The following is a 57,671-nucleotide window of genomic DNA, read 5'->3' as shown; positions in this document are numbered from 1 at the left end:
CCCAGAACAAACGCCAAAACCGCTTTGCCTATGCCTTTAGGCATATCGAAAACAAGCCCGGGTCTTACAACGAACTCAGGGAAAAGGAAGTATACGGAGTAAAGTAGAACACCAGCGGCGAACACGACCGTTAAACCATTGGCGCTGGAGTTGTTTGCGATGAGCAGCCCGCCACCAACGCCAAGAATAAGCCAAATACTCCACGAGCGAAGAATGTCAAAATCCACCGCACCTTTAGCGCGATGCGCCATCACTGACCGAGCACTGGAAACCACAATGGATGCCAATGATGTTCCGATGGCTACCTTAACGAGGGCTTCTGATGGAGGAGTAAAAAACGGAAAAACAGCGAGAAGAGCAGGCACGACAACAAACCCCCCGCCATTACCAAACAGACCTGCAGTGATACCTGCAATGGCACCAGTTATACACAAAGTAACTACAAACCACAGTAGCTCTATTTCCATTTGCTTTTTACTCCGCATGAAACAGCTTTAAACATGAATGACCTTTTAATTTTTTCTTATATACAGTTAACTACATACACAAACACCGACTTATGTCGGTGTTTGCAAGGAGCCAGTTAAAAACGGGCTGCAAGTCGGGTGTAGTAATATCCTCCCTGCCAATCAACCACCGAGGCAGAGTCATAGACTTCACCGCAACAGGCGTCGCCGTTAGTACTTACATCTGGGTAATTGTCGAAGAGATTTCTTACCCCCACTGACAGGGTGAAGTTTTCGTTAATTAGGTAAGAGCCCTCTATATCGAACATATATTCGTCACCGAAGGTTTGAATATTTGTGGCGTTTACCCCGTCATCGCTTCCCGCATTTTCGTATTCGCCAAAATAGCTAAGACGCGCAACGGCAGACCACACGTCGTAACTATGGGTAACTGAGAAGACACCACGCATTTCGGAACGACTATTTTCGAAGTCAAATTGGTCTTCGGGATCAAGATATTCGCTAGGGTCAGAATCAAATTCTGTCTTGTTGTAATTCACAGAGCCGGTTAGCACGGTTGCGCCATACTTCGATTCCATCTTGTAAGTAGCAACAACGTCCACGCCCTCGGTTACGGTATCGAAAGCATTTTGGAAGAAGAACACGCCACCAATGGACTCGGCGCCAGAAACATTGGCACCTGCTAGGGCTAGATAGTTTTGGTATGCGTCATAACCGTCTGCTTGAGGGTCGGTAACGACAGTGGTGGAAACATCTCGGGTAGACACAGAGTAAAGGCGGTCTTCAAGCTTGATGTTGTAGTAATCAACAGTGAGCGTTAAGTCGCCATAGTTCGCAGTCATGCCCAGCGTAAAGTTGGTCGATTTTTCGGGTGAAAGCTCGTTGGCACCAAGCGCCTGCGCTACTTCGCCGCCGGCTGGGAACAGACCTGTTGCTACTGGGAAGCCATCGGGCAGACGGGTAGATACGTTGGTCGTGCCTTGCTGACCTGGAGTAGGAGCTCTAAAGCCAGTGCCAAAAGACGACCTAAAGCCTACTTCATCACTAAACTGATAGAACCCTGCTACTTTGTATACTACTTCTGAGCCAAAATCAGAATAGTCTTCATAACGCAGCGCAGCCTGAGCAAACAGCTCGTCTGTAATGTCACCAGAGATATCCGTGTATACCGCATATGAGTCACGCTCGTATGAGCCCGAATAGTCTGGTGAATAGCCAGGGAAGCCGTTGGAGCCAACGCCTACAACAGTATAAACGGCGTCTACTCCAGTGAATCCATCATCTTCAACCCCATCGTCGTTACTGTCAGCACTGGTGTAGTTGGCACAATTCAGAGTAGAACCGTTGGCGATGACTGCCGCGCCCAGTGCCGTAGTGGTGTAGTCGTCGTTACAAAACTCCCAAGGGTCGGATGTGGCGTAAGAGCCTGCAAAATAGGAACTTAGCTCGCCTTCAGATATTTCGTATGACTCGTCTAAGTAACTTGCACCGAAGGCAAGAACATACTGGTTCAAGTCATAGGTGAAGTCAGCTTGAATCTGTGTTTCTTCGTTGGTTAAGTCACCCGGCTTAAATGAAGTAGGTGACTCGTTACCCAGTGACGGGTTAATGGTATTGGCTAGTGTGTAAGAGATTTCATTATTGCCGTAACGACCACTGATATCATAAGTAAGGTCGCCCGACATGCCCTTAACACCACCAACAAATGAGTAGTCAGTCACATCACCGAAGAAACGAGGCGTGAAGCCACCGGGGAAGAACTCTAGCGGGTTCCAGATTGAACCGTCCTCTAGTCGAATGTCTTCAATGGTGCCATTGCCTGGATAGCGATAATAAAATGAACCGTCACCTTCACTTTCTGAATAGTTACCGAATGCGTAGAGTTCAAGTTCACTGGATAGTGCGTAACCTGCGTTAAAGAAAACACGCGTCCCGCTTGTATTTGGTTGCCCCCATGGTTGGACTACGTCTGAACCATGAACGCTGTTGGCCATGGCCGTAGCATCAGCGATGTATTGATCTGACTGGTCATCCACACAAAACCATGGCTCACAGTATTGCTCACCACGAAAGGTGGCTTCGCTGTCAGAGTATTCGGCTGAAATACTGAAAAAGCCATCGTCGCCTAATGCGAAACCTTTATTCCCAGTAACGGTAATTTGATCGCCATCTCCTTCGTAGTAGCTGCCGTAGTCCGCAGTGAACGAGCCGCCTTCGGTGTTATTTTTTAATTGAAAGTTGATAACACCTGCAATGGCATCTGAGCCATATTGCGCAGCTGCACCGTCGCGCAACACTTCAACACTTTGAATTGCTGCGGTGGGAATAGTTGCGATGTCTGGCCCCTGTGTGCCAGAACCGCCAATTGAAACAAGTGCGGCCCTGTGACGACGTTTAGAGTTAACCAAAACAAGTGTTTTGTCGGTGGGCATACCTCGAAGCGTTGCTGGACGGATAAACGTTCCGCCGTCGGAAATGGGTTGACGGCCTACGGAATAAGAGGGAACGAGTGTCATAAGGACATTGTTCATATCGGTAAACGCAACGGCTTCAACGTCTTCGGCGGTGAGTACATCAACCGGTACAGGAGAGCTGGTTACTGAACGCGGTGCACCGCGGGCACCAACAACGGCAATGCGTTCTAGGTCTTTGGCTTCTGTGGTTTCTTCAGTCACTTCTTGCGCCTGTACAAGCAATGAAGTAGTAAAAAGTGTTAATCCGGTAAGTGCGTAACGTACTGCAGTGTGGAGCTTTTTCTGTTTCATTTGTGTTCCCAATCGTGCTTATTGCTACTTAGTTTTGTGGGTGTGGATTATTAAAATCTGCACTCTTTTTAGGCACGCACGAGCACTACTTTGATGCGAGAAGCATCTTGTTATTGTTGTCTAGCCACTCGTGTACAAGAACAAGGCTAAAAACTCTTTGGCTTTGCAGGAAGAAAGAAGATTATTCAGGGGTATAAGAAAAATATTGAGCCGTCTCACAGGGCGCTAATTTAATGCTATTAGACTTAAGTATGGGGGAAGACAAGATTTTCATGCCCCACTGCTTTTAGCCCATTTTTACAATTTTGCTTCATATAACTTAATGGAATGGCATATTCGTTGCTGCCGTCTTCATTAAACCGTTCCCGTTCTAGAACTCACCACCTTTGTAAGGAGGGCAAGTGCATTCAAAACAGCTGCATTATTTTGTTATGACTGTGCGTAAGGGTAGTATTGCTGCGGCGGCGAGAGCATTGGATATCGCTCAACCCGCCATTAGTCAGCAGTTGGCAAGTTTAGAAAGAGAGATGAAAGCGACGCTGCTTGAAAGAAGTTTTTCGGGAGTAATCCTAACATCGGCGGGCGAAGTTTTTTATAAACATGCATTAAAGCTGCTAACCGAAATAGACAACGTTAAGGCCGCATTGGAAGCCTTTCAAACTGGACAAAAGAAGGTAGTAAAAATAGGAATGCTACCATCAATCGGCAATGTGCTCTCTTTACCACTGCTCACGGAAATAACGGCGAACCATAAAGGGCTCAAAGTCGAAATCAGCACTGGACCGTCTTACACCATTAATGATTGGCTTGAGTCAAAGCAGGTGGATGTTGCGCTTACTTATCAGCAAGCTGTCGACCCTAAATTTATGCGAGTCACACCGCTAATTCAAGAAGATCTTCATTTGGTTTTTTCTGCTTCCTCATCGTGTGAACAATACGCCAAGCTTCGAGATAGAACGACGATCCGTTTCTGGGAAATCAGTGAATTACCTTTGCTGTCACCGGGTAACAAAGATGCATTGGGTCAACTAATTGCTGACTATGAAAAAGCAACGGGCGTTAGTTTGCAGCACGACTTGGCTTATTCTGGACAACTCATGACTGGCCTTAGGCAAGTTATGCAGGGAGAAGGCGTGATGATCCTGCCTACATCAGCTATTTTTCATTTAAAGGAGTCTGGCCTAGTTTCATCACTGAAAATAACACAGCCAGAAATGCAGCGTACTGTGCTCGCTGCGACAAACAAAAGTGCCAAGACGCTGCTAGATAGCAGTCCGATCATTGATATTCTCAGAAAAGTAGTGGCCCAAGAAAACGCACTGAAACATTGGTGCGGTACGTTAGAATTTGCCGCTTCATCGTTCATAGCGCAACCTGCATAGCACTGTGCCAACACAAGATGATGCTAAATCTCGCGTACGACGAGAATAATGCAACCCGTTAAGTGCAAAAGTGCACTGGGTTAGTCGTTCTGGGGCAGTTCAATATCAACAAGCACAGGTAAATGATCTGACAAGATTCGAGTTTTCGCATTTTTTAATTTTCTGCACGCTTTTACCTTGATGTCGTCAGACACCCATACTCTATCAAGTGCAAATACAGGAAAGTGGCTTGGAAATGTTGCCCCCACTTTTTGCTGTAATAGCAATTCGTTAAGTGCTTTAAACGCTTTTGAGAAAAACTGCCACTCGTTGAAATCACCGGCTAGAACTAGAGGGATTTGCTTCTCTTGCATCCTTGAAGAAAGGTGCTCATGAAGCAAAGAAAACTGTGAGCGACGTTCTAGCTTCTTAAGCCCCTTATGGGTATTCACCACCGTAAGCGGTGTCTTTTCCGTCTTGAGTTCTACAATCTGAACATTTCTAGGCTGTCGCCCGTTTTGGCTGACATCCAGTGTATCGTGCGCCAACACGTCAAAGCGAGTGAGGATGGCGTTACCATACCAGCCATCAGATTCCCTAATGGCTGGTGATGGAATGAGCTTAAACGTGTTTTCAGCGCAGATATCTTTAACGTCCTGTGCTGTGCTTCGCTCAGAGGGACGGGTATCCATTTCTTGCAGCAGCACCACGTCAGCGCCACTGGTTGCCAAGAATTGCCCTATGCGTTTGTAATCGTGCTTTTTGTCTCTACCTATTCCGCTGTGAATGTTGTAGGTCACTATGCGGCACATTTCTCTACCTCATCTTTGTCACTATTATCACTGGCAGTATCTTGATTCCCCGACTCCTTTCGAGCTTGGTAGTAGCGGGCAAATTTTTGCGAGCCCCAAATCATAAGGCCCCATAAAACGATACCGCCAACTAAATAGCTAATGGTTTCCACAGAAGGGTTCTGCCAAATTTGTGCTATCGAATCACCCACAAGCCCTTTCGCAATCATGGGCGGGAACATGCCTAAAAATGTCCCCACTAAAAACTGGAAAATGCCAATAGATGAGATACCCGCTACCAAATTCACCAAGCTAAAGGGCGCTACAGGCAACATTCGAATGGCCGCGACGCCAACGATACCGCTACGCTTTAGTTTTTCATCAACGGCAGCTACCTTTGGACCACCAATTTTTCTAAGCCCCGCGTTGCCTGATAGCTTGCCTATTCCAAACATGATTGCAGAGCTCATTAGTGCTCCCATGATGCCGTAGATGGGCCCCCATATAGGGCCAAAAATAGCAGCCACAGCAAGTGACAGTACAGTGACCGGGAAGAATAAAACGCCGCCGACCACATAAACCAGCAACACGGTAGGCAGAGCAAAGTAGGTTCCACGACTTTTCTCTAGAAAGGCGTTAATGCTGTCGGAACTTAACCATGGTATGGACTGGCTAGCCCAAAACATAAGCCCGCCAAGAACAGCAATGATGGCAAGACCAATCAAAATCATAATACTGCGACGTCTTGGGTTACGTGCAGGCATAGCTGCTCCATCAAAGGTTGGCACCGAAATAAGGGGTTCTTCAGGGTCAGATAACGCTCTGAACACATTCTTAACGGATTGTTCGGTAAACACCTCATCGCGAACTTCGGTAAGTACGTAGCCGTGTGCTATCTGATCCTGCATTAATGCTTCAACCGGATATTCATTGCTGAATAACGCTGGCATTGCATCAATATCACGCCCCGTGTGTTCTGCGAGTAAGTCGTTTCTCACTTGCTCAATACACGCCTGATTGTCTTTAGTGTTACCAAACAACACCGTGTCGATTTCGGTGTCTAGCGTCATTGAGCGATTACTCAAGTTTGATGACCCGATAACAAGGTATTTGTTATCGATGGTCATCACCTTAGAGTGGATGCGCTTGTATGCCTTGCGGCCTTGCATGTCTTCAATTGAAGAATAAGTCAGTTTTACTCGCTTAGGGTCAATCCCTTTTTCTAAAATTTCCTTAAATTCTATGCGGCTTGCCCAAAATGCTTCGCACTCAAACTTACCTTTTGGCTCGTAGGAGCTTACGATAATGACCGAAAGATTAGGTTTCAGTTTGAGCTGCTTATTCAGCGCTTCAGCGATCTCCTGACGCGTTGTAAATTGATTCTCAATGTAGATTACAGACTCTGCTTCACCGATAAGATCAAGCAGCATATGACGTACCTCTTGAGCAGGCTCGACCTCATCCATAAATGGAATTGTTCTGGCAAGTGCACACTCTACGTCTTCAAAAAGGGGAGGATAATCTTGTGGCCAAGCATCAGGCAACGGGGCATTTTCATCAATGCGCGCGTCCTCGCGGATATCAATAGGTGAAGAGTCAGCAACACGCTGCCATCTCCATCGAACCAATTTTGAAAAGTCGGCTACTACAGGTCCACTTGATACCATTTGCACATCATGAAGAGGACCATACTCCCCATCAGGCCCATCACGCTCTTCTGAAACTACGGGATGGTCACGAGTATCCCAGCGGTTAGTAGATACATCCATTCCACCTGAGAATACGAGTTCATCATCGATAACCACAATTTTTTGGTGCTGACTTCCGCCCATCGGAATCGTGTCATCGAGCTCGGTTTGCACATTGTCTGGAGTTTTTTCTTCCCACACTTCCTTTGCCCACATTTCGCGCTGCGCGAAAAAGGCTAGTGATGAGTCCCAACGTAGCAGGTAAATTTTAATGTCAGGATTTTGCTCAGCTTTCCACTTAAGTAAATCACTTATTACGCTCGGCGCTTCACTGTTCGCTTCGTCGTCGCCTCGCAGCAAACGAATGCGGCTATCTATATCCCATCCAACAATGAAGATACTGTGCTTAGCTTTAACGATAGAGCTGTGCAAGGCTTTATAATAGTTTCCGCAATCTATCAAAGGTGTAGAAAAGCGAGCCTTGCTCTCTACCCAACAGTTTTGACCGGGTTGAAATACACTCTTTCCTGATTGCATGTGACGTTTCCTATTTATTCATTTTTCACTATTTGTATTCTGTTGCAGAATTTGTACCTCTATAAAACGTAAGAATGAGAAATATAAGTAAATGATTTTTATCGATAATTAGAGTTTTTGAGATCGTGTGTAAGATGTATCAGTTCGCAATGTGTAATATTTTCACTGTGAAACGAGTTTAATATTCACAGTTGGAAAAACAGGGAAAGATCTTCTATATAACTTAAAAAATTTAACGAAAAGGTCTAGGTAAATGAAGTTTTTTTCAAAGGAAAATGCGGCGAAACAGGCGCTTGCTCAATCAATCTTGGCTGTAGTTACCATAGATGAAAAAAACAACATTACGTTTTACAACGATGCCGCTCAAAAGTTATGGGGCTATACGCCAAACGAGGTACTAGGCAAAAATATCAAACTATTGGTTCCCCACGAACACAAAGCAAATCACGACGATTATGTTAATTCTCATCGACAAACAAATGTTAATAAAATCGTTGGTAGCTCGCGAGAAGTCGAATTAGAAACAAAAAGTGGGGAGCGAATTTGGGTTCAGCTTGCTTTATCTCAGGTTATTGTTGCAGGAAAGAAGCACTACACCGCTTTCGTTCGAGACGTTACAGAAGAGCGAGAGTCTCGCGAAATAGTGGAGCAAACATTAGAGCAAGCGTTAGATGCTGTAGTGTGTATTGATGAAAACAATAACGTAACCTTGTTCAACGCATCCGCTGAGAAGCTATGGGGATATACAAGAGATGAAGTCATTGGCCAAAATGTGAAGATGTTAGTGCCTCAGGCGATTCAAGCGAACCATGATAACTATGTCAACGCAAATAGAGAAACAGGCCAAGACAAAATTGTCGGAACCAGCCGCGAAGTTAAAGTGGAGCGGAAAGACGGTAAAAGCCTGTGGGGCAGGCTGTCTTTGTCTAAAGTAAGGCTGGCTGACCGAACCCTCTACACAGCATTTATTAAAGATGTAACAGAAGAAGTAGAGCAGCGAGAATTACAACGTATGCTTTCGCTGGTTGCCAACGAAACAGACAATGCCGTTATTATATCTGATGCAGATGGTCTCATAGAGTACGTTAATAACGGGTTTTACCGGTTGACGGGGTGGGAGCTGGACGAAGTAAAAGGCAAGAAACCTGGATCATTTTTACAAGGTGAGGAAACCGATAAACGTACTGTGGATGTGATACGACAAAAAATTAAAAACCGCGAAGCATTTTATGATGAAATTCTTAACTATAGAAAGGACGGTACACCTTACTGGACTTCACTATCAATAAACCCCGTTTTCAAAGAAGAAAAACTCGTTAACTTCATCGCGGTTCAGGCTGATATTACTCGTGTTAAGCAAATGGCTTTAGATTTTACTAACAAATTAAAAGCTATAGGCAGTGCACTTGTTCTTCTTGAAATGAAGCCTAATGGTGAAGTCGTTGAGGCAAACAAACTACTACGCGACACATTGAACGGGGTAATGAGCTCTGAATCATTTGCAAATGAGGTAATGAATAGTCTTTCTACAGAGGATAAGTCTACTTTAGAGAGTGCTGGTTTTGTTTCAAAAATTACTGAGTTTCAAGTGGCTGGGCGTTATCTTGCCTTTGACGCGAGAATCAGCGCACTTAAGAACTTCAACGGGCAAGTAACACGTTATGTCTTTTTTGCCGTTAATATCACCTCTAGAAAACAAGCGGTGAACGATACTCAAGATTCTATGAAAGAGCTACTGGTTACCAGCCAGACTATAAGTAATATAGTGGGCACAATTAATTCTATTTCTGAGCAAACTAATTTGCTGGCGCTAAATGCAGCGATAGAAGCGGCACGAGCAGGTGAAATGGGAAGAGGGTTTGCGGTTGTGGCTGATGAAGTACGAACGTTAGCAGGTAACTCCCAGTCCTCATCCAATGAAATTGACAACTTAGTTAAAACGACAGTGTCAAAAATTGAGGAACTGGCGCAGCTCATCCAGAAAATAGATGGGTAGCAAAAAGTAAAAAGCCTTGGCTGTGTTGCCAAGGCTTTAGCATTCTCATTAAGTCACGTTGTTAAACGTGAGGCAACCAATGTCTTAGAAACGATACTCAACACCAATACTGGCTTGCTTAAGATCAGTTTCAAAATCGGTGTCGTCGATGTCATCAAACGCTTCGTCTGCATCAAGCTCTGTATCATAAACAGTGTACTCGGCGTTTACTAAAAAGTTACTAGTAATCGCGTAGCTTAAACCTGCGCCTACAAACAAGCTTTCGTCATCGTTATCACGTGAAACGCCAGCAAAGTTATACTCGGTTTCTGACCAAAGTTGACCTGCTTTCGCGTAGAGAGAAAAACGCTCTGTTAATGGAAGAATACCCTTGATCGCCGCTGTGTAGCCGTCTGTTTCAGCACCTGCTAGGTCGTTACCGTAATCACCAAAATCGATGTAACCACCTTCAATTGCAATCCACTCATTGAATTTATATCCAACAAGGCCTTGCCAAACATCTTTGTCATCGTCAAAGTCATCTTCACCTTCAACGCGTAGGTAACCGTAATTACCACCTACATAAAAACCACTGTCTTTTGCTTCAATTTGATTTGATTGAGCATGCGCACCGAATGAAGCCATAGCACTGATAGAGGCAACAGCTGCAAGTCCGGTAAGTGTCTTAAGTGTGTTTTTCATAAGTTCATCCTCATTACTTCTTTAACATTCCATCGACTTCTTATCTGAAGTTAATGCGTCTTTAATTGCATCATCTCTGTATCAATTGCTGTGCCATGGTAGAAATTGCAGAATGTATTTCAATTAGATGAAAACTTTACATAAACCGGCACTTTTTAGTTGGTTATTTAGCCACTTATAGAAAGTATGGAAAAGTTTCACTCTTCAAGAAGCGAAAAAATTTCCCAATCTCTGAAAGAGATTCACAGATCCAGCTCATTGTCCGCATTACATAGTTCTACTGAGCGACAGTCGTTTACATCATAAAGTGAACTGGGTTTTTAAGACATTGAAATTAATAAACTTTTCATTGATTGGATTTTCTAATCAGTTGAATTCATTTTATCAACTGTAAATATTCTCTAAGCCTGTCTATCTTTTAACTGCTTATGAGGTAAACAAAATGTTAACAAACTAGTGGTGTGATTCGCACTCACGCTTTGGTAACTACAACAAACTCAGACGGGAAAAGACCATGACTATAAACAGGTTTAAAAAAAACACAGTATCAGTACTTGTTGCCCTATCGCTTGGTGCAACTGGGGCTATTGCCAACGATCAAATTAGTAAGCCTGCTGGTGCTAAAGGCACGGGCACTGCTAAAGCTTTTCAAGCGAAAAATAATCAATTTTGGTGGCCTGATCAGCTCGATCTCTCTCCGTTAAGAGATCACGATAATCGCTCAAACCCACTAGGTGATGATTTCAGTTATGCAAAGGCATTCGCCAAGCTAGATCTCGACCAAGTAAAAAAAGATGTTAATGAGCTACTCACTACTTCTCAAGATTGGTGGCCGGCCGACTTCGGAAATTATGGTCCTTTCTTCATTCGACTTTCATGGCACAGTGCAGGTACCTATCGTACGCTAGATGGTCGTGGCGGCGGTGACGGTGGTCAAATGCGTTTTGATCCGCTGAACAGCTGGCCAGACAACGGAAACCTTGATAAAGCGCGTCGCTTGCTTTGGCCTATTAAGCAAAAGTACGGTGAAAGTTTATCTTGGGGCGACTTAATGATCCTTGCGGGTACCGTAGGCATGGAAAACATGGGCTTTGACACCTATGGATTTGCGGGTGGTCGTACCGACGACTGGGAACCTGACATGGTTTATTGGGGCCCAGAAGTGGAAATGCTTGCGAGCGATCGTGAAGAGCGCGACGGTAAGCTTCAGCGCCCCTTGGGGGCAACGCACATGGGCTTGATCTATGTTAACCCTGAAGGCCCTAAAGGTGTGCCTGATCCGATGGGATCTGCGAAAAATATTCGCACTGCATTTGGCCGTATGGCGATGAATGATGAAGAGACCGTTGCCCTAATAGCGGGTGGTCATACATTTGGAAAAATGCACGGCGCACACAAGCCTGCTGATTGTTTAGAAGCTGAGCCAGGCGGTGCAGGCTTAGAAGAGCAGGGACTAGGTTGGAAGAACAATTGCGGTAAAGGCAATGCAGAAGACACAGTAACGAGCGGTTTGGAAGGTGCTTGGACACAGCTACCTACTAAATGGACGAGCCTATATCTTCAAAACTTATTGGGCTTTGAGTGGAAACAAACTCGCAGTCCTGCCGGCGCTATCCAGTGGATCCCTACCGATGAATCACTTCATAAATCAGTACCAGATGCGCACGTAGAAGGTAAGAAAAATCCTCCTGTGATGACTACAGCTGACTTGGCGCTTAAGTATGATCCAGAGTATCGAAAAATTGCCGAGCGCTTCTTAGCGGATCCCAAAGAGTATCAAACGGCATTTGCCAAAGCGTGGTTCAAGCTAACTCACCGCGATATGGGTCCTAAGGCACGTTACTTGGGTAACGATATCCCAGAAGAGAACTTCATCTGGCAAGATCCAGTGCCTAAAGCTGACTATAAAGCGATCTCTGATAAAGACGTTAAGAAACTTAAAGCTGACATCTTAGACAGTGGTTTAACCGTTCAGCAACTTGTGAAAACAGCATGGGCGGCAGCATCTAGCTTCCGAGCATCTGATTTACGCGGTGGAGCGAACGGTGCTCGTATTGCCCTTGAACCGCAAATGAATTGGGAAGCCAATGAGCCTGAAACCGTTCAAACCGTTGTTTCTAAGCTTAAAGAGATGCAAGAAGACTACAATTCACGCATGTTTTCTAAGAAGAAAGTATCTCTTGCTGACCTCATTGTGATTGGCGGCGCGGCAGCAATTGAAAAAGCAGCGGCAGATGCTGGCGTCAAGGTTACTGTGCCAGTGGTTCCGGGTCGAACTGATGCTACGCAAGAGCAAACAGACGTTAATTCGTTTTCATTGTTAGAGCCAACAGCCGATGCGTTTAGAAACTATTACAACGCAGAAGCTAGCTATCGTTCGCCAACCGACATGCTGGTAGACAAAGCCGATCAGCTTAATCTAACGGTACCAGAAATGACTGTTTTGCTTGGTGGTCTGCGTTCATTGGGAGCAAATACAGGTGGCACTAACCACGGTGTATTTACTGACAAAGTAGGCACGCTTAACAACGATTTCTTCGTAACGCTTCTTGATATGGGCGTTAAGTGGAGAAAAACAGATAACCCGTCGGTATATGAAGGTGTAAACAGAAATACTGGTGAAGTTATGTATACAGGTACGCCTGTAGACCTGGTCTTTGGATCAAACAGTGAGCTGCGTGCAGTGGCCGAAGTTTATGCTTACGACAACGCGAAAAGCCGTTTTGTTAAAGACTTCGTCGACGCTTGGACCAAAGTGATGACGCTAGACCGATTCGATTTACGTCACGATTTAAACGCCAGCTTGGGTAAATAGATGCGATATAACTGCTATCGCGAATTAGCTTAACAACTAATTCTCAATAGACATAAAAACTAAAAGGGCGCTTCCGCGCCCTTTTTAATTGATTTCTATAAGTTGTGTTATGAATTCTTAATGTGATGAAAACGCCCGCGAGACCATCGCAAACCCATCTTTAATTCGATACACTGAACCTTTATTTTTCGCTTCTACAGACAATTACCACAATGGCTAGTCTTCAACGAACGTTGGTCAATTTAGAAATGCTAAGCGACGATATTAATGCACTTCACGTCGACGCACTTAATACGCACGTCCACATTAAGCTTTTACACAATGTGTTGAATGAGCTAAAGAACGCCGAGCAATTTGTTGCCTTAGAAACAGAGGCCAGTTTCCAAAAGTCGTTATCCGGCTCACTGTTTGAGAACATATTTGAGCGAAAGCGTATGGTGGGTGTTTACATAAAGCTGGTGGGCTATGTTATTACAGCGTGGGAAGCGACCAATAAAGCGAATGCAATCATCAGTGAAAACTTCGATTCAAGTGCCGATAAGCGATTGGAGTTGCTGCAGGTAAAAGCAATAAAAGCCAAATCTCAATTAAAAACCGTAGCGTCAGCGATGGGCAAAGAAGACTATGCAAAGTTTGTTCAGACGTTAGGTCTGTCTGCCCAAGAGTGGCAATGGGATACGCTTCGCGCTAGGTTTTAGCCAGCGCGAAGGAATGACTGAAAGCGCTCATGTCATGAGCGAGTTTAGCTATGGTGTGGTATTTCGAATACCAATGCCTTGTTCGTTGATAACCCTTACTTCGCGTTGAGGGAACGGTATTTCAATGTTGTGCTCGCGTAATGTTTCAAACACAGTAAGCAGCAAATCGCCACCCACGCGGTTTTTACCATCGTCCACCCCTTCCATCCAAAACTCAACGAACATGTTAACGCCAGAGTCGCCAAAGCTATCTATTTCACAGTCAGGCAGCTCTTCAAATGGAACATCATCGCCACTGATCACCTGCGGGTGTTCTGATACAGCCTCTTTAATAATCTCTACCATCGCGCGGATATCAGTTTTATAGGCGACAGAAAAGTCGATGCGGTAACGTTGTTTTTGGTTTTTGTGTGTCCAGTTTATTAGCAAGGAGCTGATAAACTTTTCGTTAGGCACCAGTACATCTTTACCGTCATAAGTTTCTAATACGGCATAGCGCATTTTAAATTCTCTGACGATACCTTTCTGCCCGTCTTCCAATTCAACGTAATCGCCTACGGTCAACGATTTATCCAATAGAATAATGATGCCCGAGATGAAGTTTGATGCGATGGACTGCAGACCTAAGCCTAAACCCACACCTACTGCACCACCAAACACGGCTAATGCGGTAAGGTTAATTCCCATGACGTTAAGCAATAAAAGAAACACCACACAGAACAGGGCAACTTCAAACAGCTTTGCGAACACTTCTTTGGTAGAAACGTCGAGCGACTTATGGTTTCGGATAATATCTTGACCAATGGCATTCGAGCTGCGGCCTAGCCAGAACAGCAAGCCACCAAACAACAACACTCTTGTTACGCCATATGCTGAAATTTCAACATTGCCGATTGATATTGCCATTGACTCCAATGCTGAAGTTATCAGCGGAAGCACGCCAACTAAGTGTAAAAATAGGATAGGTAAACCCACCCATCGCATAAACGCTGCAATGGTGTTGTTTTCGACAAAACCATTAATCAAGGAATTAACAAACAGCATTAGTGCTACAACAACGGCTATTTCCAATAGCCATGCATCAAACTGAAATTGCGCCCCCAACACGGTAGTAAGCTTTAGCATACTGATGGTGATAAGCGGGAATAGTGCCTCACCCAGATTGTATAAAAAGCCGTGCATAGTATGTGCGCCTTGCTGTGGCTTTTCTCGGGTAAACTTAAATGGCTTTTTTACTTGTCGTGCAAGCAAAAACGCAACGCAATAAATAATTGCGATTGTTGTAAGCTGGATAACAAAGCTGTCAGACATCACCGATGCTTTGACTAAAGCCAACTTTTCCTCAAAGTGCTGGGTTAAACTATCAACATTCATGTTTTCTACTTCACTTGTTTACCACACTGCAGCAGCGTGGATGTAATTTGAGCGTGGAATAACTGCGCGCTTTTTATCTGTTATAACAAATATGGTAAAGCTTTTTTTATCTATCCAACAGAAATTGGCTATCAAGTTGACTTTAATTTCAAAGGTTTTGAGGTGTTTTTACGTAGAAGAGTCCTGTTTAACTTGTTTTTTTAACGCACACTTTTAAAAGCTAAATGTCTTAAGGTATTGATAAATACAATTAAACTCTGTTACTTGAAAAGTTTACGTTTCTAGGTCGCAAAATTCGTATTAAATAGATATTTATCGTTTTGATAAAAATATAAATATAACAATATCTCTCCTAAAAATGAGGGAAGACAGTACGGTTTAAGACCATTCCCTTAGTGCGAAAAGCCGATGAAACTTCCCTTGCTGTTATGCTATGTAAATCGGAACTTATTAAGTGAAACGTCAGGAAAGCTCAACTAGATTTTGAACAAAAAATGCGCTGGTGGCTTTCGGCTTTTAGTGGTAGACTCCGCGCGCAATTTGTAAGAGTAAACACCTACGTTCTTTTCTTGATGTCAAACACCAATAAGCCAAGTTGGCAATGGCGTATCTCTTTAGGTTTTCCCAGTAATCTATAACCCCCACGGTTAGCAATAAAGCACTAACGCTTATACCTTTGCGGTATGCAATTTTTTATAAATACCTATGACAGGAGTTTATTAATGTCATTTACCCAATTAGGGCTCGCTGAACCCTTGTTAAAAGCTATTGAAAAACGAGGATTTAGTACACCATCACCAATCCAGGAAAAGGCAATACCAGAAGTATTGCAAGGAAAGGATGTGTTGGCAGCTGCGCAAACGGGAACAGGGAAAACTGCAGGATTTGGACTTCCTATTTTACAGAGATTGATGGAAGGACAACCTGTATCTGGCAACAATGTTCGGGCACTTATCTTAACACCCACACGAGAACTTGCTGCTCAGGTAGAAGAGAGCATCAGAGCGTTCAGCGAGTTTTTGCCGTTAAAAACTGCTGTGGTATTTGGTGGTGTAGGGATTAATCCTCAAATGATGAAGCTGCGTAAAGGTGTGGATGTGTTAATTGCTACGCCTGGACGATTGCTTGACCTCTACCAGCAAAACGCTGTTAAGTTTTCTCAGCTTGAAGTGTTGGTATTGGATGAAGCCGACAGAATGCTTGATATGGGCTTTATTCACGACATTAAGAGAGTACTAAAACTATTGCCACAAGAGCGTCAAAGCTTACTGTTTTCAGCCACGTTTTCTGATGAAATCACTGCACTGGCGAAAACAATAACGCGCAACCCTGTAAGTATTTCAACCGCGCCAGCCAATACCACGGTAGAAGCGGTTCAGCAGCACTTAGTGACCATTGATAAATCTAAAAAGACGACCGCGCTTATTTGTCTGATCAAACAGCAGAAGTGGGAGCAGGTGTTAGTGTTTAGCCGCACGAAACACGGTGCTAACCGTATTGCAGAAAAGCTAACTCGGTCAAAAATTCCAAGTGCCGCTATTCACGGTAATAAAAGCCAAGGAGCGAGAACTAAAGCGCTTGCTGACTTTAAAAATGGCGCAATTAAAGTGCTGGTAGCCACCGATATCGCAGCACGCGGTATCGACATTAGTGAATTGCCTATCGTTGTAAACCTAGACTTACCCAATACGGCAGCTGATTATGTTCACCGAATTGGTCGTACAGGGCGCGCAGGCGCTAGTGGACAGGCGTGGTCATTTGTATGTGCTGAAGAACTGCAAAACCTGAAAGATATTGAGACGCTGATTCAAAAGCTGCTTCCTCGTGAAACGTTGGAAGGTTTCGAACCTCAGCAAGCCGTGCCTGTTACCACGCTTTCTAAGCCTAAAAAGCCCAAGAAGCCGAAAAAGCCGAAAGCACCACAAGGTGAAAGCGGCAGCGAAGGTAAACGAAGTGGCGAGAATAAAAAGACGGGTCAACGTCAAGGCAACCGTAGCGGAAATGGTAATCCGCGCGCAGGTAAACCGGATTCGCGCAACAATAGCGGTGGAAAGCCTGCAGGTCGAAGACGCTCAGGAAGTGAAGGAAGTGCCGCTAAACGACCAGCTAAGCGCAGAAGTAATCCGTCAAATAGCACCACTAATAATACGGCGTCAAACAGGGCAAAAGCGTAAACAGTTGAACTGCGCTTCATAAAACCGAGTTTATTAAAAAAGGGCCGTTGGAAAGGCCCTTTTTAATTGGTTCTAAATCGAGAACATTCAACGCAGTATAGATGGCACAAAGGCGCTGCCCGAAGGGGTCGTTATGGAAGCCTTTTACTCTTTGTCACAGTCCTTTAACTTCGCCCGCTAGGCTTGCAGGACTGTTTCGCGATTAAAAGGCTTCCATTTAGACCAAAATTCGTACACCAAAGGTCAACAGGCCCTAATTATGTTCCCACGAAAACGGATTGTAATGTCGCAATGCTGGCGTGGTGTTGACTCCGTTGCCATTCTCAGAATCTAACGTAAGCTCGGCGCGCTTTATCAGCGTTTTTTGCAGTTCAGTGCGAAACCCTTTGGTCTCTTTCCATAGCTCGTTAAGCCCTTGTGGGGTATTACCTTGTAAATCTAGCGCAAGTAGCGGACCCAGTTTGTCATAAGCGCTTTGTAATCTGAGTGCTTGCTCTTTATTGTAAGCTTCTTCTTCATCTGTCGCTTCCCAGTTAATAAACGGGGCTTTTTGCGCAGTTGTCATTGCAGGAAAGCGAGAGAAATACTGAATATACTCCGATAAGGGAATGCTGTCAGCGCGCCCCCATATATCCATTGACGTTCTGTTTAACAATGCGCTGGTTTTAGGTTCAACCACCATTACCGTTGGTGTGGCGTAATAAATGGGGTAGTCAAATCGCTCGGTTATATTTCTTCTGTCTTCAAGTGTTCCCACATCAACAAATACGGTTTCATAATGAGCGCGTAGAATAAGGTCCATTTCCTTTGTCGCAAAACGCTCAGCTAAGCCAGTACTGTCGTGGCACCACTGAGCACCCAGTACAACCAAAAGTAATTTGCTTTGTTCCACAGCTCGCTGCTGTGCATTGACCACATCTTGATAGGGTGATGCAGACGGAGCGTAAGTGTAAGGACTTTCATTTTGAGTACTTACACAGCCATTTAACGTGGTGAAAATGGCAATTAGGACAGCAATGTTCAGGCACTGTCTAAAAAAGGGGGCTCGGCGAGTAATGAAATTTTTTTGCATACGGTTATCAAAATAGTAGTTAAATCAACAGCAATGTAGCATAAAAAGGATGCAGCGACGCACCTAAAACGCAGTAGAGTAACTTAAGCTCTGTAGGGCAAAGCCAGGCAAACTCGGGTGCCTGATGGTTTGTTCTGGGAAATATCAAACTCGCCATTTATCAACTTTGCGCGTTCTCTCATCGACAGCAGGCCGAGTGTGGGTTCGGCGTTTGCTAGTTGGGCAATATGCTCAGGGATGCCGCCGCCGTCGTCAGTAACGGTAAACACGGCACTGTGTTGCGCATAGTTGATATCAATACTGAGCGACGTCGCATTGGCATATTTTATACTGTTTGTCACCGCTTCCTGCACAATACGATAGATGTGTATTTTCTGGTTTGAATCGAACAGTACTGGCGTGCCGCTAACGTTAAACGAATAGTCTATGTTTGCGCGTTTGAGCGTGGTAATAATCTCTGAACGTTGAATCACGCTTTCAATGGGAAGTGTATCAATACCGGACGGACGTAATCCCCCTAAGCTTTTCTTCATTGCGTGGTATAGAGCATCTATCTTATTGAGCATCATGTCGTTGTCGCTTTCTCTGCTATCTAGCGACAGTTGAAGTTTCAAATCGACTATGCGGTGACCAAAGTCGTCGTGTAAATCCCGCGATAAGCGCTTTCGTTCATCTTCTTGCACTACCACTAATTGACTGGCCAGAGCTTGAGCGCTTTGCACCGATACTTCAAGCTCCTCGTTTTTCTTCGCAAGCTTCATATTCAGCAAGGTAGATTGGTTAATTGAAGCACCTAAAATGAGGCAACTTGTACATGATGCTAAGATGTAAAACTGATGCTCAATGGGAGGAAGTGCGCTCTGGCTTGCCACCACGAACGCAGTAATACCTATGAGTAAACACGAAAACGCACTGCCAATTATGGCATAGCGATACGATAAAAACAGCGCGGGGAAAACCGCTAGATACTTAACCTGATAGCTGATGTTAATTTGTTGGGAGTAGGCATAGCTGCTCAGTATCAGCAAAACCAGCCAAGCGATTGTTGTAAGATACAGCGCTAAGTGACTCTTAGGAATAGATGGCCGTTTATATAATGCGAAGAGAAACGGACAAAGAACAACAATTCCTACAAAGTCACCTAATGAAAAATCAAACAAAATAGAAAGAAAAACCTCTATGCCTGTTTGCAGTTCAATAGCCCTTCTGCCCAAAAATACCGCCCCAAGAGCAACACTTATAAGAACACCAAAAGCCAACGTGGCAAGGGTGCTGGATACATTGTCTATATAAGGTGCGCTAAAGCGACGTCTGAATAAATAAACGCATGTGCAAATTACCGCGGGTGACAGCACTAAATGGACTAAATACCAACCTATGGTTCCACTTAAAAACGCCGTGTTGTCGAGAATGCCACCGGGGTGAAATAAAATGAAGTGGGTTAATTTTTCTGCGATGAGTAGCAGTGGCCAGCTGTAAATTGGCAGTAGTAAAAACGCCGCCAGGCGAACACCAGCAGGCAAATACCAGCTCACCGTACCTGAAATAATTTCAAATTGGGTGCTGAGCAACCACACGCCGTGAAATAGCGCGGTATAACCTAATCCCATTAGTAAATAGGTAACGTTGAAATACCGCGTCAAATTCATCAATTTGCTTTGACTAGCGTGTCGTCGTAGATAACGTCAGAAACGTCGAGGTACCCAGTTTCTAACGCAATTCTAAGTAAACCAAATTGGGAGGTTACATTGAGTTTCTTGTAAATATTAGTTCTATGAACCATCACTGTTTTCGGGGCAGTATCTATGTAGTAAGCAATCTGTTTTGGCTGGAATCCTTTTGCTAACAGTAAGAAAATTTCCTTTTCCCTTTCAGTAAGGATAGAGGTTAGCTGTTTATCACCGAACGCTAACTTTTTACTAATATCTGTGCTTAGATAATTCTCGTCCTTTTCTAGAGACTCCAACGCGTCCATCAATTCTTTAGTGGCGGCATTCTTTGTAACGTAGCCATCGGCGCCGAGTTCAAGCGCTTTACTGATATAGCCTACATGATCATACATGCTCAGCATTAAGCACTTTATAAACGGCGCGTCTTTCTTGATTTTTATCAGCGTATCGAAACCACTCTCCTGTGCTAATGAGATATCTAGAATGGCAACGTCAATATCGTCTAACGTAGCGAAGGAGGGAAGAGCATCCAGAGAGCTTACTGCGTAAGAAACATGCCAGCCATACTCTTGCTCAATGAGTGTTTTAATGCCATCCCTTACAATTTCGTGATCGTCAATAATGAGTATGTGCATGAAAAAATGTTTATTATCTCTTAATGCATCAAGTGTACGTTGTATTTGGCTTATAGTGAATAAGCCGATGGCTTAGACTGGTGCTCTCTTTAATTCTCAGAATAAAAAAAGCCGGCCTATCCTTGGCCGGCAATTGCTTAACTCTTAACTGTTCAACGTTTAATTCGCCAACTGTCACGAAGAGCGCGTCAGCGATACGCAAACTACATTAAAGGTTTACAGACACTGGTGCAGAGCATGCAGAGGTTTCATCACAAACCATATAAGTATACTCACCAGGTTGAACGCCTCTGCTTCTGTCGCGATAACGTCCAGTGTTGCTTACTTCTTCAAGTAGCTCACCGTTGCGATAAATCATTACAGTATCGGCCATCGAGCCACTATATGATAAATCTACGCGTAACGAACCGAATCGAGACAGCATAGCGCGGTCAATCTCGGCAACAATGTTGCTATCTGAAACTGATACGGTTTCTGTTGATACGCCAGTTTGGCCTTCAGAGTCGGTAACCGTAAGGGTTACGTCATAGGCGCCAGTGCTCGCGTAAACATGCGTTGGGTTCTCTTCCGTTGAAGTAGAGCCATCACCAAAGTCCCAGCTATAGCTGACAATGTCGTCATTAACGTCGTTACTGTTATTAGTAAAGCTTACTGATAAGCCTGAAGCGTCATAGGTAAACGCAGAGTTAGGCGGTGTTGGGCCTACTTCACCAATACCGGTCACCACAAGGCTCCATGTGTTAACAGTGCCGTTGTCACCGTTGAACGTATCAAGCACGTTCAAGGTCCAATCGCCTGTCGCTACTTCGCCGTTAAAGGCATCAGAGTTATAACTCTCAACAATATCATCTGTAGCGCCACCTTGATTCTGACGAAGAACGGTGGTCGTACCCTGAGGAGAGGTCAGCGATAGTACGAGATCACCGCTATAGGTGTGTGTGATATTTACCGACGCCTGCATACCGAATACGGTTAAGTCGTCAGGTACGTTAATCACTAGGTCCACGCCAACATCGTCTGGATCTTCTTCATTCGGTAACGTAGGTACAGCATCACCAGAATACGCGTAAGGGAATTCGTTTAGCCCTTGAGGGTAAACATAAAGGTTCGCTGATTTAGATTTCTCAATATCACCGCTTACACCGTTAACCGTAAAGCTGTACGGACCCCAAGGCGTATCTTCAGATGTCTCTACGGTCAGTGTTACTGTATCGCCAGGCATTGCCGAGCTTGCACTTAAAGACGCGATATCACTTGGCTCTGCAAGCGATAGCTGTACTTCTTCTTCGTAGCCAGCAATTGAACCAACTTCAATAGTGAAGGTGTAGGTTTCACCCGCTTCAATTTCAGCTGAACCAGGTGTAATGCCCAGTTTAAAACCTGGAGTTGGATCAGCTTCTTCAAGTGCGTTAAGTACATTTAGGCGGTTGCCAGACACGGTGCGACCATCAGCCCATAGGCTAGTTTCACCTGTAGACATTAACAGCTCTTTCATTTCAGATGGCGTAAGTTCTGGGTTTAGCGACCACACAAGTGCTGCTGCACCCGCAACATGTGGCGTTGCCATTGATGTGCCTGAGTATGCCGCATAGCCGTTACCTGGTACTGTAGATAGGATAGCTGTCCCCGGCGCCGCGATGTCTACGGTTTCAATACCGTATGAATAGCCGCTGTCTCCGTCAGTACGAGTGTGGCTAGCAACTGCAAGCAGACTGTTTGTTGTAGTGACATAGTTAGACGGGTAGTTATCTACGTTGTCGTTGTTTGAACCAGAGTTACCTGCCGCAGCAACAAACAAAATACCCGCTTGGCCAGCTTCTTCAATAGCGGTTTCTAGCGCTTCACTATAGCCGCCGCCACCCCAGCTGTTGTTGGTAGCTTTAATATTGATGCCGCGGTTCTCTTTAAGGTCGGAGAAGTAATCGATACATTCAATAGCGCCAGCGGTTGAACCGCCGTCAGGACCTAAGAATTTACATGCAGCGATTGACACGTCATGGTTTACACCGACTACGCCAATTCCGTTTCCGCCCACAGCGCCAATTGTCCCGGCCACATGCGTACCGTGAGAATCGTCGTCCATTGGATCAGAATCGCCGTTAAAGGCATCGATACCGTAAACATCGTCAATATAACCGTTGCCATCATCATCAATACCGTTTCCAGCAATTTCACCTGGGTTAACCCATGCGTTATCTGCAAGGTCTTCATGATTGTAGTCAACACCCGTATCGATAACGCCGATGACCACATCGCTATCACCGGTTGTTATATCCCATGCTTCTGGTGCGTCAATATCCACATCTGCAGTACCGCCGGCTTGACCGGTGTTATTCAAACCCCATAGGTCACCATAAGAAGGATCGTTAGGTACCAGGGCTTTGCGGTACAAGAAGTTTGGCTCGGCGATTTTAACCGCAGGATTTTTCTTTAAGATTTCTATGGCGTCTTTTACAGACTTGCCACGAAGTTCCAGTTTGGCAATGCGACCATTTAAAAGGTTAGAGAAGCGATCATCTACTTCATCACGGTTTGCATCACTAATTCGTGCACCTACCGAAGAGCGAGCGCGCATCTTTTCCGCTTTACTTACATTTTCTTTGTACACAACGATAACGCTATCGTCGAAAATTTCGGCTTTTGCGGCATGTGCATGACTAGATACCATTAGCGGTAGAAGGGCTAATGACAGTGCTGAAAGGCCTGTTTTAAAAGGCTTTGTTTTCATAATTAGATTCCATAATTAGCAATAATGCTTTAATCACAGAACCTTCTCGTTCGGTCTGATATAACTAACGGTTAAAACTTATAACGCAAATTTAAAAACCTGCCACCCCTAACAGTAAAATTTGCTCAAAAATACTACTTAACCACTAGGAAAAAGTGAGAAGAGAAGTCCAAAGTGGTACTTAATTACTATGATTTTTGACAGGTGGTTAAGGTCTCTATGTCTTAGGGGCGCGTTGTAGCTATACCCGCTAAAAGACCCTACAAAAACTAGGTGGTCTTACCAATAATTACTCGGCGCGTGAATTTTCATCAAATCTAGCACTATGGTATTACCCATAGTAAGTAACTTGCTGATTTAACGTGTGCTAACTGTATTTGACCTGTAATAAATACAACTTATTGGTGATGGATTCTCGCCGTCTTAAGGAGTGTTATAGAGGGGTCACCTTTGTTGTTAATCAAGGAAGCAGTCGTTCTCATGGACAAGAAGCTAAAGGTTAAAAAGAGCCAATTTGCTAATAACGCTAAGGCACGTAGAGCCGTTGCGTTGGCAGCCATTACGGGGTGCAGTCTTCTAACCGTAAACCTTCCTGCTTATGCTCAACAGTCCGACTTATCAACAAGCTCAGACATGGTGGAATCTTCTCTTTCAATGAGTCTGAATGCTCAAGCTATAACGATAGACGATGAAACGGTCTTCATCGCTGTTAGTCAGTTTGGGCTAAATAACATAACTAACATTATCCAAAGCGGCAACGGCGCCAACCTATCGAATGTTGTTCAAAACGGCAGTAATAACGAAGCTCTTATCACTCAGCTAGGTGAGGGGAACGTCGTTAATTTATTGCAGCAAAACAACAATAACTATTTCGAGATTATTCAAGATGGGTTCGACAATGTAGCCAATGTTAATCAATTGGGTGAACAGTCTTTTACTGTTTACCAGATAGGGAACGAAATGGTGATTAACATCACACAATATCAAGAATGATGTGATTGCCATAGGGAGACAAATGTGAAAATGAAAAAAACAAAAATAGCGAGTGCATTGCTTTTAGTAGCAGCGACAGGGTGGGCATCGGCTCAGGAAGTTCCAGCGAGTAAGACAGTTGATTTCAGTGCTTCAGCAGATTTTATTGCTGCAGCTGAAGGCAATGAAATTACGCTAACCCAAACGGCACCAGAGGGAAATGAGGTAGGTAATGAATCTATTTTAAGTCAGGAAGGTGACTTAAATGCAATTTTTGTAGAAGTAACGGGTGACGCAAACGAAGTACTTGCTTCACAAATGCAGTCAGGTAATACCTTCTTTGCAAGTGTCACAGGTAACGGCAACTTCTTAGAATCTGAGCAAGATAGTTTAAATAGTACAGCCGATGTCGTTGTCGAGGGTGACGATAACACGGTTTCACTTGTTCAATTAGGTGATGGCGGCCCTATCGGTTTTATTTTTAATCGCTCAATAAATAGCATTTCGGGCAGTGGAAACACGTTGTCAGTGTATCAGGGCGATGGTGGTAACTGGGCTAATAATGCCATTGCGGGTAACGACAATACGGTATTTGTTGATCAAAGTGGTGACTGGCACGAATCGTATGTTCGCGAGTTAAGCGGTGATGCGAACGTTATCGATGTTATTCAAGACGGCTATTACAACGTGTCTGATTTAACCGTTATCGGCTCAGAAAACGAAGTTGAAATTGACCAAGATGGCGACCAGAACGCTGTGGGTTGGAGCATGGTTGGCGACGGTAATGTGCTAGAGTTTGAACAAGATGGAGATGGCAACGAGATTACCACAGGAGTATTTGAAGGCTCTGGCAATGAAGTTAATATCGATCAAATCGGTGACGTTAACTTAGCTACCGTAGAAACTATCGGCGGACAAGCGAATACGTTCGAAATTAACCAAGTGGGCGAAGGCAACACGGCTTATGCTGGCGTAATTGGCTTATTCAACGAGTTTGATTTAACTCAGGTAGGTGATGCCAATGAAATCAGCACAGTTAATTTCGATGGCCTGTTTAACACCGTTGAAATTGAGCAAGATGGCGATGCCAACTTGGCGTTAGCACAAGCTGGTATTGGTGATGCAACTTACTACGCTGATGGCAACATCATTGAAATGTCTCAAGAGGGTGTTGAAAATACGGCATCAGTTGAGTTGGCAAGCAACGTTACATCAAGCTACAACGAAATTATGGTTTCGCAAACGGGCGAGCTTAACTTACTAGACCTATTGGTTAACGGTGACGACAATATTGTTAGTGTTATGCAAGAAGGCGCAGGAAACTGGGTAACAGACGACGCGGGTGGTCAGTTCGTTATTTCTGGTGATATGAATACATTTGAAGTTACGCAAATGGGTAACGACAACTTAGTTACAGGTAGTATCACTGGCAATGGCGGCACAGTAAGTGTTACGCAGGTTGGTGACTACAACGTAGCTACCGTTGTTCAGATGTAAACCTACAGATGTAAAAGTGAGTAGCCGGGCGTTTGCCCGGCTATATTCAGTAAAATGAAGTACTTGTATTGTTTCTCTCTTATCACACTGCTTTTTAGTGTGTTCTTTTCTCCGATTCACGCAGAAGAAATTCGGCTAGGTGGACTGTTGCTCGATAACAGTATTAGCCGTCAAGGCCACGAATTTGCCTCTCGCATTAGCCAATACTGGCGAGAAGTCCCAGACAGTTCGGGTAAGAACCTTGTTGTTAAAGAAATTATTGTTCCACAAGCGGGTACTCTTCTTTCGGTGATTTACGACAATAGAGTGGTTTATCAAACGTACATGGGGCGCAGACAAGTACCGTTAGATGAAAAAGTACAGCAAGCCATCATGTTAGTTTTAGACGCGGTGGCAAACGCGAGTATAGACAGTAGAAGCCCAGATTTAGCAGGGGACGAATGGTAATGAAAAAAGGGATATTGATAGCAGCCTTAATCGCGACTGGCTCGTGGACTTCAGCTAGTGTGAAAGCCACAGAGTTGGTGTATGAACCGATCAACCCGTCATTCGGTGGTAATCCACTTAACGGATCATTTTTATTAAGTAAGGCGAATTCACAAAACGCTCATACAGCGCCTTACAGCGAGCGCTCCTATGACGAACGCCTTCAAGAATCACTCGAACGCGCCTATATCAATCGTATAGTCCGCGAAATCACAGACATCGCATTTGGCGAACAAGAATATGATGAAGATGGAAACCCGATAGATAGCATATTCAATCAGGATAGTATTTTTGTTAGTGGTGACTTTCAGGTAGAACTAATAACGAGTAATCCTGACAGCATTGTTGTGAACATTACTAACTTACTGACAGGTGAGGTTACTGTCGTTGAAATTCCACGGTTTGGGTAGGGAAACACATGAGAAGTACCGTTTTTTTAATAGTGGCCATGGCGCTTGCAGGATGCCAGTCCATCACTAATACGCTGCCGCCTGATACAACGGCCGCTGATGTAATTACAGACAGTGCCACATTGGCTGAAGTAAAAAGCTTGCCAGCGCCTATGGGACAAATTCCGGTTTCTGTATATGCGTTTAGAGACCAGACCGGGCAATATAAACCGAGCACTGGGGCAAGTTCGTTTTCTACTGCGGTGACTCAAGGCGCAACCTCTATTCTTGTTCAGACTTTAAGCGAGACATCGTGGTTTTTACCTGTTGAGCGTGAAGGGCTGCAGAACATTCTTACCGAACGCAAAATAATTAGAGCCGACGAAAGCAGCGGAGGCGATTTACCGCCACTCACTACAGCTAGAATTATTATAGAAGGTGGGATAATTAGCTACGATACCAACATTCGTACCGGCGGCGCTGGTGTAGAGTACTTTGGCATTGGAGCGAGTGAGCTGTTTAGGGAAGATCAAATTTCCATTTACATGCGTGCAGTTGATGTGAGAACAGGCCAAGTACTGGTGTCGGTTTCAACATCTAAGAAAGTACTAAGCCAGGAGGTGAGAGCAGGCCTGTTTAGGTATGTTTCGCTTAAGCGCTTGCTTGAAGCAGAAACGGGCTACACGACTAATGAACCCATGTTCGAGTGCGTTAAACAAAGCATAGAAAAAGCGGTGACGGAGTTGGTGCTACAAGGAATGGAGAAAGGCGTATGGCGCGCGAAAGCGTAGACGCCATACGCAATTAGATTCAATGGATTATCAGTTTAGATACTTACTCGTTGTGGTTGGCTAAACTGATGATCGAACCACTTTATAAGCTCAACGCGATTTCGGCAGTCCGTCTTTCTAAATATGCTGTAAACATGAGTTTTCACCGTATTTACGCTGATGTGTAAGCAGTCTGCAATCTCCTGATTTTGGGCTCCATCTGCAATTTTGCGTGTGATGGATAATTCCCTCTTGGTCAGCACAGTATGTGACGATTGAAGTGCAGCAACGGGTTTTGGTTTAGACACTAGGTTGGCATCAATATAGCGACTCATAATCTCGCGACTGAACCATTTGTTGCCCGCCTGAACTTGTTGAACACCGCGAACCAGAAGTTCTAAGCTATCTTCAATATGGAAAATACCGTTAATACCATGTTGTAATGCCGCATAATGAAAATCGACGTCAGACTCTGGCACGTTGAAAATGACTTTGTTCAACTCTGGATTATCGTTGACTACAGGCAAGTTGAGCATAGTGGCAGAGTCACAATACTGCGCATCGATAAAGAAGGTATAGGTGTTATTAAGCACGCTTCGAGGTGGATGAATCGCACCGGTTGAGACGACAAATCCACATGACGGCAAAATACTTAGGAATCGTTCGTGAGCCCCATCCTGTTTAGTATTTTCTGAAAAACTTTTTCTTGTTAAAACGAACGCTTGATGTGACATGAAAGCTCCTTTTCGTGTCTATCAACTTTACGAACTATACATTGGCTTTACAATACTCCTCTGGTCTAACTTGCTCCGCCAAAGCGTAACAAAATGTAACAGTGAAAAGCGCCTGTAAGTTTTGCTTAAATGCTAGAGCCTCTAAGTGTTCAACGAATTAAATATAAGTAAATTATCTCGATAAAAGCGGCTTACCCCCTTTGTTAATAATGGTGTTAGTGTATAGTTCAACACCAAGTCATTCCTTCCATTATTTCAACACACAGAGAGAACCATGACCGTAAACGTTGACACTCAGTCTTTGATTGCATCAATGCGCGATGTAGTAGGGCAGGCCTATTTGTTAACTGATAAAGCGAAGAAGCAGCCTTACACTAAAGGGTTTCGTTTTGGTGTGGGCGAAGCGCTTGCGGTAGTGCGCCCAGGAACGCTTGTCGAAATTTGGCGAGTGCTAAAGCTGTGTGTTGAAGCCGATGTTGCGGTTATAATGCAGGCGGCCAATACAGGGTTAACAGGCGGCTCTACGCCAGATGGTAAAGATTACGACAGGCCTCTCGTTATTATCAGTACTATGCGTATTGATGATATTCAGTTAGTCGACAATGGAAAGCAGATCGTTGGCTTGGCTGGGAGCACCTTGTTTGGATTGGAAGAGACGCTTGCGCCTTATGGTCGCGAACCTCACTCTGTGATAGGTTCTTCATGTATTGGCGCATCGATCGTGGGGGGGATATGCAACAATTCAGGTGGCGCTTTGGTCAAGCGAGGCCCTGCCTATACTGAACTAGCGCTTTTTGCCCAAATTGACGTCAATGGCAATCTATCTTTGGTAAACAATCTGGGGATTAACCTAGGTAGTGAGCCAGAAGAAATTCTGAATAATCTTGAGAACAAACGTTACAAAGAAGTTGATGTTCAGCACCCTGACGCTCGTGCATCAGACAACGAGTATGATGAACGAGTTCGAGACGTTGATTCAGACACACCTTCGCGCTTCAACAATGACGGCAGAAGACTTCATGAAGCTTCAGGCTGTGCGGGTAAGCTTGCCGTGTTCGCAGTGAGGCTAGACACCTTTCCTATTCCTGAGAAAAAACAGGTATTTTATGTGGGGTCTAACGACGCCGCTGTGTTTACCAAAGTGCGTCGCGACATACTTTCTACTTTCAAGAACTTGCCTGACTCGGGTGAGTACCTTCATCGTGACTGCTACGACGTATCCAAGAAATACGGTAAAGATATGTTTATTGTTATCAGCAAGCTTGGCGCCAAATTTATTCCTAAGCTTTTTGCATTTAAGCGCAAATTTGACGCATTTACTGACAAGCTGGGCTTCTTACCCAACAAAATGTCAGATCGCGTTATGCAGTATATGAGCTACGTTTTTCCTAACCACTTGCCTAAGCGAATGGAAGAGTACAGAGACAAGTATCAGCATCATTGGATATTGGAGATGAGCAACGACGGGGTAGATGAGGCCAAAGCCTACCTTGATGCTTTCTTTAAAACCAATGAAGGTAGTTATTTTGAGTGTACAGAAGAAGAAGCTGATAAGGCTATTTTGCATCGCTTTGTTGCTGGTGGCGCGATAGGTCGTTACCACGTGATGCACAGCAAAGACGTGGGCGCTATGATGACCATCGATGTTGCACTTCGCCGCAACGATCCCGACTGGTTTGAAGTGCTGCCTAAAGAAATAGACGACCAGATAGACACAAAACTGTATTACGGCCATTTATTCTGCCACGTAATGCACCAGAATTACGTGTTGAAAAAAGGGGCGGATGCCAAATTGTTAAAGGGTAAAATTCTGGAAACTTTTGATGCGAGAAGCGCTGAATATCCAGCAGAGCACAATGTGGGACACGAGTACTTTGCAAAAGATGCGCTGAAAAACTTTTACCGAGAATTAGACCCAACCAATAGTTTTAACCCGGGAATAGGCAAAACCACCAAACTTAAAAATTGGGCTGAGCATGATGGAAGTTGTTGTGGTGGGCATCATTAAGCGCAAATTACGCTTCCAGCCACTTGTGCATTGATAAAAGAGCCATAAAAAATGATGTCAGTGACATTCTATGGCTCTTTTTAGTGACCTTGGTGCCAGCGATACTAAGAAGCGAGAGAGTCGAGGTTAAGTTCACTGACTGATTTTGCACCGCATAGTGTCATCGCGACATGCATTTCCTGTTTGTACAGATCGAGTAAGTTCTCTACTCCTTGTTGGCCTTCAGCAGCAAGTGCATAAATAAAAGAGCGCCCTAGTAAAGTACAATCGGCACCTAGTGCCAGCATTCTCACCACGTCCAAGCCGTTACGAATACCTGAGTCTACGAAGATACTTAGATCGCCTTTCACCGCGCTAGCAATCGCTGGAAGAGCCTTAGCGGTAGAAAGCACGCCATCTAGCTGACGACCGCCGTGATTGGATACTACAATGCCTTCTGCGCCAAAACTCAGCGCATCTTTGGCATCTTGTTCAGTTAAAATGCCTTTGATAATCATTGGGCCGTCCCAAAACTCTCTGATCCATTCTAAGTCTTTCCAACTGATAGACGGATCGAAATTGGCGCCCAACCAGCCAATATAGTCTTCCAACTGGGTCGGTTCGCCACGATAAGTAGAAATGTTGCCAAGATCATGAGGCTTACCGAATACGCCTACATCAAATGCCCAACGAGGATGGGTCATCGCTTGCAGTACGCGACGGCTTGCAGCAAATGGCCCACTCATACCGGAGTGTTTATCGCGATAGCGAGCCCCTGGTACAGGCATATCTACGGTAAAAACCAACGTTGTTACACCCGCTGCTTTGGCGCGCTCCAGAACATTCTTCATAAAGCCGCGATCGCGAAGCACATAGAGCTGAAACCACATTGGACGTTCAATGGCTGGTGCGACTTCTTCAATAGGACATACTGACACCGTCGACATGGTAAACGGGATGCCTTTGTTTGCTGCCGCTTTAGCGGCTTGCACTTCACCACGTCGCGCATACATTCCGGTTAATCCCACGGGAGCAAGGGCAATAGGTAAAGCCAATTGTTCACCAAAGACCGTTGTAGAAAGGTCAAGCGACGACATATTTCTCAGCACTTGCTGCTTTAATGCAATGTCAGCCAAGTCAGTTTCATTGCGTTTAAGTGTATGCTCTCGATAGGCACCACCATCAATGTAGTGAAATAGGAACGGCGGTAATATTTTTTGCGCAGCGCGTCGATAATCAGTCGGCGATGAAATAATCATGTCTTTAATCGATTGTAATTAACTTGATAAAAATATAACGTTTCTCGCCTTAGGGATATACGGCAACAATGAAATTTATCTTTTCCAAAAGTGAAGTAATAACGTGAGAGCAGACGATTTAATTCTCTTTGCACAAATTGCGGAGATGGGCAGTTTTAGCAAAGTGGCAGAGGCGAACAACATTACCAACTCGGTAGTCAGTAAGCGAATAGCAAAGCTTGAAAAAGAGCTGGGAACGCAGCTTTTGTATCGCACTACTCGCAAACTCACGCTTACCGAAGCGGGTCAAGCTTTGAAGCAAGGCGCCATGAATGTAAAGGCGTCCACGCAGGAAGCTATCGACACAATTTCTGGATACAGTGAACAAATATCCGGACACATTAAAATGTCGGTTCCAACGATTTCGGGCGACTTACTGTTAGCAGATGCGGTAGCTGAGTTTTGTACACTTCATCCAGGGCTAAGCGTTGATATGTCTCTTGATAATCGATTTGTAAATTTAGTCGAGGAAGGGTTTGATCTTGTTATTCGAACGGGATATTTGGAAGACTCAAGTCTGATCGCGCGGCACTTTTTAGATTCCCATTGGGTGGTTTGCACATCGCCGGATTACATTAGACGAAAGGGCAGGCCCAAAGCACCTGAGGACTTGAGCTTTCACAACTGTTTGTTGTATTCCTACCACACATCCGGTGCAAGGGAGTGGGAGTTTACGTCGTCTCAAGGCAGTTACACCATCACCGTAGATGGCGCATTTTCAAGTGATAATGCAGGGGCGCTTCGCAAAGCAGCTCTTGCTGGTAGAGGTATTGCCTACGTACCTAAATGTTTGGTATTCGAAGATTTATGTAATGGAACACTGGTCGATTTGTTTCCAGAGCGGGTAGGTAAGGTGTTAGGCGTTTATGCCGTTTATCCTTACAGCCGCCAGCCATCTCGAAAAATTAAGCTGTTAATTGAACATATCAGGCAGCGCTATTTATCTATGTCTGATTATTTTTGATAAGCCAACGCTATTGAGTGTTGGCGTTAAAGTAAAATTAGTCTCTAAATTAAATAACCAACTAGTAGAGTGAATTGTGGTGTTTATAGGGCTCGGTATTACTGAAAAGCCTTTCTTTCATAAGGTCATAGGGATATGTCATCACATTACCAGGTTGTGTTTTTGTAATGTCGAAAGCGTCGTAGAGTTCTCCAGTCAAGGTATATGAACGATATGAAAGAGTGTTCTCGTGTACTTTTATAGCTTGGTAAGTCGGCGTATTTTCTCCGACTCTTTCTAACGTAACATTGAATTCTTCGTATTCATCCCATCGCGTTTTCTTTAGTGGATAAGCTTTAGGACTGCTACTTGCCGTAACAAAAACACTATTTACATGCGTGCCCGGCTCGTTTTTTATACTCCCTCTAGAGTAAGCATGATCGTGTCCTTGTAAAACCAGATCAACATTGAATTCTGTTATTAATGGCAATAAAGCACTGCGAACTGCGGGCTCGTCTTGCCCCGGACTATTTAGTGGCATTCCACAGTTTGAAAATATTGGGTGATGAAAGGCGATAATTTTCCATTTTGCTTTACTTTCACTAAGTGTCTGTCTTAGCCATTTTGTTTGCATTGCGAATGCCGTCTCATTGTGCCTGATTTCCGTATTAACAATGAATACGTCGGTATTAGGGTAATGCAAAGTATAAGCTGTCTCTTGTAATTGATTTGATAACTCCGGAGAGGTTGGAAGCTTAAACTGATCTTGCCAAAAGCGGCTTAAAACCCACTGTTTTCCGCCATCGGTTAAATGCTGATGGGCATATTCATGGTTTCCAACCACGGGGACTACTGGAATTTCTGCGTGTATGAACTGCCCTGCAGAAAACCACTGCGCCCATTCTAAGTCCCTAGCTCCATGGTCTACAAGATCGCCAGTATAAAGAGCAAAGTCTGCATCGGGCATCGCCTTAAAGCCCTTTCTCAAGAGTGCTGGAAATTGTTCGCGCATGCCATTTTGTGCGTCTGAAAAGTACAGAAATCGTGTAGTTGAAGAGGAGGGTAGACCGGCCGTTTTCGTCATATACCATTCAGACCATTTACCTAAGCCTCCTCGTACTCTATACGCGTAACGCGTATTTGGTTTTAAGTTTTTAAATGTAACTTCGTGATATGCAACGTCGGCGAGGTGCGTGTTGTAGTGATATTGAGCTCTCTCTTGATTAACATTGTCTCTCGATTGCTCATGAACGTTAGAAGGTATTGAGTTACCTCTGCGCAATTCAGCGCGCTGTGTTTCTGCTTTGTAGGTTTTTGCACCCAAATCGAATCTGGCGGCTGATGTAACAGGTGCAATTTGGGCAACCGTAATTTCAACTTCTTCCGACGTGCGCCAATTAACAGAAAAGCTTTCACTAGGAAGTTGGGTAGGATTAAGTATAACCCTGTCAGGGTATTCGCTTGCTTGCTGCCAAATTGGTGTGCTAGCAAGTGCTATAGTAGGTATGCAACTAAGTAATAGTATAAGCACGAGATGCTTCATATCAATGCCTCTTGTGGGCAGACATCTGCAACCTGCAGATGCCTGCATTAGACTAGAAGGTAGTGCGAACGCCTACGCCGTATGTTGCTGGAGCACCAACGAGACGAGCACCTGCATTGAGTTCTAGAAAATATTCTTCATCAGTAATGTTTCGACCATATGCAAATGCGGTAAACCCGTTACCCAACTCAAGGTCCATATTGATATTAAGCAAGCCGTAATCAGGCACCGTATTGCCAGCACCTGCATTCAATCGGTTAGTTTCTTCGTCGTGGTAGGTATAGGTCAGACGAGTAGAAAGTAACCGGTTAGTTGCAACGAAAATGCTATGATTGAGCGAGATTGAATATGAAAGCTCGGGTGAGCCAGGTAACGGGTCTCCAACTGTATTTTGCACATCATCGACACGGTTAGATGAAAACTCCGTAATTTCTGTATCGAGATAGGTAACAGATGAATTGAACGTTAATTGTTGTTCGCCATTGTTTAACAGCTGGGCGTTGAAGGAAGCTTCTGCACCACGAACTTCAGCCGCTCCAACATTTGTTCGTCCATTGGTGTCATTTGAAAGTCGAGTAGTTGCTTGCATTTCTTCAAAATCGTAAGCAAATAAGTCGACGCTAGCACTCAAGCTCTCGTCGGTATAACGCAACCCCAGTTCAAATGAGTCTACGGTTTCAGAGTCAAATGGCTCAGTCTCTTCTAAAGAGAATATTGATGTACCATCAAACCCCCCTGCTCTGTATCCGTTGCCAATAGAGGCAAAAATATTCAGGTTATCAGAAAGGTAGTATTGGGCGGTTAGCTTACCTGAGACATTATTGTCGTCAAAATCTCTGTCCCAAGAAAACAGGCCAGGGGAGTTGAATACTTCCTCATATATAGAAGTTCCCCAAGGGTCTAAGTCTTGGTTGTAGCCTGAAAACTTAGCAGTATCTTGGGTATAACGAACGCCCGCAGATAATTTCAGGTCGTTGTTTACAAACCAATCAACGTTGGCAAACGTAGCAAAGCTGTTTCGAGTCTGACTATACGGAGAAGTGTACTGGGAGCGAACTGCGAAGCTTGTCCAATCGCTTACGAAGTCCACCGAGTCGCTGACATAGAAGACACCTGCGATCCAATCAATGTCTCCTCCTTGACTATCACTGAAGCGAATTTCTAAAGAGGACTGGTCAAGTGTTTCATCAAATGCATATTTGTAGCGAGGAAATGAGGTTCCGTCACCATTTCCCCCCATATTACGCTCACTTTCTTGGTAGCCAAATAGCACGTTTACGTTCAAATCAGTGTCTATTTGATGAGCTAATTCTCCGTTTACACCTTCGATATCTATAGTGTGTCTATAGTACTCATCCGCGTAAAACGCATATGGGTCGTCGTTTTCGCCTGCATTTCTGCTTATACCAGAGCCTGTCTCATTTTCCAAAGCGATACGATCGTATTGAAGTGTGTCGCCATTATCAGAGCTCATAAAGTAGCGCAAAGTTAAGTCAGTATTGGCCTGGAAGGTATAAACCCCGGTTGCACGAAAGGCAAATAGGTCTTTATCACCAAACCCGTCTCGCTCTCCCGGATCGGTTACGGCTGGAATTACCCCCTCAAAACCTTCTGGCACATAACCAGCGAACAGGCCCGCGCCTTTGCCGTCCATGTAACCACCACCTTGTTCAAATTTCGTAGCGATACGTACCTTTAAATTATCAGAAACGCTTCCGCCAAATGCAGCTTCACCCTGCGTATACTCGTAACTTCCATACTCTACGCTGGCATAGCCTTCGAATTCATCTGTGGGACGCTTTGTGATGGCGTTAATGACTCCTGCTGTTGTATTACGTCCGTAAAGTGTTCCTTGAGGGCCCTTGAGGACTTCAATTCGCTCTAAGTCGAACAAAGGCATGCCAAGATAAGCATTAGACGTTTGGTAGATACCATCAACATGTAATGCGACAGAGGGGTTGCCATTTGGTTTGTAGTCATCAGCCCCACCAATACCACGAATTGTAATGAAACTATTGTTGGCTCCGCCAAATGCAGAGTTAATTGATATGCCCGGCAGTGCATCTACCAATCCTTTGAAATCAGTGACCCCTGCATCTTGAATCTGCTGTGTATTCAAGACAGAAACAGCCGCCGATACATCCATTAGGTTGGTGTCACGTTTTGTAGCTGAAACTACTATTTCGTCGATAGGTGCTCCATTGACAGCAGTGTCCTTTGGGGTAAGAGACATCTGGGGCCCACGTTTCTTTATTACAAACGCCCCATTCGTTTGCTTGACGGCCTCTAACCCAGAATTGAAAAGCAATTTTTCAAGCGCTTCATCTATTTCATAGTTCCCATTTAGCGCAGGAGCTTTAATATTATTGACCAGTCGCCCAGGTGCGATGATCACAATGCCCGACTTGAATGAAAGTTGGTTTAATGCCGATGCCAAAGGAGCTGGCTCAAGTTCAACGCTTATGCTTTCTTGGGCAGCCGCAATTGCAGCGGTATTTAGTGACAAAGCTGTACAAATGGAAAAAGCTAACAAGTGTTTCTTTACACAACGCGACGATGTCATTTTACATTCTCCGGTACGGTCAGTGGTTTACTGCCGATTGAGTTCAAATTAAGTGTGTTGCAGTCGACTGTCGTGAACAAAGAGGCAAAGAGAGGAAATCTTTTTCAAAACTATGTCAGGTTTCATAAAACCTTCATGAATGTAACTAAATTGATTGCGGCACTTTTGCATTCAAAAAAGTACCGCTAACTGCTAATTTTCAGAATAGGTGAATGTAATTGTGCTACTTGTTCTCACCATTTCCAGTGGATAAGCCGCAGGCAAAGAATCGAGCAGTGTGTGAACATTGGAAGGGGTAACTATCGTGTTTATCGTAACAGCATCAGAACTAAAACCTTCAAGAGAGAGGGTTTGCTCTACATAAGGTTGTATTCGATACAAGAACTCTGTAATAGGGGTATTATTAAAAATAAGTTTATTGTCCATCCAAGCGAGTGTTTCTTTATCTGAGAAAGTCGTTATGCTCGTCATCGGTCCCCCAGTTAGTGGTGCAGAAACTCGTTCTCCTTGAGATAGGAACACAGGTGCTTCGCCTTTACCTGAAACTTTAACACTGCCCTCCACAACACTTACTCGAGTGGTTTTTTTGAAGTTATTTACATCTACTTCAAATTCAGTGCCTGTCACTTCTATAGTATTAACACCACTATTTACTATGAAAGGTTTATTGGTCATCGAGACTACATCAAAAAATGCTCTTCCTTGACTCAGTTCAATAGAACGGGTTGTGTCTAGCTCCGTATACGAAACACTACTTGTAGGACCTAGAGTGAGTTTGCTGCCATCAGGCAACGTAATATTCTTTATCTGTGCTGTTGTCGTAGAGTAAGCAAAGACTTGGCTGGGTTGAGAAAATGATTGGTCCTGTTTATTTAGCAGAGTAATAACTGTAATAACTAAAGTCGCAGCGAACGCTACGAGCGCACCAACTTTCTTGTACAGGTCTTTATATTTGAGTTGGGTTGATTTGCCTGTTTCTAGTGTTGAATTTTTTTCGGTCTCATATGCAATAATGTCATCAGTAAAACCTGTTTTATCCCACATTTTAGCAATAGTTTTAAACGCGTTGCGATGACGTAGGGAATGGGTGTACCACTTGGTAAATGCTTCCTGATACTGATGTGCTAAGTCTTCATCGTTCATTAAAGTAAACCAATGAATGGCTTGTTCATTGATAGACTTTTCAGCATTAAGATGGGTGACGTTTGAATTCTGTTTCACGTTCAATCTCTTTGTTCGTTTTTCCCTAAGGCACAATCAATCATTTGCATCTACTGAGCTTGCGAGGATAACCAGTGCACTGTTAAGTTGCCGACATACATCGGCTATACTCCATCCAGTATCGTCAGAAATCTGTTGATAGGTTTTGCCTTCAAGTCGGCTTGCACTTACGATGTATTTTTGCTTTTCTGACAAAGTGCAAAACAAAGCCCCTAGTTGCTGCAAAGCTTGCTGTGAATGCAAAATTTTATCGGGCTCAGATAGTGACAGTAACTCTGATTCAAACGACTCGTCGTTACCGGGTACAACGTTCGCAATCCATCTATCTGATTTCAAAGAACGCAGTGTCAGGTTAATTGAAATCTTGTATAGAAACGCCTTAGGGTTTTCAATATGCTCGCGAGATTTCATCTTTGCCAGCTGGTAAAACGCGTCTTGCGCTACATCCTCAGGGTCTGGAGGACCTGAACCAAAGGTTTTTCTTAAGAAAGCGCATAATCCCTCCCAATGCATATGATAAAACGAAGAAAAATCTGACTTTTTAGTGGGAACTTTCGCCTTTGGTAATCCTTTGCGAGGGGAGGCTATTTCATTTTCTTGTTCACCAACAAAACCAACAGCGTGTACTTTAGATAACGTATTCACATTAATCCCAAACAAATATCTTTCGAAAAGCGGTGTATTTTGGAAAGGAGACTATGTTAATTACTAATTATTACAGAATTAGTGTATGTCCCTAGACAAGCAAACAGTATGTTATTTGAGAGCGTTCAAATGTCGCTGGAAGATAGATAAATAAAACACTACGAACGCTCGCTATATGAAGAAATTGCTTAGTTAGCGCAGTCGGAATCTGAACGTTCCGACTTTATATGCTTACACCAAGCTTGAACCGATTCAAACCTTCACAAGTAGAAAATATAAAGTTTGTTCGCATTACACAGGGTTTCAACTTTCCTGTCAGTGAAAAGGGATTTGCTATGAAAGGCCAAGTAAACAACTCCACCATTCTTCTTCCTGTATTTCTCCCCGCCGTCGTCATTATTTTGCTTCTGGTGATCGGAACCATCAGCAACCCCGAAGTTGCCGGCGAGGCCTTCGATAGTACATTGGCATGGATTACAGAAACCTTTGGTTGGTTTTACATGTTGTCGGTCGCTATCTTTTTGGTATTCATTGTATCGGTAGCATCATCTAGCTGGGGAAACATAAAGTTGGGGCCCGATCATGCAGAGCCTCAATATAGCTTTCCCGAATGGTTTTCTATGTTGTTCTCAGCAGGCTACGGCGTAGCGCTGCTCTACTTTGGCGTAGCAGAGCCTGTTCTACACTATTCTTCACCGCCTGCAGGAGCAGCTGAAACTGTTGATGCGGCGAAACAAGCCATGCAAATCGCATTTTTTCATTGGGGCTTTCACATCTGGGCGATCTACGGGCTAGTCGGTTTGGTTCTTGCCTATTTTGCTTTTCGACATGGCTTGCCGTTATCTATACGTTCAGCTTTGTATCCGCTGATAGGGGATAAAATTTATGGCCCAATAGGTCACGCGGTAGACGTATTCGCCATTCTCGGTACATTATTTGGTATTGCGACTACGCTCGGGCTATCCGTTACACAGATCAATGCGGGGCTAAATTATCTTTCCGGCGATATCCCCATTGATATCATGGTGCAGGTAGGCACCATTGCAATCGTAACCATTGCCGCAACAATATCGGTTATCGCGGGCATGGATAAGGGCATTAAAAGGCTATCAATTCTTAATATGGTTCTGGCTGTATCGCTTATGAGTACCGTTTTTATCTTCGGAGAAACGGTTCATATTTTAGAAACCTTTTTACAGAACACAGGAAGTTATATCAACGGCATCATTGAGCGTACCTTTAATCTTCAGGCCTACAGTCGCAGCGATTGGATTGGCAACTGGACGCTGTTTATTTTTGGCTGGACCATCGCTTGGGCGCCGTTTGTAGGCATGTTTATCGCCAAGATAAGTCGAGGCAGAACCATTAGGCAGTTTGTTTTTGGTGTAATGCTTGTGCCTACCATGTTCACCTTCCTTTGGTTTTCCGTGTTTGGCGACACCGCGCTAAATGCCATTATGAACCAAGGTGTTACTACACTCATTAGCGATGTGCAGGAAAACGAAGCTGTTGCCTTATTTAAGCTCTATGACTTGCTACCTGGCGCGTCAATCATGTCAGGCTTGACCGTGTTATTGATCATTACGTTCTTTGTGACGTCATCAGATTCAGGGTCGTTGGTTATCGATTCTCTTGCTTCTGGAGGTAAAGAAGAAAGCCCGGTTTGGCAGCGTATATTCTGGGCGTGTCTGGAAGGAACCGTTGCTGCAGTGTTGCTGTTGGCTGGCGGGCTGAATGCTCTGCAAACGATGACCATTGCGAGCGCATTACCATTCGCCTTCATTATGCTAGCGTCTGCAGCAGGCTTATGGCGTGCGCTAGTCATTGAAGGCTACCGAAACAACAGTTTGAAGGCGAATACGCTTAATAGAAACCACGGTCGCTCGACTAGCCTAAAAGGCCGACTCGCAGCAATGGTCGATTACCCCAGCCGAAATGAGGTGCATGAGTTTATTGATAAAACTGTGATTGCAGCGATGAAAGACGTACAGGCTGCTTTGAAAGCGCGAGAGTGGGAGGCGTTCGTTAAGCTTGATGAGGAAACGGGAAGGGCCATCTTCACTGTTGAGCGTCACGATCACATGGATTTTATCTACGATATTCGTATGACTGAATATTTAGTGCCAGGGTTTAGCTACGCAGAGCTGCGTTCAGAAGAAGACGAGTCGGAAAAATATTTTCGCGCTGAAGTATTCCTTCGCCGCGGAGGGCAAGCTTACGATATTTACGGATATGACAAAGAGAGTATTACTAAGGACATCTTAGATCAGTTCGAAAGTTATCTTCACTTCCTCGATACCAGCCCAGGCGAACTGCCTTGGGAAATGGATGCGTATGATGACATGTTGACGCAGCCTAAAGAGTAAACAATCCACAGGGGCTTAGGTTGAAGGGAAAGCAAGGCTGCTTTCCCTTATTTATCCCCTAATTAATTACTTACTTAGAAGTAGTTAGCAATTTGGTTAATAACCGCATTTACTGCGCGGTAAGCATTAGATTCGTTTTCAACGCCACAGGCTTGGCCATTACAGCCTGACCAATAAGGGTCAGAGAAATAGTCGAGCTGGGTGGCACTACCGAATGCCTGAGGATAGGCCATGATAGTTGAGAAGTTATTATCAACGCCGTGACCGATACCATCATTATATACACCGCCTACTGAGCCTTGGCGAACAGAGTGGCCTAAGCCCATGTTGTGACCGAGTTCATGAACAAATGTGGACAGACCGCAATCAACGGCGCTAATGCTGTACATGCGGCTTTGCGAGCTAGAGTACAGTGTACCGTTGTTGCCTTGACCTACCCAGCCAATGCCGCACACGTAACCCACTAGCTGGCCGCCTTCATAAATGTTTTCACGATTACCTAAAAGCACAACCATGTCTGCGCCGTTTGAAGATCGTGCGTTTTGCACACCACTGCTATCAGTTAACAAGTCTAGCGCACTTTCGGTAGGTTGAAGGTCGCTAGATGTAGCAGCAGAAGACTGAGCGCCCACTAAACGCAACTGTAAATCTACCGCATTATTTTGATAAACACGGTTGGCGTGTGAGATGTATTGGTTAATTTTAGTGTCGATATTAGACACATTATTTGCAGCAGGTTGGGTGTAAAGCACCATTACATCGATGGTGGCTGCTGTTACTGATGTTGCACAAAGCAGTGAAACTGCCATTGCCGTTAAACACTTAAATGTGTGTTTCATTTTTATTTCCTTCTTGTTGTTTTATTTGAGCTTGTTGAATTTCCTGTGAAGCTCAACAGGCACTAGGGGATTAGTTTTGGCCGAGATCGAAGACTTCTTCAGCGTTGTCGTCGCTAAGCGGGCGTTCGCTGTCGGGTTCACGTTCGATGTGGTTTTGCATCATTGAAGACTTTGGTGCGATCCACGCGTATTTATCATTGCCTTCAAGCACAAACACGTCGCGAGGCGTGGCTAAGTTTCCGTAGGTGGCGTTTTCGCCAAGCGTTATAACAGCGGCGTAGAGAGAGCCCGCACCTGGGATGTGGGCCTCTACGGTACGATCGCCGTTTGGATGAGTGACAACGTGGTCAACTTCACCGGTGTAACTGCCACCGAACTGTGGGATGTATAAATCGAGATACTCGCCAACTTCTACCGTCATTAATTCTTCACGATCAAGCTCAATGTAAGCTTCATCGGTTACATCAGCGGGAATATAGCCTTCTGCTTCAAGTACCTTTTTGCCATCTTCTGATGTTGTCCAGACGATGGTGTCTTTCTCTGATTTACCGTTAGTAGTAGTTGTAGCCTGAGCTTTTAGCTCGGCTTCATTTTTTGGTTTGAAGTTATCGACACCTGTCGATAACACTTTGCCGTTTCGTTGCCTTTCAACAGCGCTTTCTTTACCAACAGGTTTTGTCTCAGCATTCGCCGCTGCTACCTCTTTTTTGCCCGAGGGGGCTGTATCGATAAAGGCGAAAATACAACCAATAGCTACAATTGCCGTCGAAGCGGCAACAATACGCTTTTTCATAGTGTGTTCCTTTTATTTTTACTTACTGAATTTAGGAAATTAAACGTTAGAAATTAGCGACACTCTGCTTCTCAAAGCGCGCTCTAAGTGAGCGATATAGAGAACCAATGTGTTTAGTGAAATTGCTTAGTGAATTAAGTAAGTCATTAAAACGTATAATATTTTCACGGTTATAAAAGTATCGCTTTGCATAGGGGTGTATAAAATTTAGCCCTTTAATGCAGTGTAAATTTCTTAGGCTAAATACGGGATTGCAAGATGTAGACCGAACGCCGAATTGGCTCGTTTTGACCATGTGAGTGAGAACGAATAAGCCACCTAAAAATGGCTTCTGGATGATGAAAAGGGAACACCAAATAACAAAGGAACAATTCCACTTAATAAGGGAGCTTGCGAGGTAACAACAGCGCAAAAACAAGCGAGATAGGTAGGGAAATGATAAAAAAGAGCGAGTAAAATCCTTTACTCGCTCAGTAAGAAGGCCACCTTTTCTGAGGGAAAGTAGCCGTCGGAGAACTGTTGGTTTTCTCTTACGCTAATCGGTTGATTATTGAAGAGAAATCCATCCCTGCATTGCCTTCTTCGCAATGCATTTCAAACCACTTTGCAGCAAGCTCACCCATAGGTACTTGCGCGTTGACGCCCTTCGCGCCCTGCATGGCCAGCCCCAAGTCTTTGAGCATAAGCGCAGAAGCGAAACCGCCAGCAAAATCGTTATCAGCAGGGCTTTGTGGCCCCACACCTTTTACAGGGCAGTAGGTGGTCATTGACCATGTCTGTCCCGAGGCATTTGACGCGATATCGAAGAACACTTGCGCATCTAAGCCTAGTTTTTGTGCCAGCTGGAAGCTTTCACACGTCGCAATCATGGTCGCGCCAAGTAACATGTTGTTACAAATCTTTGCTGCTTGTCCCGCACCATGGCCGCCCGCATGAACGATTTTTTTGCCCATTGCGCTAAGTACACCATGGGCTTTGTCAAATGCATCAGCGTCGCCACCCACCATAAACGTGAGTGTGCCGCCCGCAGCCGCTGCAACACCACCAGAAACCGGCGCATCCAGCATTTTAAGGCCTTTTTTCTCTGCCAGTTCCGACACACTCTTCGCCGTTTCTACGTCGATGGTGGAGCAATCAATAAGCAAGGTGCCTTCGCGGACAGAAGCCAAGATCTGATTTGAATAGATATCTTTTACGTGCTTGCCTGCTGGTAACATAGTGATAACGATGTCGGCCTCAGCAGCAGCTTGCTCGGTACTTTGCGCAATAGTACACCCTGCTTCTTTGGCTTTGGCCAGTGCCGCTTCGCTTAAGTCAAAAGCCAATACGTTGTAGTCGTTCTGAACCAGGTTATCTGCCATCCCTGAGCCCATATTACCTAGGCCAATAAATGCAACTGTGGTCATAATAGTCTCCTCACTTAGCCCATGGTTGGAATAACAAAGGCGTTGTCGTTCGTATCTGAGCCATCAGGCCAGCGCTGCGTAATGGTCTTAACCTTGGTCCAGAATTTCACCCCTTCCATACCGTGCTGGTTGGTATCACCAAATGCAGAGCGCTTCCAGCCCCCAAAGGTGTGGTAAGCAACTGGCACAGGAATAGGTACATTAATCCCTACCATGCCCACGTTTACACGTTGCGCAAATTCGCGCGCCGCATGGCCGTTACGGGTGTACATAGCTACACCGTTACCGTATTGATGGTCACTTGCTAAGTTAACTGCTTCGTTGAAATCTTTCGCGCGCACCATTTGAAGCACTGGACCGAAAATCTCTTCTTGGTATGAACGCATGTCTTTGGTCACGTGGTCAAAGAACGTTGGGCCGATGAAGTAGCCTTGACTGTCGTCTGGGATCTGACTGGTTCTGCCGTCGTAAACAAGCTCAGCACCTTCTTCTATGCAAAGGTCGATATAGCCTTCAACGCGCTCTTTGTGAGCAGCAGTAACCACAGGGCCATAATGAGCGTTAGGATCTTCACTATGACTTACCATAATGTCTTTAATAGCCGGAATAAGCTTGGCTTTCAGTTTCTCAGCGGTTTCATCGCCCACCGGAACGACAATCGGTAGCGCCATACAGCGTTCCCCGGCACTGCCGTATGCAGCACCAACTAAGTCGGTTACCACCTGATCTAGATCTGCATCAGGCATTACGATGCCGTGGTTTTTCGCGCCGCCCATGGCTTGAACGCGCTTACCTGCACGAGCGCCACGCTCGTACACGTAATTAGCGATATCAGAAGAGCCTACAAAGCTCACCGCCTTAATAGTTTGATGATCTAAAATACCATCAACTACTTCTTTGTTACCGTGTACAACGTTAAGTACACCTGCAGGAAGGCCTGCTTCGATCATAAGCTTTGCCAGTTCAACAGGTACTGACGGATCGCGCTCTGATGGCTTTAAAATGAACGCGTTACCGCAGGCAATTGCCACACCGAACATCCACATTGGGATCATGGCCGGGAAGTTAAATGGCGTAATACCTGCCACTACACCAAGTGCTTGGCGCATGGAGTACACATCGATTCCTGGGCCTGCGCCTTCGGTATATTCACCTTTTTGCGCATGAGGGATTCCACAGGCAAACTCGATAACTTCAAGGCCACGCTGAATATCACCTTGCGCATCAACCAACACTTTACCGTGCTCGCTTGATAATAGTGCCGCTAAGCGATCGCGGTTTGCTTCAACCAACTCTTTAAACTTGAACATAACACGAGCGCGTCGTTGAGGGTTTGTTGCTGCCCACTCAACCTGTGCAGCTTGAGCTGTTTCAATTGCATAGGCCAAAGTTGAAGTGTTAGCCAAGCTTACTTCAGCCTGTACTTCACCGGTGTTAGGCGCAAATACCGACGCGGTATTTTCGCTGCTATCCTCAAAATCTTTACCTGCAATAAAGTGAACAATCTTTCTCATGACATAGCTCCTGTAATTTTTAACAATATTGAAACCTTGTGTTTGCAAAGACAATACATATACTTGCAGTATGGTGCTGTAAAAATGCAGGTGTTTAAGTGAATTGGGACGACATGCGTTTGTTTCTTGGTTTGGCAAGAAATGGTCGTGTAGCTATTGCAGCTAAAGGCTTGAAAGTAGACCCTACGACATTAATTCGTCGTGTAAAAAAACTGGAGGACTCATTAAATTGCAAGTTGTTCGAGCTAACTAAAAAGGGGTATGTGCTTACCACCCATGGCAGTGAGCTAGTTACGTATATTGAAAAAGCAGAGCATTACTTTCTAGAGGCACAAAATGAATTAGGTGATGAACGCTCGCATTTGGCAGGTACGATCAGAGTGAGTGTTTCTGAAGGTTTCGGTAGCTGGTTTTTAGCGCCTTTACTACCCGATTTTAAAAAGCAGTATCCGGGGATCAGTATTGAGCTTGTGGCAACCAGCGGCTTTTTAAACCTGAACAAACGAGAAGCCGATATGGCTATCTTGTTAGAAAAGCCCAGTAAAGGCTTGCTGGTTACACAAAAATTAACTGACTATAACCTTTATCTTTATACCCACCAGTCCCTTATCAGCGACAACGAACCACGAACATTACAAGAGCTCACCGCCTTCAATTTAGTGAGTTACGTGCCCGATTTGGTGTATGCGCCTCAATTAAAGTTCATTGAAGAGACAGCTTTGTCACAATTAAGTGCGCTGCGCAGCACCAGTATTAATGCGCAGTATCAAATGCTTGTAAATGGCGCAGGAGTAGGCATTTTGCCTAAATTTATGGCTGAAACTCAGCCAGGCTTAGTTCGACTCATTGAAAACGAGATTCACATTAAGCGTACATTCTGGCTGGCCACACACAAAGAAACTCATTCTCAAGCACGCTTTCAGGTATTTACAAAATGGCTTACAGATAAAGTTACGCAATACCATTCAAAATTTCTCGACTAAAAAATTAGACGTTTATCTACTGTCTCTTGCAGGGTAAATATGTAAAAAATAGCGTAGCAGCGTCGAAAAACTCGCCACGCATTAATACAAGTGGCTGAATGTGGTCTAGGCTTTAATAAATTAGGCCGACACGTCTTAGTTAAAAAGACATTGTCTAGCGAACCGTTTGCTAAACCTTGTGTAGATTCATCAAATTATCGTTAAGGCAAGGTTAGTTACTGCCGATAAACGGCATATTACTGTAATTCTCTGTCAGGGAAGGCCCTATGTTCAATAAACACTTAGTGAAAGAAAACGAAGCGCTTCGCGAGGAGCTACACATACTCAAGCAAGTGCGAGATGGCTTGCGCGAAGAAATGATCTTTCTCAATCTTAATGAGCGTGGTGAAATTGAAGCCGTCAACGAGATGTTCGAGAAAGAGCTAGGTTACTCACTCTCTCAAGTGAAAGGGCATCGCTTCTTTGAATTTGTTCCCGAGATTGCCAGAAACACGCCTCATTTTAAAAAGCTGAAAGATTCTATCGAGCAGCGCGTCCATTACTGGGGGGCGATTGAGTTTCTTCGTGAAAATGGTGAAGAAGCGTGGTTAAGGGGCGTAGTTGAACCTATTTTTGACGGAAAAGGGAATATTCACAAATTCTCAGTTAACCTCAACGACCTCACGCGCACTATAGCCAACTCGAAAGAACACGAAGATTTGGTGGCCGCGTTGCACAAGTCAAATGCGGCGATTGAATTCGATTTAAACGGAAATATTCAGGACGCAAACGAAGCTTTCCTGAAAACCGTTAAGTACAGTCTTAATGACATTAAAGGTCAGCATCATAGAATCTTCTGTGATACGGAGTATGCGAATTCCCGCGAATATAAAACGTTTTGGGAACGACTTGCTCAGGGTGAATTCGTCGCAGGAAGATTCGAACGTTTCGACTCTCACGGCAACACTATTTGGCTGGAAGCCACCTATAACCCGATTTGTGATTCTCACGGTCGTATGTATAAAGTGGTTAAGCTGGCTACTGATATTACTGAGCAGGTGGCGCGAGAAAATGCCGTGTCCAGTGCTGCTGATATCGCCTACCGTTCTTCAAACACAACGGATCAAATCGCCACGCGAGGAAAGGAAGTCATTAGCGAACTGCTTTCTGAAATGTCTTCGCTGTCGCAGCAAATGGATAGGGCAAAAGAGGGGATTAATGCGTTGGACGCTCAGTCTCAACAAATTGCCACTATTATCGGAAGTATCAGCGCTATTGCCGAACAAACCAACTTGCTTGCTCTAAATGCTGCGATTGAGGCGGCACGTGCTGGCGATCAGGGGCGAGGTTTCGCTGTAGTTGCTGACGAGGTGCGTCAGTTAGCATCGCGTACAACCGAAGCCACAGAAGAAATCATCAATGTGGTTAAACACAACCAGACATTGGCCACCGACGCAGTAAATTTGGTTAATGAAGGTGATGAAAAGGCGCAATCAGGGCTCAACTACGCCAGAGAGGCGGGTGAAGTTATCGAACAAATTCAAGACGGTGCAAAAGAAGTCGTTGATGCAGTAGGCCAATTCAGCAGTCGACTGGGAAGCTAGTAGCACAGAGAAACAGGCTTACCGATAAGTGTAAACTGTCTAAGTTCTTACCAAATAAAACATCGCTCAAAACAGAATTCATCCTACCTTGGTAGGATGAATTCGCCCCTATTGCAGGATGTGCTTTTTAACGCAGCCTCTATAGCATAACCCTGTAATAAAAGGCTTGCAGGGGCGGTTATGTCAGGTTTTACGAAAATATCTACAGCTATAGTGGCCGTATTCATTGGCTGCTTTTTGGTTTTTACCTGTCTGGTCTACTTCCACATACAAGATAACATTGAGGAAGAGATGACGGGCGCGCTTAACCAAGTGCGAGAAATGGTCAACCTCAATATCCCTGTTGCTGATATCGAAGCGATTGTAGAGCCTAGCCCTCACTTATCCGCCCATTATTTCACGGGGCGCCTTCAGGCAGAGCAGACCTCAGTGATGCCGACAACCGAACGTACTGCACTCACACCTGTTATCATCCCAATTCAGGAAAATCAGTATCTTATTGTTACGCCTTTTGATGCTACTGAACTCACCCAGAATCTCACTTTTTTTGCCTTGGTGGCGGGACTGTTTTTCGCAACCTTTGTCCTGTTGCTGTTTACGTTAAAAGTGGCGGTTAAGCAAAGGTTAGTGCCGCTAAATCAGCTCGCTGCCGCGTTATCTGAGCTACGAGAAGGCAAAGAATCACAGCCCCTGCCACATTCAGATATCACCGAAATGAACAGGGTATTAGACCAATTTAAGCATCTGCAAAATGCACTTAAATCAAAAGAAAAGCAGCTCATAAAAATAGATAAGCAGTTAGCTCTTCTTCAAGAGCAAGAGCGTAATTACCTTGCCAGAGAGCTTCACGATAATGTGGGGCAATTGCTGACCACGATAAAAGCCCACGCTTATATTTTGGTTAACGCAAAAGAGCGATCTGTTGTTGAACTGTCGGCGCAGAAGGTTCAAGTGATGTCACATCAAATAAGCGATGCAATTAGAAAACTCACTGCTCACCTACACCCGCTTGTTTTAGATAGAGTCTCTCTTCAGTCGTCGCTTGAGCGATTGGTGTACGAACAAGAAGTAGCACAGCCCGATACGCAGTGGGACGTGTCAATTAATCTAAAGCGCTATCAAGAAGATAATGAGCGAGATATTCATCTTTACCGATTTGCTCAAGAAGCCATTAACAACGTGATTAAACATGCGAAGGCCACCAAGGTTAGCATTCAAATTTATGGCGATACTCACCGTGTTTCTGTGATGGTCAAAGACAACGGTCGGGGATTAGGGAACCACATTGTAGAAAATATTGGCATGTCTTCAATGCGCAGCCGAGCACGTTGTATAGGAGCAAATTGCAGTGTGACGTCACCCGATGGTGGCGGCGTTGCTGTATCGCTGTCCCTTACCCTTAAAGAAATGCCTCCTCTTATGGGCGCTAACGTCGCATGAATATTCTAATTGTCGACGACCACGCTGTGGTGCGTGAAGGATACAAAGCTTTACTCAATGCGATGATGCCCGATTGCCGTATTTTTGATGCTGAAAACGGCGCGCAAACCCATCGTTTATTAGCCAGTAGTGACATTGAGATCCTAATCCTCGACATAAATCTTTCAAATGAAAGTGGCCTTGTTTTAGCCAAGATTTTTTTGAAGCGACATCCAGATTTAAAAATTATCTTTTTCAGTATGTTCGAAGACAGCGTCATATTGCACCGCGCCATGCAGACCGGTGCTATGGGGTACATCAGTAAAAGTAGTTCGCCTGAAATATTGATCTCGGCAATTAAGGTCGTTGCAAAAGGGCAAAAGTATATTGAGCGAGGCCTGGCGGTAAATTTAGCCAATCAACTTCTCGATACCAATGTGGACATTGCTGCCAAATTAACAAAACGTGAGTTCGAAATATTTATTGCTATAGCAATGAATAAATCCCGCTTCGATATTGCTGATGAGTTGGGCCTATCGGCTAAGACTGTTTCTAACGCACTTACCGTCATTAAGCGAAAGCTTGACGCGGTGCCCTCCCAGTTTTCAGCCATTGCGGCTAAACACGGTTACATCGGTGATGCAGAGCTTTCAGCGTCTCAATCGGTGTCTTTTGTCGAGAAGAGTGAGAAGTAGCCATAGGTTTCCCCTCCTAAAGTAGGAGTCAAATCGGTCTATCGCATCATGGTAGGTACAACGTAAAAGTACCATTATCAAACTACACAACAAACCAAGTTACTGCGCGTGGTACGCGCAACGTTATCAAAAGGTATTTCTTATGATTTATGCAAAGCCAGGTAGTGAAGGTTCGGTCGTAAGCTTCAAAGAAAGCTACGGTAATTTTATCAATGGCGAATGGGTTGCACCGGTTAAAGGTGAGTACTTCACCGCAACATCACCAGTAGATGGCAGTGACATCGCACAAATCCCTCGTTCAACGTCTGAAGATATTGAGCTTGCTTTAGATGCCGCTCACGCTGCGAAAAAAGGTTGGGCAGATACATCAGTAGCTGAGCGTTCTAACATTCTTCTGAAAATAGCCGATCGCATCGAAGAAAACCTAGAGCTACTCGCCGTTGCAGAAACTTGGGATAACGGTAAAGCCGTTCGTGAAACACTGAATGCCGACATCCCGCTTTGCGCAGACCATTACCGTTATTACGCAGGCTGTATTCGAAGCCAAGAAGGCACCATCGGTGAAATTGATAAAAACACGGTGGCGTATCACTTCCATGAACCTTATGGTGTAGTTGGACAAATCATTCCATGGAACTTCCCGCTACTTATGGCTGCATGGAAACTTGCGCCAGCACTTGTTACCGGTAACGTAGTGGTGTTAAAGCCAGCAGAACAAACACCAGTATCTATCTTATTGTTCGCCGAACTAATCCAAGATTTACTGCCACCAGGCGTTCTTAATATTGTTAATGGATTTGGTGCAGAAGCAGGGCAAGCCCTGGCAACGAGCACTCGAATTGCAAAAATTGCGTTCACCGGTTCTACCCCAGTTGGCGGGCACATCCTTCGCTGTGCTGCCGAAAACCTTATTCCATCTACTGTAGAGCTTGGCGGCAAATCGCCAAACTTATTCTTCGCAGACATTATGGATCACGAACCAGAATTTATTGATAAGTGTGCGGAAGGGTTAGTGCTTGGCTATTTCAACCAAGGTGAAGTATGTACGTGTCCTTCTCGAGCGATTATTCACGAAGACATCTATGATGCGTTCATGGAAAAAGTGTTGGAAAAAATTCAGAAGATCAAACGCGGCAACCCACTAGACACAGACACCATGGTAGGCGCGCAGGCATCTAACGAGCAGTTCGAAAAGATCCTTAAATACATCGATATCGGTAAGTCAGAAGGAGCTCAGGTTGTCACTGGAGGTGAGAAAGAACAGTTACCAGGCTTTGATGGAGGCTACTACATTCAGCCGACTATCTTGAAGGGTGAAAACCACATGCGTGTGTTCCAGGAAGAGATTTTTGGTCCGGTAATCGCTGTTCAAACCTTCAAAACCGAAGAAGAGGCGATTGAGATTGCCAACAACACAAGCTTCGGGCTAGGCGCAGGTGTATGGAGCCGCGATGCGAATGTAGCATTCCGCGTAGGTCGAGCGATTGAAGCAGGTCGCGTATGGACGAACTGTTATCACTTGTATCCAGCTCACGCTGCATTTGGCGGCTACAAGAAATCGGGGATTGGCCGCGAAACCCACAAGATGATGCTAGATCACTACCAGCAGACAAAAAATCTATTGGTAAGCTACGACATCAACCCACTTGGTTTCTTCTAAGTAAACCTGAGGGCGGCGCCTACCGCCGCCCGCTACTTTTATGCGCATCGCATTTTCCTCAATCATTTTCTTGCTGTTTCTCAGCACCAATGTGTTGGCGCAGTCTGACGCGACAGACATTCCACAAGACATTTACAAAATATTTCCCAACGCTACACGCGTGGGGGAGATGCACACTGACATCAAGGTAACCCCGGTCTATCAGCTTCAGCAACTACTCGGATATGTTTTTGAGTCGAATGACTTTGTCGACTTCATAGGCTTTTCAGGCAAACCGGTTAATGTAGTGATTGGGCTAGACACACAAGGCAATGTGGTCGATCTTTTCGTCAAGCAGCATAGCGAGCCGATTTTTTTGCACGGGCTTGGCGAGAAGTCTATGTTTGATTTCGTTGCTCAATATCAAGGGCACAGTGTCAAAGAGCGTTTTATCATTGGTGGGAAAAGCAATGTAGGCAAAGACGCTACCTACTTTGATGGGGTTACGAAAGCCACCGTATCGGTGCTGGTTATCAACGATACCATCGTGACATCTGCATTAGCCGTTGCCAGAGCTAAGCTCGATGGCTTTGTTGCGCCTAGCAACAATATTATCAATCCAGACTTTTTCGAACCTCTTACTTTTAGCGAATTGGTGGACAAGGGCTACATTCAAAAACACCAAATTACTCGACAGAATACCGAAGGCCTATCGAGAGAAGTGATTCGGGCGGTTGACGATATCCAAAGCGAGTTTGCCCTTGATGGTGACATCATCGCCGAACACTACTATGCGTTTTTAAGTCTTCCTATTGTGGGGAAAAACCTGCTGGATGAAGAGGAATTTGCTCGGTTACAGGAAAATCTAAATCCGGGTGAAATGGCACTGATGGTGCTGAATACGAAAGGTTTCAGTTTTATCAGCGATGAGTTTATTCCCCAAACCACACCTGAGCATTTACGGGTATCTCAAGGCGGTTTTCCCACGGCTATCCGCGATATCGATTTTTATAGCTTCTATGATCCCGCATTTTCACAAGCATTGCCCGACTACAACGAGATCAAAGTACTTCGAGTAAAATCGAAAGGTGGGCTGTCACTTGACCAAGAAATGGAAATAGCGATTAGTGTGCCGTTTAAGCCAAGTTTCTTCGAGCAAGATGAGCATCTGTTCCCTTTGAAAGTGACACTGCCTAGTGAACTATTTATGGAAAATCCTGAGGCTCAGTTAGCGAAGCCCATTCCGTTGTGGCAGAAAATTTGGATGGACAGAACCTTAACGATAAGCATCACCGTTGTTTATCTTGTAGCGCTGTCGTTGTTTTTTGCATTCCAGCAAAGGCTAACGCCTTACACCAAGTTTGTGCATACAGTGCGGGCATTTTCCCTTGTGTTCGTGCTGTTTTTTATTGGCTTTTACGCTCAAGGGCAACTGTCTGTTGTCAACATATACACGCTGCTACTGGATATTGTCGATGGATTTTCCTTAGAGGTATATCTTCTCGACCCGGTCATTTTTATTTTGTGGAGCTTTGTATTTGTTTCGTTGTTTATCGTTGGGCGGGGACTATTTTGTGGCTGGCTTTGCCCCTTCGGAGCACTCCAGGAAATGATGGGAATACTGGCTGAAAAGCTCAGGATAAAACAAATTAGAATTAAACCTCAGCACCACAAACGGGCGCAAAAAATCAAATATGGGTTGCTTTTAGGGCTTGTTGCGTGCTCATTCTATTCGCTAAACCTTGCGGAGAAGCTCGCTGAAATAGAGCCGTTCAAAACGTCCATAACCCTACACTTTGTTCGGTATTGGCCCTTTGTGCTGTATTCGGTTTTATTGCTGCTACTTAGCTTAAAAATTCATAAAGTGTACTGCCGCTATTTATGTCCATTGGGAGCTGGGCTCGCCATTCTGGGGCGTTTCCCTTTCGTTAAATTGCTTACACGTAAAGATGCCTGTGGTAACCCGTGTCAGCTGTGCAAACAAAAGAAATGTGGTATTGATGCTATAGAACAAGACGGCAGCATTGACTATGCTGAATGTATTCAGTGCCTTGAGTGTGTGGTTACGTTAGATAACCCTGACTTGTGCAAAATCGATAAATATAAAAAGAAAAAGGTGCCAACGCGTGTCAAAAACCTCAATCCTGTCCGCACTTAGTCAACCTGCTAATAGCAAGGTTAACGATGACAACCATTCTAGTTTATACGGTGCTAAAGAAGCCTGCCGTGATGTGGCTAATGAGATTTTAGCCAACGTTAAGTGCGATGAAATAGAGCTATTACTTTTTCATACCAGCACGCTGTTTGACTTAGACACCGTAGCAAAGGAAATCTCCGCACGTTTTCCGCACGTGAATATTGTTGGCTGCACCAGTGCTGGAGAATTTAATAAAAATGGGTATGGAACAGAAAAACTTTTGGCCGTCGCGTTTTTGAAAAACGAATTTTCTATTGCCACAGCATTGGTGCCTAATTTAGGCGAAGTAAACTTTGATGAAGCCCACGATATTGCCAGTGGTTTGCGCCGAGCCTTACAGGGGAGGGAGCGTCGTTACGATACAGAGCAGCACTTCGTTATTTCTGTGCTCGATGGACTTACCCGCCATGAGGAACATTTTCTAGAAACCTTTGCGACTGCATTTGGCAATATTCCACACTTAGGCGGTAGCGCTGGCGACGATCTAAAGCTTGAAGCCACCTATGTGTTTTACAACGGTGAATTTCATCGAGACGCAGCAGTACTGCTGCTTGTTGGCACGGGAAAGCCCTTCACCGTGTTCTCCATTGATCACATTAACTCTCCCGTATCGAAGCTGGTGGTCACCCACGCCGATCCTGAGTCGCGAACCGTGTATGAGATTAACGGTGAACCCGCAGCGCAGTATTACGCCAGTTTATTGGGAATGAAAGCTGAAGACTTAACGCCGGATGTGTTTTCCATGTTTCCCCTTGCTGTGATGGTAGGTGGCAAATATTTCATCCGCTCTATTCAAAAAGTAGATTTGGCCACTAACGCCATTACCTTTTACTGCGCGGTAGATATTGGCATTATTCTTACATTTGTTCAGCTGGGAGACTGCATTGAAGCATTAGAAAGTAAACTAGACAAACTGCGCGCTCAGCTTGGCGAGCCCGAATTTGTCTATGCTTGCGATTGCTTTTTGCGAAGGCTCGAAATTCAACAGGGCAAAAACGACCACGAAATAAGACGGCTACAGCAAAGGTACAATGTCGCGGGCTTCAATGCCTATGGCGAGCATATTCACTCGGTTCACTTGAACCAAACGTTTACGGGGGTGTATTTTGCAGCCCAATAATCAATTTACCGACGTGGAAGCGCTCCAAAAGGCGCTTTACGAGCAACGGCGTGAAAACGAAAAGCTTGAGAAAATAAACGCAGCGCTGATGTATCGCATGGAAGAGGGCGGTTTTAATCATCACAGTTACCGCGCCTTCGAACATTCGGTTCAACTCTCTGAAAAAGTGAGTCAGAAAACAGAGGAGCTACAGTCAGTACTGCAAAAGCTGGAACAGTCAAACGCCGAACTGGTGCGTGCTCACGAAGAAACCCATCAGGTGAAGCAGCGTTTACACGATGCCATTGAAAGTACCAATCAGGCGATGGTGTTGCTAGATAGACTGGGCGGGATCATTTTCTTTAATCGGCACTTTGAAACTGTTTGGGATGACCTTTCCATTACCCCTAAAATTGGCGATAACTATTACGATATCACCCAAGCTGCCAAGCATTCCGGGGTTATTCGCCGCGCCCTGCCTGCTGATGTCGAAGGCAGGATGATCTATCAGTTGTCGAACCGGCGATGGTATCAGCTGACCAACCGACCCACGCAAGAAGGCGGGAACGTTATTCTGTTTAACGACATCACTGAAGTAAAACTGCTTGAATCGAATCGTTACGAGCAAGTCATTAAAGAGAAAAACAAGCTGTTGCAAAGCCTTATCGATAATATTGATGTTGGAATATTGCTCATTGATAAAGAAGGTGGCATTGCGTTTTGGAATAACACGTTTTTGACCCAATCAAACGTGCCTCAGCACGTACTGGTAAACAGTAAGAATATTTATGCCCTTCAAAATAACCGTCACTGGAGCGGGCTCAACTTAAACCCGGTGGGGCCACGTACCCAGATTATCCACGAGCAATTGGTGGTTGAACGCAACATCACTACACTGCCCGACGGCAATACGCTGTGCACGTTCACCAATGTTACATCGCAGCATCACTACGCGGAAACGCTGAAGCAAAACGAAAGCTGGATCCGCATGATAACCGATAATGTACCGGCGCTTATTGCTTACATTGGTACCGATAAAAAGTTTCAATACACCAATAAAGGTTATCGCGATTGGTATGGCGTTAGTGAGCAAGACATTAATGATATGCCTATGGATCGAAGCCATCTGAAAGAGGTTTACCCCAATCTTATTCAGTACTTGCGCCGTGTTAACCAAGGCGAAGTGGTGAGCTTTCAAAGCAAAGAAAAAAATGCTCATGGCGACGTTGGCTTTTTACAGAAAGTTTATTTACCTCATTTTAATGAATCTGGCGATATCACCGGGCACTTTGTCTTGGCAACAGACGTGTCGCAGCAGGTAGAAAGCCAACTCCAGCTTAAAGCGGCTAAAGACCAATTAGAGTCGAATGTAGAAAAGCGTACCCGTGAACTCAATCACGCCAACATCGCCCTTCAAGAAGCGATTGATTCAAAGAGCAAATTTTTGGCTGCTATTAGCCACGATCTTATGCAGCCCCTTAGCGCTGCCATCTTGTTCAACGAAACATTGAAAGATCAAGTGGATAGTTCATCCAGCCCCATTGTTGCCGCCCTCGATAATTCACTGTCTGATTTACATGGCCTTATTCGCACGCTTATTGAAACATCTAAACTGGACGCTGGGGTGTTACAGCCTGACAAACAGCAAGAAAATGTATTGCCGTTACTTATGCAGCTAGCCGAAGAGTTTACGCATATCAGTAAAGACTATAACGTTGATTTTCGCTACCGCTTGAAGGAAGCTTTCGTGGAAACAGACGTGAACTTACTTTCTCGAATATTGCGAAATTTATTAATAAATGCAATGAAATACGGTGCCAACGGCAAGGTGTTACTGGCAGCACGAAAGGTGAATGAGAACCTGGAAATTAGCATCTATGATCAAGGTGTGGGTATAAGCGAAGACGATCAGAAAGTTATTTTTAAAGAGTTTTCCAGATTAGAAAACGATTTTAACTACTCTTACAGTTTGGGTCTGGGATTATACATTGTAGATAAAATGAGTAAGTTGCTAGAGCACGATATTCGAGTGCGCTCGAAAGAGGGCGTAGGCGCGTGCTTCACGGTGACCATTCCTATTACCGAAGTGTGTGATACGAGCCAGGAGCAGGACTATCTTTATACTTTGGAGCCATCGTTACCAGATTACGTTTTGGATAAGCATATATGGCATATTGATAACGATGCGAATATGCGCATTGCTATGCAAACGTTGTTCGCAAACTGGGACATGGAAGTAGACACTTTCTCAGGTTTTGAACAATGCAGCGCTGTAAATAATGGCAGTTTTGACGAGTGCGACATGCTTATTGTCGATTACCACCTAGATGAAGAAGAAACCGGTTTAGACATTGCGAAACGCGTAAGAAAAATCGCGCCTTCAATGCCCATTATGATTTGCACCGCTAATCACTCAAAAGCGTTAGCGAATGAACTTGAAGGCACCGACATTCAGCTGCTGCACAAACCTGTTAACTCTTCGGTGCTTAAGGCGGCGCTAGTCTCAAGCTTGAATGGCTAAAAGTATAGGAACATAGGGCCTGTATATGGTCTCCCCCATTATTGCAAGAGTAAACATGCTGTTTTGACTAAAATGGTTTGCGTCCGTATATCCGGCTTCTCGTTGAAGTATTTTCAC

The 57,671-nt window shown here is 44.7% G+C and carries 41 protein-coding genes (1 of these 41 running past the window's edge); 21 read left to right on the top strand and 20 right to left on the bottom strand.

The window, feature by feature from the left end:
- Window positions 1-467 carry the 5' portion of a sulfite exporter TauE/SafE family protein gene (locus F0261_RS17340; RefSeq protein ID WP_171338551.1) on the bottom strand. The gene continues 355 nt to the left of window position 1, outside the view, so 467 of the gene's 822 nt are visible here — the first part of the coding sequence; the start codon lies at window positions 465-467; its stop codon lies off the left edge, out of view.
- Between the two features lie 116 nt (window positions 468-583).
- On the bottom strand, window positions 584-3,232 hold the full coding sequence (locus tag F0261_RS17335; protein ID WP_171338545.1) for a TonB-dependent siderophore receptor: 2,649 nt from the start codon (window positions 3,230-3,232) through the stop codon (window positions 584-586).
- 401 nt (window positions 3,233-3,633) lie between these two features.
- Between F0261_RS17335 and F0261_RS17330 the strand changes: the two genes are divergently transcribed.
- A complete protein-coding gene (locus F0261_RS17330; RefSeq protein ID WP_171338544.1) occupies window positions 3,634-4,614 on the top strand; it encodes a LysR family transcriptional regulator in 981 nt (326 codons plus the stop codon).
- Between the two features lie 80 nt (window positions 4,615-4,694).
- On the opposite strand, the gene F0261_RS17325 is transcribed toward F0261_RS17330, so the two are convergent.
- Window positions 4,695-5,405: an endonuclease/exonuclease/phosphatase family protein gene (locus F0261_RS17325; RefSeq protein WP_171338543.1), complete on the bottom strand. Its 711-nt coding sequence runs from the start codon at window positions 5,403-5,405 to the stop codon at window positions 4,695-4,697.
- Window positions 5,393-7,609: a VTT domain-containing protein gene (locus F0261_RS17320; RefSeq protein WP_014980278.1), complete on the bottom strand. Its 2,217-nt coding sequence runs from the start codon at window positions 7,607-7,609 to the stop codon at window positions 5,393-5,395. The genes F0261_RS17325 and F0261_RS17320 overlap by 13 nt, the downstream gene beginning before the upstream one ends.
- 253 nt (window positions 7,610-7,862) lie before the next feature.
- Here F0261_RS17320 and F0261_RS17315 point away from each other — a divergent pair, with 253 nt between their 5' ends.
- A complete protein-coding gene (locus F0261_RS17315; RefSeq protein WP_171338542.1) occupies window positions 7,863-9,605 on the top strand; it encodes a PAS domain S-box protein in 1,743 nt (580 codons plus the stop codon).
- 84 nt (window positions 9,606-9,689) lie between these two features.
- On the opposite strand, the gene F0261_RS17310 is transcribed toward F0261_RS17315, so the two are convergent.
- Complete coding sequence (locus tag F0261_RS17310) at window positions 9,690-10,286, bottom strand: porin family protein (protein WP_014949483.1); 597 nt, start codon at window positions 10,284-10,286, stop codon at window positions 9,690-9,692.
- A gap of 514 nt (window positions 10,287-10,800) precedes the next feature.
- Here F0261_RS17310 and katG point away from each other — a divergent pair.
- Complete coding sequence (gene katG / locus F0261_RS17305) at window positions 10,801-13,101, top strand: catalase/peroxidase HPI (RefSeq protein ID WP_171338541.1); 2,301 nt, start codon at window positions 10,801-10,803, stop codon at window positions 13,099-13,101.
- Between the two features lie 212 nt (window positions 13,102-13,313).
- A complete protein-coding gene (locus F0261_RS17300) occupies window positions 13,314-13,799 on the top strand; it encodes a hypothetical protein (RefSeq protein ID WP_041449868.1) in 486 nt (161 codons plus the stop codon).
- Between the two features lie 48 nt (window positions 13,800-13,847).
- Here the strand turns inward: F0261_RS17300 and F0261_RS17295 are convergent, their stop codons facing one another.
- Window positions 13,848-15,173: a mechanosensitive ion channel family protein gene (locus tag F0261_RS17295; protein ID WP_171338540.1), complete on the bottom strand. Its 1,326-nt coding sequence runs from the start codon at window positions 15,171-15,173 to the stop codon at window positions 13,848-13,850.
- 722 nt (window positions 15,174-15,895) lie between these two features.
- Here F0261_RS17295 and F0261_RS17290 point away from each other — a divergent pair.
- Window positions 15,896-17,347: a DEAD/DEAH box helicase gene (locus F0261_RS17290; protein WP_171338539.1), complete on the top strand. Its 1,452-nt coding sequence runs from the start codon at window positions 15,896-15,898 to the stop codon at window positions 17,345-17,347.
- Window positions 17,348-17,600: 253 nt separating this feature from the next.
- On the opposite strand, the gene F0261_RS17285 is transcribed toward F0261_RS17290, so the two are convergent.
- The 4 genes from F0261_RS17285 to F0261_RS17270 form a co-directional block, all read right to left on the bottom strand.
- Complete coding sequence (locus tag F0261_RS17285; RefSeq protein WP_061486537.1) at window positions 17,601-18,419, bottom strand: thioredoxin family protein; 819 nt, start codon at window positions 18,417-18,419, stop codon at window positions 17,601-17,603.
- Window positions 18,420-18,502: 83 nt separating this feature from the next.
- A complete protein-coding gene (locus F0261_RS17280; protein WP_171338538.1) occupies window positions 18,503-20,068 on the bottom strand; it encodes an ATP-binding protein in 1,566 nt (521 codons plus the stop codon).
- Window positions 20,068-20,724: a response regulator transcription factor gene (locus tag F0261_RS17275; RefSeq protein WP_014977387.1), complete on the bottom strand. Its 657-nt coding sequence runs from the start codon at window positions 20,722-20,724 to the stop codon at window positions 20,068-20,070. Before F0261_RS17275 ends, F0261_RS17280 begins: the two co-directional genes overlap by 1 nt.
- A gap of 208 nt (window positions 20,725-20,932) precedes the next feature.
- Window positions 20,933-23,452, bottom strand: a complete 2,520-nt coding sequence (locus F0261_RS17270) for a S8 family serine peptidase (RefSeq protein WP_171338537.1) — start codon at window positions 23,450-23,452, stop codon at window positions 20,933-20,935.
- 480 nt (window positions 23,453-23,932) lie between these two features.
- Between F0261_RS17270 and F0261_RS17265 the strand changes: the two genes are divergently transcribed.
- From F0261_RS17265 to F0261_RS17245, 5 genes are read left to right on the top strand one after another with little or no spacing between them, the layout of a single operon-like run.
- Entirely contained in the window at window positions 23,933-24,445 is a 513-nt protein-coding gene (locus F0261_RS17265; protein WP_171338536.1) for a curlin subunit CsgB, read from the top strand.
- 30 nt (window positions 24,446-24,475) lie between these two features.
- A complete protein-coding gene (locus tag F0261_RS17260; RefSeq protein ID WP_171338535.1) occupies window positions 24,476-25,921 on the top strand; it encodes a curlin in 1,446 nt (481 codons plus the stop codon).
- A 54-nt stretch (window positions 25,922-25,975) separates the two neighbouring features.
- On the top strand, window positions 25,976-26,368 hold the full coding sequence (locus F0261_RS17255) for a CsgE family curli-type amyloid fiber assembly protein (protein ID WP_014950700.1): 393 nt from the start codon (window positions 25,976-25,978) through the stop codon (window positions 26,366-26,368).
- On the top strand, window positions 26,368-26,817 hold the full coding sequence (locus F0261_RS17250; protein ID WP_014950699.1) for a curli assembly protein CsgF: 450 nt from the start codon (window positions 26,368-26,370) through the stop codon (window positions 26,815-26,817). Before F0261_RS17255 ends, F0261_RS17250 begins: the two co-directional genes overlap by 1 nt.
- An 8-nt stretch (window positions 26,818-26,825) precedes the next feature.
- Complete coding sequence (locus F0261_RS17245) at window positions 26,826-27,587, top strand: CsgG/HfaB family protein (protein ID WP_168463013.1); 762 nt, start codon at window positions 26,826-26,828, stop codon at window positions 27,585-27,587.
- Between the two features lie 35 nt (window positions 27,588-27,622).
- Here the strand turns inward: F0261_RS17245 and F0261_RS17240 are convergent, their stop codons facing one another.
- On the bottom strand, window positions 27,623-28,300 hold the full coding sequence (locus F0261_RS17240; protein WP_168463012.1) for a helix-turn-helix transcriptional regulator: 678 nt from the start codon (window positions 28,298-28,300) through the stop codon (window positions 27,623-27,625).
- 274 nt (window positions 28,301-28,574) lie between these two features.
- On the opposite strand from F0261_RS17240, the gene dld reads away from it, so the two are divergent.
- Complete coding sequence (dld, locus tag F0261_RS17235) at window positions 28,575-30,308, top strand: D-lactate dehydrogenase (protein ID WP_049588824.1); 1,734 nt, start codon at window positions 28,575-28,577, stop codon at window positions 30,306-30,308.
- A 104-nt stretch (window positions 30,309-30,412) separates the two neighbouring features.
- Here the strand turns inward: dld and lldD are convergent, their stop codons facing one another.
- Complete coding sequence (gene lldD, locus F0261_RS17230; protein WP_014950695.1) at window positions 30,413-31,546, bottom strand: FMN-dependent L-lactate dehydrogenase LldD; 1,134 nt, start codon at window positions 31,544-31,546, stop codon at window positions 30,413-30,415.
- A 103-nt stretch (window positions 31,547-31,649) separates the two neighbouring features.
- On the opposite strand from lldD, the gene F0261_RS17225 reads away from it, so the two are divergent.
- Entirely contained in the window at window positions 31,650-32,549 is a 900-nt protein-coding gene (locus F0261_RS17225) for a LysR family transcriptional regulator (protein WP_014950694.1), read from the top strand.
- 61 nt (window positions 32,550-32,610) lie between these two features.
- Here F0261_RS17225 and F0261_RS17220 read toward each other — a convergent pair whose 3' ends face one another.
- From F0261_RS17220 to F0261_RS17205, 4 genes are all read right to left on the bottom strand, one after another.
- Window positions 32,611-34,071, bottom strand: a complete 1,461-nt coding sequence (locus F0261_RS17220) for an FN3 domain-containing metallophosphoesterase family protein (protein ID WP_171338534.1) — start codon at window positions 34,069-34,071, stop codon at window positions 32,611-32,613.
- A gap of 52 nt (window positions 34,072-34,123) precedes the next feature.
- The gene (locus F0261_RS17215; RefSeq protein WP_015068027.1) at window positions 34,124-36,634 is read right to left on the bottom strand and encodes a TonB-dependent receptor; all 2,511 of its coding nucleotides are present in this window, start codon (window positions 36,632-36,634) and stop codon (window positions 34,124-34,126) included.
- A 192-nt stretch (window positions 36,635-36,826) separates the two neighbouring features.
- Entirely contained in the window at window positions 36,827-37,855 is a 1,029-nt protein-coding gene (locus tag F0261_RS17210) for a FecR domain-containing protein (RefSeq protein ID WP_171338533.1), read from the bottom strand.
- A gap of 36 nt (window positions 37,856-37,891) precedes the next feature.
- Window positions 37,892-38,500, bottom strand: coding sequence for an RNA polymerase sigma factor (locus F0261_RS17205; RefSeq protein WP_069944938.1), 609 nt, complete (start codon window positions 38,498-38,500; stop codon window positions 37,892-37,894).
- Window positions 38,501-38,835: 335 nt separating this feature from the next.
- Between F0261_RS17205 and F0261_RS17200 the strand changes: the two genes are divergently transcribed.
- Window positions 38,836-40,866 carry a BCCT family transporter gene (locus F0261_RS17200; RefSeq protein WP_171338532.1) on the top strand — a complete coding sequence of 677 codons (2,031 nt, stop codon included), beginning with the start codon at window positions 38,836-38,838 and terminating at the stop codon, window positions 40,864-40,866.
- Between the two features lie 74 nt (window positions 40,867-40,940).
- Here the strand turns inward: F0261_RS17200 and F0261_RS17195 are convergent, their stop codons facing one another.
- The 4 genes from F0261_RS17195 to F0261_RS17180 all read right to left on the bottom strand — a co-directional run bounded on the left by F0261_RS17195 (window position 40,941) and on the right by F0261_RS17180 (window position 45,418).
- Window positions 40,941-41,705, bottom strand: a complete 765-nt coding sequence (locus tag F0261_RS17195) for a zinc-dependent metalloprotease family protein (protein WP_014950692.1) — start codon at window positions 41,703-41,705, stop codon at window positions 40,941-40,943.
- Between the two features lie 70 nt (window positions 41,706-41,775).
- Window positions 41,776-42,498 carry a lipocalin/fatty-acid binding family protein gene (locus F0261_RS17190; RefSeq protein ID WP_171338531.1) on the bottom strand — a complete coding sequence of 241 codons (723 nt, stop codon included), beginning with the start codon at window positions 42,496-42,498 and terminating at the stop codon, window positions 41,776-41,778.
- Window positions 42,499-43,028: 530 nt separating this feature from the next.
- Window positions 43,029-43,904 (bottom strand): 3-hydroxyisobutyrate dehydrogenase, encoded by an 876-nt coding sequence (gene mmsB, locus F0261_RS17185; RefSeq protein ID WP_216600855.1) that lies wholly within the window; start codon window positions 43,902-43,904, stop codon window positions 43,029-43,031.
- A 14-nt stretch (window positions 43,905-43,918) separates the two neighbouring features.
- Window positions 43,919-45,418 carry a CoA-acylating methylmalonate-semialdehyde dehydrogenase gene (locus tag F0261_RS17180; protein ID WP_171338530.1) on the bottom strand — a complete coding sequence of 500 codons (1,500 nt, stop codon included), beginning with the start codon at window positions 45,416-45,418 and terminating at the stop codon, window positions 43,919-43,921.
- A 98-nt stretch (window positions 45,419-45,516) separates the two neighbouring features.
- On the opposite strand from F0261_RS17180, the gene F0261_RS17175 reads away from it, so the two are divergent.
- The 8 genes from F0261_RS17175 (at window position 45,517) to F0261_RS17140 (ending at window position 57,554) form a co-directional block, all read left to right on the top strand.
- On the top strand, window positions 45,517-46,401 hold the full coding sequence (locus F0261_RS17175) for a LysR family transcriptional regulator (RefSeq protein ID WP_014950688.1): 885 nt from the start codon (window positions 45,517-45,519) through the stop codon (window positions 46,399-46,401).
- Between the two features lie 266 nt (window positions 46,402-46,667).
- Window positions 46,668-47,984: a PAS domain-containing methyl-accepting chemotaxis protein gene (locus tag F0261_RS17170; RefSeq protein ID WP_171338529.1), complete on the top strand. Its 1,317-nt coding sequence runs from the start codon at window positions 46,668-46,670 to the stop codon at window positions 47,982-47,984.
- Window positions 47,985-48,164: 180 nt separating this feature from the next.
- On the top strand, window positions 48,165-49,424 hold the full coding sequence (locus tag F0261_RS17165; RefSeq protein ID WP_171338528.1) for a sensor histidine kinase: 1,260 nt from the start codon (window positions 48,165-48,167) through the stop codon (window positions 49,422-49,424).
- Complete coding sequence (locus tag F0261_RS17160; RefSeq protein ID WP_014950685.1) at window positions 49,421-50,098, top strand: response regulator transcription factor; 678 nt, start codon at window positions 49,421-49,423, stop codon at window positions 50,096-50,098. The genes F0261_RS17165 and F0261_RS17160 overlap by 4 nt, the downstream gene beginning before the upstream one ends.
- A 142-nt stretch (window positions 50,099-50,240) precedes the next feature.
- Window positions 50,241-51,758: an aldehyde dehydrogenase family protein gene (locus F0261_RS17155; RefSeq protein WP_118492296.1), complete on the top strand. Its 1,518-nt coding sequence runs from the start codon at window positions 50,241-50,243 to the stop codon at window positions 51,756-51,758.
- Window positions 51,759-51,798: 40 nt separating this feature from the next.
- Window positions 51,799-53,895, top strand: a complete 2,097-nt coding sequence (locus tag F0261_RS17150; protein ID WP_171338527.1) for a 4Fe-4S binding protein — start codon at window positions 51,799-51,801, stop codon at window positions 53,893-53,895.
- Complete coding sequence (nosP, locus tag F0261_RS17145; protein WP_014980253.1) at window positions 53,864-55,054, top strand: nitric oxide-sensing protein NosP; 1,191 nt, start codon at window positions 53,864-53,866, stop codon at window positions 55,052-55,054. The genes F0261_RS17150 and nosP overlap by 32 nt, the downstream gene beginning before the upstream one ends.
- Window positions 55,041-57,554, top strand: coding sequence for an ATP-binding protein (locus F0261_RS17140; protein ID WP_171338526.1), 2,514 nt, complete (start codon window positions 55,041-55,043; stop codon window positions 57,552-57,554). The genes nosP and F0261_RS17140 overlap by 14 nt, the downstream gene beginning before the upstream one ends.
- The last annotated feature ends 117 nt before the right edge of the window (window positions 57,555-57,671 follow it).

It is taken from the genome of Alteromonas sp. 07-89-2, from assembly GCF_013113925.1.
In the GTDB taxonomy this organism is placed as follows: Bacteria; Pseudomonadota; Gammaproteobacteria; order Enterobacterales; family Alteromonadaceae; genus Alteromonas; species Alteromonas macleodii.
Note: the sequence above shows the minus strand (reverse complement) of the source record. Positions and strands in the feature narration are given on the sequence as shown.

Bases quoted from the DNA above. Each gene is read 5' to 3' on its own strand.
- F0261_RS17200 (WP_171338532.1), top strand. From the start codon at position 38,836: ATGAAAGGCCAAGTAAACAACTCCACCATTCTTCTTCCTGTATTTCTC.
- F0261_RS17280 (WP_171338538.1), bottom strand. From the start codon at position 20,068: ATGAATTTGACGCGGTATTTCAACGTTACCTATTTACTAATGGGATTA.
- F0261_RS17150 (WP_171338527.1), top strand. From the start codon at position 51,799: ATGCGCATCGCATTTTCCTCAATCATTTTCTTGCTGTTTCTCAGCACC.
- F0261_RS17300 (WP_041449868.1), top strand. From the start codon at position 13,314: ATGGCTAGTCTTCAACGAACGTTGGTCAATTTAGAAATGCTAAGCGAC.
- F0261_RS17260 (WP_171338535.1), top strand. From the start codon at position 24,476: ATGAAAAAAACAAAAATAGCGAGTGCATTGCTTTTAGTAGCAGCGACA.
- F0261_RS17245 (WP_168463013.1), top strand. From the start codon at position 26,826: ATGAGAAGTACCGTTTTTTTAATAGTGGCCATGGCGCTTGCAGGATGC.
- F0261_RS17310 (WP_014949483.1), bottom strand. From the start codon at position 10,286: ATGAAAAACACACTTAAGACACTTACCGGACTTGCAGCTGTTGCCTCT.
- F0261_RS17295 (WP_171338540.1), bottom strand. From the start codon at position 15,173: ATGAATGTTGATAGTTTAACCCAGCACTTTGAGGAAAAGTTGGCTTTA.
- F0261_RS17250 (WP_014950699.1), top strand. From the start codon at position 26,368: ATGAAAAAAGGGATATTGATAGCAGCCTTAATCGCGACTGGCTCGTGG.
- F0261_RS17155 (WP_118492296.1), top strand. From the start codon at position 50,241: ATGATTTATGCAAAGCCAGGTAGTGAAGGTTCGGTCGTAAGCTTCAAA.
- F0261_RS17290 (WP_171338539.1), top strand. From the start codon at position 15,896: ATGTCATTTACCCAATTAGGGCTCGCTGAACCCTTGTTAAAAGCTATT.
- F0261_RS17265 (WP_171338536.1), top strand. From the start codon at position 23,933: ATGGACAAGAAGCTAAAGGTTAAAAAGAGCCAATTTGCTAATAACGCT.
- lldD (WP_014950695.1), bottom strand. From the start codon at position 31,546: ATGATTATTTCATCGCCGACTGATTATCGACGCGCTGCGCAAAAAATA.
- F0261_RS17160 (WP_014950685.1), top strand. From the start codon at position 49,421: ATGAATATTCTAATTGTCGACGACCACGCTGTGGTGCGTGAAGGATAC.
- F0261_RS17285 (WP_061486537.1), bottom strand. From the start codon at position 18,419: ATGCAAAAAAATTTCATTACTCGCCGAGCCCCCTTTTTTAGACAGTGC.
- F0261_RS17255 (WP_014950700.1), top strand. From the start codon at position 25,976: ATGAAGTACTTGTATTGTTTCTCTCTTATCACACTGCTTTTTAGTGTG.
- F0261_RS17315 (WP_171338542.1), top strand. From the start codon at position 7,863: ATGAAGTTTTTTTCAAAGGAAAATGCGGCGAAACAGGCGCTTGCTCAA.
- F0261_RS17195 (WP_014950692.1), bottom strand. From the start codon at position 41,705: ATGAAACACACATTTAAGTGTTTAACGGCAATGGCAGTTTCACTGCTT.
- F0261_RS17170 (WP_171338529.1), top strand. From the start codon at position 46,668: ATGTTCAATAAACACTTAGTGAAAGAAAACGAAGCGCTTCGCGAGGAG.
- katG (WP_171338541.1), top strand. From the start codon at position 10,801: ATGACTATAAACAGGTTTAAAAAAAACACAGTATCAGTACTTGTTGCC.
- F0261_RS17335 (WP_171338545.1), bottom strand. From the start codon at position 3,232: ATGAAACAGAAAAAGCTCCACACTGCAGTACGTTACGCACTTACCGGA.
- dld (WP_049588824.1), top strand. From the start codon at position 28,575: ATGACCGTAAACGTTGACACTCAGTCTTTGATTGCATCAATGCGCGAT.
- F0261_RS17220 (WP_171338534.1), bottom strand. From the start codon at position 34,071: ATGAAGCATCTCGTGCTTATACTATTACTTAGTTGCATACCTACTATA.
- F0261_RS17215 (WP_015068027.1), bottom strand. From the start codon at position 36,634: ATGACATCGTCGCGTTGTGTAAAGAAACACTTGTTAGCTTTTTCCATT.
- F0261_RS17270 (WP_171338537.1), bottom strand. From the start codon at position 23,452: ATGAAAACAAAGCCTTTTAAAACAGGCCTTTCAGCACTGTCATTAGCC.
- F0261_RS17325 (WP_171338543.1), bottom strand. From the start codon at position 5,405: ATGTGCCGCATAGTGACCTACAACATTCACAGCGGAATAGGTAGAGAC.
- F0261_RS17320 (WP_014980278.1), bottom strand. From the start codon at position 7,609: ATGCAATCAGGAAAGAGTGTATTTCAACCCGGTCAAAACTGTTGGGTA.
- mmsB (WP_216600855.1), bottom strand. From the start codon at position 43,904: ATGACCACAGTTGCATTTATTGGCCTAGGTAATATGGGCTCAGGGATG.
- F0261_RS17240 (WP_168463012.1), bottom strand. From the start codon at position 28,300: ATGTCACATCAAGCGTTCGTTTTAACAAGAAAAAGTTTTTCAGAAAAT.
- F0261_RS17180 (WP_171338530.1), bottom strand. From the start codon at position 45,418: ATGAGAAAGATTGTTCACTTTATTGCAGGTAAAGATTTTGAGGATAGC.
- F0261_RS17165 (WP_171338528.1), top strand. From the start codon at position 48,165: ATGTCAGGTTTTACGAAAATATCTACAGCTATAGTGGCCGTATTCATT.
- F0261_RS17275 (WP_014977387.1), bottom strand. From the start codon at position 20,724: ATGCACATACTCATTATTGACGATCACGAAATTGTAAGGGATGGCATT.
- F0261_RS17190 (WP_171338531.1), bottom strand. From the start codon at position 42,498: ATGAAAAAGCGTATTGTTGCCGCTTCGACGGCAATTGTAGCTATTGGT.